We start from the raw sequence: 43,837 nt of genomic DNA, 5'->3' as shown, positions 1-43,837 counted from the left end.
ATCCACGTAGTGAGTCTTGATCAGCGCCAGTGCCTCGCTCCGCACGATCGCCGGATAGGCTCGGTTGCTCGGCTTGCCGCGCTTCTTTGACAGCAGTGCCGCGGGGCCTCCGATCCGATAGGCCTTCAGCAGCCGGAATGCCTGCCGCGATGTTACCCGAAGCAGTTGCGCGGCCTCTCGCACTGTAATCCGTTCCGCCACAACATCCCGCAACACATGCACCCGGTCGATCTCAGCCCGGCTCATCGACAGCACCGTCATCACTCACAACCCCCAGGCCCCATGCCTTAGACAAGTCCGAGCGTGACATCTCTAATGGGGAGGATGGTGACCTTTCTAATGAGCGTCTACACGAAAGCATCGCATAGCATAGATTATGGAATAAATTCCTATTATCCGAACGTCGGAAGTTGCGTTGTTTGGCTGGCTCCGGCCTGCCTCACTCCGCAGCTTCAGCGGGCGGGCTTTTTAGCTCAGCAAATTTCGCCGCCATCGTCGGATTGCCCCGGGTCAGCTTCTTGATCGTCACGTCCTGCGCCTTGTCGTTCGCAAGACGGAGATTGCGGTCTGCACCGATCAATGCATCCTTTGTTTTCTGGAGATGATCGATGGACTTATCGATCTCGGCGATCGACGTCTGGAAGTGCCTGGAAGCAAGATCGTAGTTTTTCGAGAATGCGGTCTTGAATGTCTCGAGCTGGCTTTCAAACTGCGTGATGTCGATATTCTGCGCTCTCACAAGCGCAAGCTCGGTTTTGTACTTGAGCGAATTGATGGCCGCATTCCGCAAGAGCGTAATCATCGGCAGGAAGAACTGCGGCCGGATGACATACATTTTTGGGTAACGGTGGAAGACATCGACGATGCCGGTATTGTAAAGTTCGTTGTCCGGTTCAAGCAGTGAGACCAGGATGGCGTATTCGCAGCCCTTCTCGCTCCGGTCCCGGTCGAGTTCCTTCAGAAAATCTTCGTTCTTGCTTTTCGTCGCGGTTTTGTCGCTCTCGTTCTTCATCTCGAACATAATCGAGATGATCTCGGTGCCGGCCTCGTCTGAGTCCCGGAAGATGTAATCACCCTTGCTGCCGGTCCGCGCGTCGTTGTCTTTCTCGAAATACGCCCGCGGAAATGCCATCGAGCGCACCCGGTTGAATTCGGTCTCGCAGTGCTGTTCGAGGGTCTCCCCGACCATCTTGGTCGAGAGGCGGGCCTTCATATCCTTGAGGCGCTCGATCGCGTCATCGCGATCCTTGATTTGCGTTTCGTACTTGTCCTTGAGTGACTGCTCAGAGAGCTGTTTTTCAAGCTGCACCTGTTTGATGCCGTTTTTCAGTTCATCGCGCTCTTTTTCGATGGCGCCGACCGCTTCCGACACGGCAAGCTTTTTCTCAAGCTCGAGAGCCTGGAGCTTGGCCTTCAGCTCCTGGATTTCTTTTTCCTTGGCAGCGGCAATTTTGTGCTGCTCGCTGGCCAGAAGCGCTTCAGCAAGCTCCGCGGCCGCTTTCTTTTCGCGCTCGGACTCGGCCAGCGCGTTCGCGAGCCTGTCACGCTCTTTTTCCACGGCGCTGAGCGCCTCGGTGACAGCAAGCTTCTGGCTGACCTCACTTCCCTCAAGCTTGGACTTCAGCTGCCGGATTTCTGCGTCCTTATGCGCTTGTTGACATCCCAGGTCTCAAACACGTCTTTCACTCTTACTTTCGCGATTCGAATTTCCGTTAAGGCGCAATCCTACCAAATCTCTCTCTTTGCGTACGGGCCATTCGCTCATGCGCCGCCCAGCGGCGGCTTCACGGCGCCGGCGATAAAGATCTCGTGCTGCTTTGGCCTCGATAATCATCGGCTCGAAAGCACCCCAATCGATTTTCCATTTCTTCTTGCTGCGCGACCGCCAAATTCCAAAGGACCGCACGACGTGCCGCTCGAACGCAGCTCTGTTGCATTTGTTGATCTTCATGAAGTGACGGATCAATCGTCGCTCGTCGGCCGGCGTCATGACGCCGATAGCCAGAAGCTGCTGGATACGTCCCCAGTGCTGAACCGAATGGCAAACCGTGCAGATCGCATCGACACCGACCAGAATGGCAACCCCGCTGCGGGGCTTTTCGACATACTTCCAGCTTTCGTGGCCCTGTAGACGGTCAGTCCCGCCGCAGATCACACACCTGCCCAGGGCGGATCGGGTCGTCCTGCTAAGCTTTAACCAGCGGCCGGGCCCCAAGCCCAGCACATTGGATCGGAGATTTTGGCCCCACAGCGGCCCCGGAATGAGTTCGAGACGGAGTTTGTGCCTAGCCGGCATCGCTTTGCAGCCCCTGGCTCTTGGCGGCTTTCGACCACATATGAAAGACTAAGACGGCGATAAGACTTGGCAATGTATATGAAAGTTCGCGTTCGCCCCCCACTAGAAACCGTGTTATGGTTCGCTCATGTCCGATAAGCGCAAACGTTCCAGCATCAACTCCTCCTCCCGTGTATTGGGGGATAAGACTTTTGCGGCCATTTCGGCCGTAGAAGGCTTGGAGCTTGGCAAAGCTTCGAAGGAACGCCTATCGGCGCTTAGGGAAAAGAAACTGACGCCGGCCCAGAAGAGGGCTGAGGTATTGAGGGCATACGTTCAACCCAAAGGCCGCTAACGGCTTTGAGCGGCTACGACGTATTCGACGACCCCTACTGCTACAAAGGCACATCCGTCCTCAAGAATCGCGCCCGCCTCAGGGATGACAAAACCCTGGAAGCGTTCGAGCTCGAAATGTCGACGTTGCGGGCGGAAGAGCCTCTCCCCGCAGGGCGCTTCACCCCCACGCACTATAAACGCATTCACCACCATCTGTTTCAGGACGTCTATCCCTGGGCGGGCAAATACCGGACTGTCCGCACCTCAAAGGGCGGCAACCCGTTTGCCTATCCAGAGTATATCGCCTCAAGCATGGACCAGCTGTTCGAGAAGCTTGCGCTTCCGGCCTTCAGACCCGGCGCAAGCTCAGACGACTTCTTGGATGCAGCCACAGACTTCCTCGCAGAACTCAACGCGATCCATCCCTTTCGTGAGGGCAATGGGCGCTCTCAGTTGGCCTTTATGTATCTGCTGGGGCAGCGGGCGGGTCACCCGCTCAAACTCGCGAGAGTTGACCGCCACACGTTCCTGCCCGCGATGATCGCGAGCTTTGCCGGCAACTTGGGGCCCCTCAGGGCCGAGCTGCAAAAACTGCTCTGACTAGTCGCTGCCGGCCTGCCGGGCCAAAAGCCGTCGGGCCCGCGCAAGGCGGGCCTTCAGGTCCTCCTGAAAGGCGGGGTCTTTGCGCCGGTTCTCGATGTGCTCGCTGATTGCAGCACGAATCACATCCGAAACCGCGCGCTGCTCGACCGAGGCAACGGTCTCCAGAGCTTCAGCCTGCTCGTCGGTGAGGCGGATCGTCATAGCTTTCATGGTTTTCATGCAAGTAATCTGCACCTTAACACCAGGCTTGTCAAGTCGCATGGTGGCGTGGTATCTTGGTGTCAATCAATGGAGGTACCGATGACCGAGCATGACGAAGCTGGCGCCCCGACAAAGCGCGAGAAGGAGCTGAAGGCCTTCAGGGAGCGCCAGATGCGCGAACTGCGGGAGTTCGAGCAGCGCCAGAAGCAGGAGCTGGAGGAGTTCGAGCGCCAGGAGCTCGAAGAGCTGAAGGAGTTCGAGGAGCGCCAGCATCCGTACGAGATCAAGATCGATCGCACCGAATTCAAAGTGACCGAACATTTCCTGACGGGCGCCCAACTAAGGGCCCTGCCCAACCCGCCAATCGGCCCCGAACGTGACCTGTTCGAGGTCGTTCCGGGCGGCTCGGACGAAAAGATCGCGGATACGCAGAAGGTGAAGATGCGCGATGGCCTGCGCTTTTTCACCGCGCCCGCGCAGATCAATCCGGGCCTCCTGTAAGGAGCGATAGCCGTGCTGCCTTCACACGACATTGAATATCTGAACGCCAAGGCCCCCGGCCATCAGGTCACGACTGAAGGCGGCGTTATTTGCGTGCTCGTTCCATCGTATCCGCTTCCGAAGGGGTTCGACCGGGGGGCCAGCGACCTGCTAATTCGCCTGGCTCCCGGCTACCCCGATGTACCGCCCGACATGTGGTGGTTCGACCCGCCCGTGTGCCGCACGGACGGCGTTGTTATCCCGGCCACGGAGGCGCGCGAGGGTCACCTCGGACGCCAATGGCAGCGCTGGTCGCGGCATTTCACGGCGGGCCAATGGCGCTCGGGCATCGACTCGCTTCAAAGCTACTTCGCCCTCATCAGAAACGAGCTGCTGAAAGCAGCACCGGGGGGATCATGATCACCACACTGGTACTGACAGAACCACTCTTTCAAGAGCTGGAGCAGACCGCGAGACTACCGGTCGAGACCGCAGGCGTGCTGCTTGCGGGCATGGCCCGGGCGCCGAACGGTGACATCCGACTTCTCGGACGTGCGATGCACTGGGTGCCGCAAGACGCCTACCTCGCGCGCGAAGGTGATCATCTGTCCATTGCCTCTCATGGTTACGTCCCTGCCCTGGCGGAGGCCGAACGCCTGGGCGCGATCCCGATCTGGTTTCACACCCATCCGGGCATAGGCAGCCATCCGACCCCGAGCATGGCTGACCGGAAGGTCGACCAGGATATCGCCGACCTGTTCCGGCTGCGTTCGGGCTCGGAGCTGTACATCACGCTGATCGCCTCGCCACGGGAAAACGGCATCACCTTTACCGGCGAGGTGAACTTCAGCGACGGGGACAAGGCGCCGATCGACCGGTTGTGGCGGGTCGGGGACAAATGGCAGCTCATCAACTCCTTCAATTCGACTGATCAGCAGATACCGGAGATCTTCGACCGAAGCGTCCGCGCGTTCGGCCCTGAAATCCAGCAAACGCTTGGCGCGCTGCGGATAGGTATTGTGGGCTGCGGCGGGACCGGTTCGGCCGTCGCCGAGCAGCTCGTCAGGCTAGGCATCCGTCATCTCACTGTGATCGACGCGGACACATTGACGGAGAGCAACGTCACGCGGGTCTACGGCTCAACACCTGCGGCTGTCGGCAAACCGAAGACGGCCGTGCTTCAAAGCCATCTGACGGCAATCGCGCCTGATCTTGAGTGCAAAGCTGTAGGGGCGATGGTCACGCTGGAGAAGACGGCTCGCGAGCTGATCCCATGCGATATCGTCTTCGGCTGCACCGATGATAATGCCGGTCGCCTGGTTCTTTCGCGGCTATCGACCTTTCTGGCTATGCCCGTCATCGACCTCGGCGTGCTGCTTGGTGGCGATGGCGCGCTTGCAAGCATAAACGGCCGCGTGACAACGCTTGCGCCAGGTGGCGCCTGCCTCGTCTGTCGCGACCGGATCGACCTTGCCCGGGCCCAAACCGAGCTGCGAACGCCGGAAGAGAGAATACGGCTCGAAAACGAAGGCTATGCGCCTGTATTAGGAGGCGTTGAGCCCGCCGTGGTGACTTTCACCACCGGCATCGCCTCTGCTGCGATAAACGAGCTTCTGGAGCGCCTGATCGGCTTTGGGCCAAGTCCGAGGCCAACAGAAGTTCTCTTCCGTTGGCACGAGAGGGAAATCTCGACCAACAACGCCAAGCCTCGACCACAACACTACTGCGACCCGGAGAGCCATAAGATCGGCAAGGGCGAGAGCAATCCTTTCCTTGAACAGGCGTGGCCCGAGGCATGAAGATTCGTTGGAGGGCGTGGGTCGACTGGCTTCCGCAATGGCTGAAGCGTCTGCCGCTGTGGCAGTGGCCGCGTCTCGATTGGCTTTCGCAATGGCTGATCCCTCAGCCATTGCTGTACTGCACCGGCCAATTCGACTCGGCTGATGAGATTCCGGAGAAGCTGCCGAAAAATACCGCCGTCATTGTCGGTACCGCGGCGCGGCCGAAATGGATCGCCTTCGACTGCCCCTGCCGGAGCGGCCATCGAATCATGCTCAACCTCGATCGCGGACGCAGCCCCTTCTGGCAGTTATCTAAGGTTGATGGGCCTCTTTCGCTTTCTCCGAGCGTGAATTACTATGATGGCCGGCGTAGATGCCACTATTTCGTCAGGAATGGAAAAGTCGATTGGGTGGGGGATTCCTTCGGTGAGCGATAAAGGTCAGGAGCCCTCGGCTTCCACATCGGGAGCCGAGCCGTTGAAGGTTGAGCGGCCGCTCACGAAGACGCCGATGTACGCAGCGATGAACGCTGGCCGCTATCAAAGGCAGGAGCTTATCAAGCTGATCAATCGCACGGAGCAGACCCACCTGATTTGCTACGTCAGCGGGTTGGAGGCGGAGATCGATCGAAACGACGTGATCGGCTTCGTGGAGATGCTCCACAACATTTCCGAAAACTCTCCGATCGATCTTCTCCTCAACACTTGCGGTGGCGATGTCGATGCTTGTGAGAAGCTCGTCAAGCTGATCCTTGCGAAAGCAGGCAACCGGGAGTTTCGGGTCATCGTGCCGGATTTGGCGAAGAGCGCCGGCACCCTTATGGCGCTCGCCGCCAGCAAAATCATCATGAGCAATGCTTCCGAGCTTGGGATGATTGATCCGCAATTCCTCCTGAGGGATGCTCGAGGCAACGAGCTGATGTATTCAGTCACTGGCTATCTGGAGGCCTACGAAGGGCACTGTGCCGCCTTGCGCAGGGATCCTCAAGATCAGATCGCGCTGCTGATGCTTGACAGCTTTGAGGCCAGGACAGTCCAAAAATTCCAGGGCATCCGCGATCGGGTGAGAACATTCGCCGAAGATATGCTGAAGCGGCGTGGCGCGCCGAGTTCAACCATTTCTCATGCGCTGATGAACTCCAGTAAATGGAAGACGCACGGTCAGCCGATCGACTATGCCGACGCCAAGCAGATCGGTCTACCGATCGAATATCTCCCGCCGGATGATGAGCGTTGGGGCCGCTATTGGGAGCTTTACTGCTCCCTTCGCCTGCTGACAGAGAATGGCAAAAAGATCTACGAATCGGCATATGCTTCGCAGATCGTATGATCTGGCGCAGAGCATGAGCCGAGTTCGCCAGAGAGCTGAATAGCTGGGGCGCCGCCAAGTGGCTTGATTGATCGGCTTCGCCGTATGTGATGGCATGATGGCGGCCTCGAAATGGACCAAGGGGGCAGCATGGGGACCGCCAACGAACAAGGGGGCGATGCAGATAGCGCCCTACCGCTGGGGTGGCATGCCGAGGAGCGAGAACATCGCCGGCAGGAACGACGGTTCTGGGGTGCCTATATTGGCCTGACCATCCTTATCGTCATAGGCGCATTTCTCAGCGCGTTGTTTGCCTACAAGGCGTATGTCGCCAGCACACAAGCGGTTGCCGAAGCCCGGAGACAGGCCAACGCCGGCGAGGCACAGATCGAAGTTGCACGCGATACCGAGCATCGGCAACTGCGCGCCTATCTACACATTGGCCACGGGCCGATGACCGTGAGCAGCAACACGGCCAGCGCCGAAATCCGCATTCATCATTCCGGTCAGACGCCAGCGTACAAAATCAAACTTGAGGCTGACATCCAGGTCGGACATTTCCCTCTGCCCGATATCGAAAAGCTCAGCCTGCCAACCGGCGGAATACCGAAATACGAGTTTGGGGCGCTCTACGGCACCGACCCAATCAAGCAGACGATTTCAATGCCGCAGAACTCAGATGATGCGATCGAGATTCAAAAGCGGAGCCACGACCGGCTCGCTGGCGGATTGCAGGTCTTTTACCTGTTTGGGCGAGTGACCTATCAAGACATCTTCGGCAAGGAATGGCCTTACGAGTTCTGTTATTCCTTCGATCCTGTCAACAACACCGAAGGAAGTGAGCGAGGCTGCGAGAAATACAACAAGCCGGGATGATGCAGGAGCGAGAGCCCCGGCGCGCTTGCCGCCTATGGAAGTGAGTTCGCCCGACTGTTGTAGAGCGCAATCCAAGCCTCATGCTCGTCTCTGAGATTTTCCACGAGACGGGTTACGATCGCATCGTTAATTGCCTGTGGCCTTCCGTGGCTAAACTCATTCCGGCGACGATGGACGTCGTTTAATAGATCGGCAACGCTGGAAAAACCGTTCGCACGAAGATCATCGAAGTAGTCGACCCCAAAAAATATCTTGTACAGTTCGTATAAGCGCGGCCCGATTCCGGAGTGGCGCTTCAGTTGGTCGTGGAGAATGCGCTGCGGCAACTTACGCATGGCGGTGCGGTGGAGCCGTTCAATCCGCGTCTCGAAATAGCCCCAAAACAGCAAAACCAAAGCCGCCCGTGCTGATGGACGCTCCGCATCGGCAAAGTGTGCAAGGGTCTGAAACTCCGAAACTGGCCGCTCCCCACTCGCGCTGAAGCATCTGCAGATAGATGTAGTCCTCATAACGTGTCGCGCGCCATGGAAAACTGCCCCCTCAGCGTCACGAGGAATTGCCCCCTCCTCGGATAGCTGGGGAGAGAGTGAATGAAGCAGGAACGAATCACTGAAGGCTCGGCGTGGAGTGATCCACGGGGGCAGGTGATGAAGACGCCGGATGACGTGGCGGAGATGTTGCGCCTAAGGGCGTGCGGGTGGGGTCTGAAGCGGATTGCGCGACAGCTGGGCTGCAGCCATCACACAGTGAAGGGCTACGTGGCGGCGGGCGGGGTGAAAGCGTTCAAGCCGCCTGAGCGGCCGAAGCGTCTCGACGGCCTTGAGGGTTGGCTGCGCGAGAGGCTCATTCGGCATCGCGGCAATGCCGACGTGGTGCGCCAGGACCTGTTGGCCGAGAAAGGCGTGACAGTCAGTCGGCGGACGCTCCAACGCGCCGTGCAGCCCTATCGCCAGGCGCTCAAGGCGGAGGCTCTGGCGACGACGCGGTTTGAGACGCCGCCGGGCCGACAGCTGCAGATCGACTTCGGGGAGCGCCTGGTCGAGATCGGAGGAGCGAGAGTCAAGGCATTCGTATTCGTGGCAACGCTCGGCCACTCGCGACGGCTTCATGCGCGCGCGTTCCGGGCCGAGAGGCAGGAGCATTGGTTTGCCGGGCTCGAGAGCACATTCACGACCCTCGGCGGTGTGCCGGAGGAAGTGCTGATGGACAATCCACGGGCGCTCGTGGTGCGCCACGACGCGGTGACCCGATCGGTTCAGTTCAATGACAAGCTGATCGCGTTCGCAAAACATTGGGGCTTCTGTCCTCGCGCTTGCGCGCCATATCGGGCGCGCACGAAAGGCAAGACCGAGAACGGCGTCGGCTACGTGAAGAAGAACGCAATCGCCGGTCATTCCTTCCCAAGCTGGGAAGCATTCGAGGCGCATCTCGACAGGTGGGAGCGTGAGGTTGCGAACGTTCGTATCCACGGCACGACCGGAGAGGCGCCGATCATCCGCTTCGCGCGCGACGAGATACATCGGTTGAAGCCGCTCGGCGGGCAGCCGTCGTTCGGATCCTTGCGTGAACTGACCCGCGTCGTCGGCAACGATTGCGCCGTCGAGATCGACACGAACAGCTACTCGGTACCGTGGCGCCTGATTGGCGAGCGCGTGGCGGTAACGATCGCGGCCGGCGAAGTGCGGATCCGGCATGGATTGCACCAGGTAGCAGTGCACAACCAATCGGAGGGGCGCCGGCTGCGGATCATCGACTTTGCCCATCTCGATGGTGTTGCTGGCCGCAACGGCGCGGTCCGCCGGCCGGAGATTGCTGCGGCGACAGTACCGGGGTCGTCTCCACCGCCCTCGTTGTTGCGTCCTCTTGCCGAATACGAAGCCGTGATCGGAGGAAGCTTCTGATGGCACGGGCAAAGAAGGTAATTGAAGCAACAACCGATCCGCTCGATGCCATGCTGGCGCGATTGCAGCTCTCGGGCATCCGCGACCAGCTCGACAGCCTACTCGACGAGGCGGCGCGCGCGAACCTGTCCGCACGCGAGACGCTGATCCTGTTGTGCGAGCGCGAGATCGCGCGCAAGGATCATCGCCGCATCGAGATGGCGCTGAAGCTCGCACACTTCCCAGCCGTGAAGGAGCTTGCTGGCTTCGACTTCGAGGCGCAGCCGTCAATCGATCCAAAGCAGATCCGCGACCTGGCCGCATCACGTTGGATAGCCAACGGAGAGAACGTGCTGCTGCTCGGCCCGCCAGGCGTAGGTAAGACGCACTTGTCGATCGCTCTCGGGCGGGAGGCGATCCTGGCCGGATACACCGTGCAGTTCACCACGGCGACGACGCTGGTCGCGGGCCTTGCCAAGGCGCACGGCGAGCGACGGCTGGACGAGAAACTGCTCGCGCTGTCGAAGCCAAAGCTGCTCATCGTCGACGAACTCGGCTACTTGCCGCTTGAACCTGACGCGGCGCATCTGTTCTTCCAACTGGTCAGCCGGCGCTACGAAACCGGCGCCATGCTGATCACGTCGAACCGCAGCGTTGCTGAATGGGGCACAGTGTTCGCCGATGCCGTGGTCGCCACCGCGATCCTCGATCGGCTCCTGCACCACAGCCACGTGCTGACCATCCGCGGCGACAGCTACCGGCTCCGCGCCAAGCGCAAGAGCGGCCTCATCAAGACGCCGACCGTCGGTGACGGCCCTCCGGTCGGCTCCGCCTCCCTCCGGCCCGTCACCGACGGAAACAACCTTCAACCGAGATCATAATCACGATGGTGGGGGCAGTTCTTCATGACGCAAAGGGGGCAGTTCCGGATGGCGTTTGACACATAACGCCCTTCGGCGCCCATGAAGGCCGCCTGTACTGTGATTTCCCGACCGTCCACCCTTACCGTTTGGGGCGAAGTGTCCAGCGGACCTGCACCGCATGCCGGGCAGGGCCCCGCGACCGTACGAATGCCGGGGCAATTCCCGCCGCACACCACATACCCGGACCACAGACTCGTCCACGAGCTTCCTCGTAGCCCGTCAAACCACATCTGAAAGCCCCTCCTTTATGCCGGATGACCTCTTAACTTCCGCGCGAGAACCCGCCGCGTCGCAGAAATCGCAAATACGGCTGCATGATATACACCTAAATCTGAATGCCCAAATAAGGGCAGTGCCGCTTGCACAACGTGGGAATTCCGACGAGTTGCCGATCGCTCTTCTGGTCGACCGTGCTTACCCGTACCTAACCAACCTGGCCCGTCACCTTCCCATACTTTCGTTTCGTGTCAGGAAGTCGGACTCGATCCCCCAACCTGAGGATTATGATTCCTGCGCTCGCCTATCTGGTCCGCTCATTGCCTCGTGTTTTGTCGCGCCCCTCTTTACCGACGCCCTGCTCTGCCTCACGACGCCGAGTACCGGCAAGCTCCGAAAGCTCGGTCTTCAGCGCATGACGTCGCGTCTCGATATCGGGCATGTCCTTGACGAATCGCCGAACCTGGCGGGCGAGCTCGTGATCTGCTGCCAATCCGGAGCGTTGTAGCTCGGCGGCATAGTCGAGATATCGCCGCCGGATCGCGTCCTGACGTGACTTAATCTGTTCGTCCCAAGGGTGTTTGGTACTTCTGCCTCCCCTCACCTCCGAAAGCACCTCCTTGCGCGCGAGCCGATCGACATCCGGCCTGATCTTTCGCTTGCGTAAAGCGAGCACCGCCCCGCGATCGGCCTTTCGAACCCGCCCACGGGTTCGCCGCGGCGTTGCCTCCGCTGCGATCCCGCGAAGCCGGAGTTCGCCCGCAAACCGTTCCCGCCAGGCTTGAAGATCCGCCTTGCGGGGGTTGAGGCGCTTGCCGTCATGACCCAGGGAGCGAACGGTCAAGTGCACGTGAGGATGCTTGTCGTCGAGGTGCTGGACGAAGACGTAGTCGTGATTGTAGCCGAACGTTTCGATGGCAAATGCCCGAGCTGAATCCTTGACGGCGACGGCATCGGTGCCAGCCGGCATCGACAGAATGATGTTGACCGAGAGCGACCCATCGCGGCGGCGCTTATCGTCGAGACCGGCATCATCCTCCCAGCGTTGCTGTAAATCTTTCAATCCGGAACGACCCGCGAGCGTCGCGCCCTGCTCTGTTTCCGCATCGAGCTGGCCGTTTCGCGTGATGTAAGCGAGGTGCGACTTGAGATGCGCCACGCCCTTGGTGCGACCGGTGATCTTGACCATCACCTCTGGTGCTCGGCGCACGATGCGTTCGAGCTTTGCGCGCATCGCTGGCGTAAGGCGGCCTGGAGCGACCGGATCTGGGATATCCCACTCGGCCCGCCGCGGGCGCCGATTGGGCGTTTCCCAGACATACGAGATCGGCGGAAGTTCGGTGACCAGGTCGGCCGGCTGCGGCAAGCCCTGGCTCATGGCCGTCCATCCCAATAATCGACGTTGCCGTGCAGCGCGCTACGCAATTGCGCGAGCTCTCTTTCGATGACCATTTTGGCCTCTTGAATTACGGACAGATCCGGCTCAACCGCCCTGCCCTGCAGCACACTGGTGTTTGCGGCCCGCGCGATCTGGTTGATGTTGCCCCCGATCCGGTTGAGCTCGCGAACGATCGCGCGAAGCGCGTCATGCTCGTTTGGGGAATGCTGGACGGGCGACCCCAGTCGCGAGCGCACCAGGGCAACAATCCAGCCGGTTCGCGTCATGCCGCGCTGACGCGAGACTTCAGCGAGCTGTCGCATCTCGCTCTCGCGAAATCGCACCGTCACCTTTTCCGGCCGTCCGACCGGCAATGCCAAGATGCGTGGCGCTGGCGCAGCCAATGCATCAGCAATTAGACGCCGCAGCAGCGCGGATTTGCCGCCCTGGGTAGCCGCAAGAGCTGAGAAATCCGCCGCGACTTCGTCGGAGACGCGAAGCGAGATTAGAGCCATGCACTCCAATCCCAATCGTGATGTAATACATCGCTGGCGCGAAGCCTATCCTGCACTAGAAAACGAAAATCCCTCCACCCCCTCCATGTTGGTTCAAACCATTGAGCTCGATGGTCAAGGCTCGGCAGTTGCTGCAGGTGACGTCCAACCCAGCCCACGGCCGATGGGGAGAGCTCTTCCGGGAATGACGCAGCTGTCGCCCTTAATGCTTGCACTTCCCGAACACCGCGCGTGCAGACTCGCAACATAGGCACCGAATATGTGGACCGCGGCTTTCCAGCAGCCTCCGGCCTCTCTACGGCGCTGTGGGAGGCGCGTTCGGCCTCCGGCTGCTGCGCTAACGCGCCATCCTTCGGATGGGAAATCCGCTCCGCCGGCGCACCAATGGTAGCACTGTCTCCGGGGAGGCTGTTTAAGAGCAGCTTCATGCCCACACTATCTCCTCGATCGTGATGGTCGATGCCGGAACCTCTTCCGCTTCCTCTGCGCCATCGATCAGCAGCACGGCATAGCGTGAGCCTCGGGACGCGAGCCGATCGATCAGAAGACAGCCCGTGCGATCTTGGTGACGCACTCTGATCGTCAGCGATGGACCCATTCGCTCGAGCCGATTGACCGAAGAGTTCGGGCGCTTTCCCGCAGCATCCGCCGCGCGGCCTCTCTCTATAGGTTGCGATGCCACTTGCGGTGCGACCTGACCTCGTGGTGGTTCAGCTCCAGGAGTCCCTTCGTCAGCAGCAGGAGAACCGCGGACTTTCGCGCGAACTTCGCGGGCCAGTTGGCGGGCATGTGCGTCGGTGAAGCTTTCCTGTGCGGCGCATAAGGTCTCGACGTCATTCGGCTGCTCACGCCAAGCCTGGTAGAGTTCATACACAGCACGGATCGATGAGCCGGCAAGCTTCGAGCGAAGGAACTCCGGCATGTTCTGAACCGACGCGTAGCGAGACACCCAGTCCCTGGGCTTACCGAGCTTGCGCGAGATGTCAGCTTGATTATCACCCTGCTCCAAGCGGTCCGCGATGAACGCCGCAACCTCGGGAGCATTGAGGTCATCGCGCTGAATATTCTCGATCATCTGAACATAACGATCCGCAGAACCAGCGGCATGAATGAAAGCCGGAATGTCACGAAGCCCGGCGCGCTTAGCCGCACGATACCGCCTCGCACCCATGACGATCACGTACCGACCTTCCTCGGTCGCGTGCCGCAGCACGATCGGTTGCAGCACGCCATGCTGAAGGATTGATCGCGTAAGCTCGTCGAGCTTCTGTTCGTCGAAGCTGCGACGGGGCTGGTCCGGATCTTCGTCAATACGGTCGATCGAGATGCAAGTCGGTTGCCCGATTGTGGCGGCACCATCTTCCGCAGCGTCGATGAGCTGCTTAAAGCTGAGATCAAGCGCCATGTGCCGTCTCGTCCATCTGCGCGACGATCTTGGCGAGAACATCCCGGATTTCCCGACCGGCCTCCTGCGCAGAACGGCGCTTCAGCTTCCAGACCGGCAGGCGTTCCGCGACGGCTTCAGCGTAACCATCCCTTGCAACGATCTGGCCCGGGAATACATATTTGCCAGCCTCGCGCAAGAGCTGCTCAAGATGCGTCCTTTGACGGGGCGATTTCGTGTTGAAGTTCGAGGGCAGCAACCCGAGGAACTTCGTATCCTGACGGCCATAGCGCCTCTGCACACCGATCACGGTCTGCATCAGACCTTTGACGCCCTTGATCGAATAGTCCTCCAGATAGATAGGGGCCAGCACATGCGACGCCGCAACCAAACAGCCGACACTGCGAAGTCCAAGTGACGGCGGGGTATCGATAACGCAGGCGTCAAACTCATCCGACGCGTTAGCGAGGTTCTCTTGCAGAGTCGTTATGGCGGCTGCATTGCTGCGATCGAGATCGGTCAGTGAGCTATCGGCCGGCGCAAGCGTCAGGCCTTCATCGGATCGAGGTACGACCCGTATCCCCGGTTTGAATAAATCCGCGGCTAACGTTGAACCGGCGTACTGCCTCAAAGTGTCTGACGCATTGCTCTGCGCATCAACGTCGATCACGAGAACGCGGAGATTCGATTCCGCCATGAACCACGCCAAATGCACAGCAAGGGTCGTCTTGCCGACCCCGCCCTTTTGATTGTTGATGACAATGGTCTTCATATTAGGGTCCGAAACGGGTCTGACGGCGCGGGGGTATCCATCGTCGGTGATATTGGTTTGAACCAACAGCGATTGCGAATCCGATCGTCAAAACGATCGCCAAATTCATCCAGCGAATCCCCTGCCAGAAGAGTCAGGTCAGTCCATAGCTATCCGGAGGAGCAATCTGGAAAGCGAGTCGGAGATCGTGCTTGTTGCTGGACTGCGACAGTCGCGAGAGGATCGTCACGCGAATGCGCGGAGACCGCTTGTGGGCTCCGGGAGCGCCGCCGGCGCGAGTAGAACCGTCCCCGGAGGGGCTCGCCCAAGCGGACACTGCTGTAAGAGTGGACCCGCTGGATACGAATTCTCTTATGCGACGGCTATCGGCATCGATGGGAATACGTTCTACCTAACGCGAGAAAGACTCGTGTCGCCCCTCTCGAGGCTGGTTGCTGTAGCGACAAAGTCGCCGATCTGCCAAACACTGGCCGTAGGAAGCTTTGAATCCCAGGCCGACCTTCCATCGCATGCTGTTGCGATAAAGTCCGGCGCAATTGCAAGCAGGGCATTGCGACGCGCCCGTCCGATAGCGAAATCTCCGTTGAGGAAAGATTTAATCGGACGACGGGTCTCGGTATTTCCGGAGCAACTGACCTGTCGATAAAATGAAATCAATCTGCCCGGTCGATTCATAAAACTCATTGGATGGCATTTGCGAAGGAAGCAAGAATCCGTCCGTGCCGAAACCCAAACCAGAACTGCTTCATCTGCGCCGCATCGATGCTAAGCGCTGCCCACGCAGCCGATCTCGTTCGGAGAAATGTCGCTGGTCCGCAATTGGGCCTGATCAGCACTAATGGCCAGATCATGGTACAAACTTTCGATGGCAGTGCAGAAGCGATCGAAGCGTTCCGACGCCTCGAGCGTGCCAAGCGGAGGTGCGGTTACGCTGCACTGGATGAAAAGCTGCCATCGTCTGGGAATTTTTCGGGTTACGGTGATGTCGACTCTATCTGCTCCACTGCTTTGATGTCAGACGAGCAAAATCGAAACAAGACAGAGTTCGTCTCATGAAGACTGCCAATGAGATCGCCGAAAAGATTGCAGCCGAGAACGACCTGACAAAGGCTCAGGCGAAAACCATCGTCGATAGCGTGTTCAAGGCGATCGCTGATGCGGCCGTAAGCGGGGCCGAGACGAGCCTTCCAGGCTTCGGCAAGTTCAAGGTCAAGGATGGCCCCGCTCGTGAGGGCCGCAATCCGTCCACCGGCGCAACGATTGCGATCGCAGCTTCTAGGAAGCTGACGTTTGCGCCTGCCAAAGCCATCAAGGAGGTTCTTAACGGAGGAGCCGCCCCGAGCGACGATGCATCGTCAGTCGCAAGACAAGGGGGCTTATGCCCCCTCCTCGGCTGCGAGCGCTTCGTTGCGTCGGCGGATGAGTTCGGGCAGCTCGCGTTCGAGCGCCTTGCGCTCCGCTGGCGTGAATACGCATTCGCGCAGCTCGGCGCGCAATTCCTCAATGGTGTCGATGATCATGGTCGCATCTTCCTGTCGAAGGAAGCAGGCTCCGCCTTGCGGCGGAGCCCGCTGGCTGAGCCTCAGTCCCGGTTCGGCCGGGACCAGATCAGTTGGAGACCCTCGGCACCCTCGACCTCGGTCAGGGTGGCGTAGATCGGAGCCGGGAAGCTCGGATCGTCCAGCTTGACGGAGAGGTAGTCGCGTTCGGTGTCCTTGGCGGTCTTCTGCCAGGCAGCACCCAACTCGACGTTGCCCGAGTAGATGCGGAAGTGCGGTCCCTTGTCGGAAGGATTTTCGACGCGGATCAGCTTGGCCTTGACGTTGAGGTTGAGCGTCTTGATCGCGCCGGAGAAGCCATTGCCCGTGGAGGTGAAGGTGCCGATGGTAGCCATTGTCTCATTCCCTTGTTTTCTCGGGCCGCGCCTATCGCGACCTCGATGGCGGTCGTGAGACCGGAGGCGATCGACCTGCACCCATAAGGCCGAAATGAAATGGAGGGCGGCCGGCAGCGACTTTCTTGGACCGCGAGGAATGGCGCGCAGCGCCAGGGGAAGAAAGTCGAGGACGGACGTTGCGGGGACAAGATCGAGAGCCCGCGAAGCGGGATCGGCCTTCGGTCAGACCAGCCTCTATCGAGGACGCAGATGGGTGCGCCCATCGCGAAAACACATGGAATGAAGACAGGCCGCCCCAATCGGTTCAGCCATTCGGATCCCAAGGCAACGGGCGTAGCAGCAAAACGCAGTTCACCTTAAGCAGGCCAGCGAGGCGCCGCGTCATCACCGGCAATGGAGATCGTCGCCGTCAGCAATATCGGCGCACCCGTCGAAGTCGCAATCGCAAGATCGATGACGAGACCTGCCGACGTACTCGCCATGTGGATGCAACCTCGCCTTCCTTTCGCATCCATGCGATCGACCCCCCTGCAAGTCGTCAAGCAGATGCCAGCATGGATAGATATGCCGGGCGCCGACCCACAGCGGCTCCGCCGGCACGCGCGATGGAACGAAGCTGGAAGTGCGGGCTGCGACGCCCCATAGCTTTGTGAGCACTTCGGCCTCAGCAGCAATCCGGCGTCCGGGCTCGATTTCTATCGGACACTATTTAGCCGGTGGCCGCAGCGGGCTATCCGCCCACTTCCGGGCGGCGGGGTCGCGCAACGGATCGTCCTCGCAGGCAAGGCAAACATAGCGCTGCTGCCCGCCGGCGACATCGTCGGGAATGGCCATCATCGCCTTTCCGCACGACGGACACAGTCTGCGGCTCGAATTCAGCGCAACCATCGATTTTTCCTGCCGAGCTTAGCTTAGTTTCATGCGGCCCCCCGACTCAAGCGGTACGCGCCGAAACCTGTCCGGATAGGTCCCGATCGCTTGACGGCGCAGCCGGTCAGGATTGAAATTGAGCCTTCAGTGAAGTTGCGGGGTGGCGTTATGGAAGATTTCTACAGAGACTTCGCGCAGCGGGCGCGCGATTTGGCCGAGAATGCGGACCCGTTCACCAAGCGGCGGCTGCTGGACCTGGCCCAACGATACGACCTGAAGAGCAGACCAGGATCCGAAGGGGGTCGGTCCATCCCGCCCCCGCGTTCGACGCCGCCGACGGTCCTGTTTTCCGGGTCCGGCGAAGCTTAACGAACCCATCCCGACGAATTAGCTCGCGACCTTGCTCACCGCGATTTAGCCGTTGCGACCTCAATCGACCACTCCCTCGGGGGACGCAGAACTATATCGGATTGAAATTCGACGGCATGGGGATATGCGCCCACATGATCGGTTCTTTGTCGATCGCGCTTCCACCGCGGCCCATCACCCACATGCCGCGTGCGCGGCCTTCCGGATAATTGCCGGTCCATACGTCTCCGTCCTCTGAAAGATAAAGGATCACTTCATAACTGTGGGGCTCGTGAACCATCGGTAACCAATCGAGCCATGGTTGGGACATCGGATGCGACATGCTGTTATGTTCCTGGCTTTAAAACGACGCGCCGGTTTGCGCTCGATCCAATCTGTAATCCTGTTCGGCTGCAAGATCAGATCGAAGACGCGATCCGGCTCAGTCGTTCCTTGTCCTTGGACGTAGCGAGTTCAAGGACCGGCGAAATAGCCGGTTACACCTGAGCGCGTTCGTCAAGCGCAGCACCCGCCTTTTCGATCTCCTCCACGTTTTCGTCGTGCTGTCGCTTCGCCTCATCGAGGGCTACCTCCGCTTACCCTATATCGCGACCTGCACGCCCGTTCGTCCGTAACGCCTCCTCACGTCACTCGGCCTCCCGCCGGGCGCTGTTCCTTCCGTTGGCGCGTTGCCCGCGAGCCTTCTCATCGACCTTGCCCAGCCTGTTCGCAGCGTTGGCCTGACGGTTTGAGGTGCGGCAGCCATCCCAGCGGGTCCCGTCGGTCGGCGGAGCGGCGTGCTCGGCAAAACAACCTCGCGATCCGCCGCCGTCGGCGCGTGACCCCGGGGTGCGCAATCGCCGCACGGACGATCTCGGGGGCGCCAATCTCCTGCGCCGCGCCTGATGGGGATTGGACGCCGCAGCCAAGGCCCCATTCGATCTTAACCGCAAGCTCAGACCACGACGCGTCAGCCCCAGCCGAGGCGATGGCGCACGGAGACGGTTACCCCATCCGTCAGGCCGTTCGTTTTTCGTGGCGCTGGGAGTTGATCTGCGACATCAGAATCGGCCCAAGAGAAAATTCCCCTACCTCCGCTTTCCGAGTCAGCCCACGCAAGTAGCCGCCCGCTGATCGGATGGTGGTGCTACGCTGCAGGATGCAGGCGACGACGACCGCCGCTTGCGTTTCACCCAGAACCGTTTGCGCCTCCTCCCAGGCGCTAGGACTGATCCCCAGCATCGATCTCACAACGGCCGCGGTCGCAAGGAAATCGCGCCAGTTCGAAATCCCACTCTTGGCATAGTCGACGATGTCCGGGCACGCACTCAAGATCATTCCTAACGGATACGCCGCTTCCCCGACTCGCGATGGTTGAGGTTTTGGCTCAGCTCCCGCCGCCCTGCCTTCTCGAAGGCTAGGTTCAAGATCAATAGGGGAGTCTGGATTTGAATTCTGTTTGTGGCGCTCAGAATGGGACTCATTGGCGCTCGTATTCTTGGATTTGATGTGTGCTTCCAGAAGATTGAACACGTCGTCAGCAAGCTGCGACAGCTCGTCGGCGATCGGCTCGAGCTCCTGACGCGTCGCGGTGCGCGGAATCTGAGCGACCATTGCGCGGAAGGCGGCGTGCACCTCCTGCCAATCGACAGGCCCCTGCCCCGCCCTTCGCGTCGGGACGCCTTCCTCGATGCCGGTTGCAATCATCTTCGCGATGTCGCGCCGGCACAGCGTAATTCGCTCACGCACCAGCTTGAGTGCACGGGCTTCCGCTTCGATATTGGCCGCCAGGCTCTCGAACTCTTCCGAGCGTACGACGAGCGGTGACAGATCGAAGCCGAAGGCAAGCTCGATTTCACCGGCATTGTCCTTGCGCGCATACCGTTTGCCATTAGGGCTGTCGCGCCGAACGATCAGTCCCGCGTCGACCAGCACTGCGAGGTGACGCCGCAGCGTCGATGCCGGCATGCCGTGCGCCCGCCGACTGAGCTGATGGTTGGATGGGAAGACGATCAGATCATCCTCTCCTGTGAGCGCCGTCTCAGGATGGAAGGTCAGGAGCGCGTTTAACACCGACAGCGCGCGCTCCGACACGCCAAGGCGCGGCCGTGCCGTGCAGATGGCGTGGAAGATCTTCCATTTGTGGACGATCTTCTCGGGAGGACGTTCGGTTGCGACCATCTGGCTTGCCACATGGGCAAGTGTCAACGATCGCCGCCCAAAAGGCGTCGTTGGAGAGTGTGACTGCATGTCTTTGCCTCAGCTGGGCAAAGGAAACCTGCTCGCCGAAACGACGATAAAATCGCGTAGAAACTCTTGACTGCGATTCGCGAAAGTGATTCTCTGTCAGTCGCCAAACTTGAAGAGAAGGGCTTCCGGAACTCCGTTTCGGGGGCCTTTTTCTTTTGCCTTGTCTGCTCCTGGTTCGTGTTGCGGGACGAGGCCGTCAGGCCTCGGTAGTTTCCTGACCACTGCTCGTCTTGGAAAAGGCGTCGAACAGGGTCGGGAGTTGGTCGACGAGAAATGCCGCGAACGTCGCCGAGACATTCTTGTCGAGGGTAAGCTTCAATTCGCGTTCGACCTGACGCACGTGCGCAATCTTGTCGCCGGATGCGGAAAAGACCGGCTTCTCTTCCGAAGCCTTCGATGTCCCCGCAGCAGATGGACGGTTTGCCGCTGTGAATGCTGCGAGAAACCGAGCGTCGGTTTCTCGCTCTGCAAATTTTGGTTCAGCGATTGCCGCTCTGACACGTTTGAGGGCCGCAGCGTCCTTGATCAATTCAGCAAATGACTGCCAACGGCCGCGGCCAACTTTCGGAGCCTTCCCGATTGCTTGAATGACTTCAGCTGGGACCGATCGAGCAACGGCAAGAAGTTTCGATGCCTCCGCCCGATCGACCGACAGGGCATCTTGTACGATTGACCGACTGTGCCCGGAATCTTCGATATGCATCGCGAAGGTGGCGCGCTCAATGAAACTCAAATCTTCGCGTGACGCGTTCTCGAGCCCTTGCGCCACGACAAGTGCTTCATCTGACAGCGCTCGCAGGATCGCTTTGACCGAAATGCCCAGTTCGCGCGTGGCGCGGACGCGGCGATGACCATACGCACTCTGGTAGCGCCCTTTTGCTTCAGGATGCTCTCGAACGAGAATGGGCACCTCTTGACCACGCTGTGCGATCGACTGCTTAAGTGCCTCGAACGAGCTATCATCCTGGTCGCGAAACCGGTCGGCTAGCGGCGACGGATCGATAAGTGAGGGGTCGACTTCAAGGATCATCGCCCCGGAGGCAATCCTCTCACGCAACTCCTCGTTCTCTTTCTCGACTCCGGAAAAAGTGTCCTTCAACGACCGGACTGACCCGGACGAGACCCGTGGCAACGCTCCCGGCACGTTGTCAGCTGACAACGCAGGCGACTGTGGGGCCGTGAAAAGGCTCTTGATGGTGTCAGTACGTTTGCTCATCGACCCCACACCTTCTTAAGAAGTTGCGCGATTTCGGCATTGACCGCGTCGACCGATTCCAATGCCCGGTCGTAGGCGCCCCGCCCTACGGCGCCGCGCTCCAGCTCGTAAAGCGACTGCTTGGTGAGACCGGCATTGGCGATCGCGGTCGATTTCCACACTGTCGCCTGGAGCACATCCGATCCAAAAAGGGTGCGAAGGAGCGCCACGATTTGAGCTTCGGGCACGTCATTGGGATCGTGACGCGTGATGACGTACCGGATGAAATCGTGATCGAGGCGCCCACCCGCGTCCTCGATGACGGACATGAGGTCCGACGTCATGAGGAGAAATTGGCTCATGGATGCAACGTCGACCATCTGAGGATGAATGGTCACGAGCATGGCGGTCGCCGCGTTTAGCGCGCCCATCGTCAAGTAGCCAAGTTGGGGTGGGCAGTCGATGACGACGACGTCATAGTCGTCGGCGACCTGATCGATGGCGCTGGCGACACGGCGAAAGAATAAATCGTGCCCGCGTTCACGCCGCTCAACCATTGCTCGAGGCGTGGTGTGCTCGAACTCCATGAGCTCGAGATTGCCTGGCACGAGACCTATCCCGTCAAAATAGCTCGGGCGAACGACCTCGCGCATTGGCCGCCGGTGTTCGTCATATCGTATGGCGCCGTAGAGGGTTTCGTTCGCGGCGATGTCGAACTCGGGCTGGTACCCAAACATTGCTGACAGCGAAGCTTGCGGATCGAGATCGATCGCCAGAACCCGAAAGCCGGCAAGGGCGAGGTATTGCGACAGATACAGCGCTGTCGTCGTCTTGGCGGAGCCACCTTTGAAGTTCGCGACAGTGATGATTTGGAGCTTGTCGCCTGGGCGCCGGCGCGGCAGAAATTCCAATGCTTCGCGCGGGCGCGCGGTGGCTAGATACCCTCGCAACTCATGAATCTGAGCCAGGGTATAAGACCGCCGGCCACCGATTCCTGTCGTCGGGGTCGGCCCTAGTCCGTCGAGAGAAAGTTGTCGAAGGTACCCATCGGATACGCCCGCAATTCGCGCGACCTCCCCTGAGGTGAACGAGCGGAGCGATTTGCTCGCTGAAGGTGGGAAAAGCGTCGTCGCGAGCGATCGCAGCTGACCGGACAGAATGCCGGCATGCCGGGAGATCCGCGCAGACGCAGTCTCACTCATCGTCACCGATTCTTCCGCTAAGCTCGTCATCTACCTTCTCAAGACGGTTTCTGCGCGTCAGACGCCTATTCTCCGTCTTGAGAGATGGCCACGATTCTATGATTTGAGCAAGAAATAAAGGGTTAACGAGTTCTTAACGCCCGGTGGCGTGCCCAACAGCGCGCAGCGTCTTTCTGGGCATCGCCCCGCGGTTGTCAGCTGACAACAACGCCCCAGTCGGCGGAGCGAGTCTTTACTATAGCGTGATTCGGCCGGGCTGCAGGACCCCAGGCGTCATTTTGCACCACGCCACCCGCTGCTCCGATCTGCTACCGTGTGGAAGCACCGGCGCCTCACCTTTCCGCTGGTGTCGAGCCAGCGCGCACTGGCCCTTGATGAGCGGTGGATCTATCGCCGCGCGAGCGTCCTCCCTATTCCTCCTTCCCGCCAGTCGTCGCCCAGGAGAATCGCGTCGCTCATATTGTACGGGGAGTTCGCTCAGCTACTCAGTCCGATGCCGGAAAGCGACGGTCCCGCGAAGAGCGCCCTCCCCGTCTCGTTGAAGCACCCGGACAGAATTGCGAGCGTGGGGCGTTGCGGGAGTTTGGCTCGGCAGGTCCTGCAGGAGGACGGGTTATCGCGGGGTTGATCGACACAATACCGCAGCACCGCGCTAGCGCGGCTTGTCAGGGGCAGGAGTGAGCGCCACACGGCAACATGTCACCAAGCGGTCGGACGATCAGGTGTCGAGCAATCGACTGACTCCGTTCCGAAGGCATCCGCGGTTGGTTGTTGCGCCGCCTGATACACCGAGGGGCCCGGACCTCCGGCCGCAAGGCCAACTACTCGCCCGGCGCTGCTTTACCACGAAGGGGAGGCCATGTGGCCTCGGGTCACCTCGTCGTCGACAAGCCGCGCTGCGGATCGGTGCGCCGCGTCGGATTTCGGGCTCCTTCCCGCGCCTTCCTGGGCAAGGCGTTTCGATCGCGGGACGCCGTCCTTCGGTGGGAGGTCCCACAGATTGTTGTCAGCTGACAACGTCCACTCCCTGGGTCCGGACCGCCCCCAGGGGGGGGGGGGTGCGGTGTCACGGCCGGGGGGCGAAAGCCGAATCCTAGACGATCTAGTCGCCATCGGTGATCGAGCCGTGACCGTGCATGTGGGGAAGGGGCCCGGGCGACGAGCCGGGTGAGCTCGCGGCACTGCCTCGATCCGATCCGTCGAGAAGTTGTTCCGCGGCGTCCAGCCTCGGAACGGCACTCCATTGGCCGGCAACAGGGCCGACCAACAATTCCCCGGAGTTAGGTGACATGAAACGGGATCGATCGGGCAGGGGAACAATCAACTACCGTGCCAGCACCAGCTACTGAAGCATTGTTGTCAGCTGACAACAAGGGCCGACCCAAGAGGATAGATGTTGTCAGCTGACAACAATCTGTGCCCCGCAGTACATTCGGATCCAAGCCCCGACGCACGTCCTCCAGTTGAGGCGAGCCGGCATCGAGCCTCGTCGATCCGCGTCGTCGAGCAAGGGCCGACCAACAATCCAATTTCCCGGAGTTGGGTGAGACATCAAACGGGATCCGATCGGGCAGGGGAAAAGTCAACTGCGGTGTCAGCTACCCAGCTGAAGCATTGTTGTCAGCTGACAACAAGGGCCCTACCGTGACGACGGTGTTGTCAGCTGACAACAATCTGTGCCCCTGCGGTCCATTTGGATCCAAGTCCCCGACGCACGTCTCGTCCAGTTGAGGCAAGTCGGCATCGTATCGGCCTCGTCGATCCGATGAATTCACACGGCGCGGAAGGTGAAGGCCGGACAAGACTGTTCTCGCCTCGAGCGCGGGACATGCCGCGGCTTTAGGGACACAGCACCGGAGGAGGGAAGCCTGGGATTCATAGAATCCTAACCATAAGAGTTATGGCCCCCCTGCGCCTCTTCGCGACCCTATCGTGCAGATATGGCGTGAATCCTCCCGGAAGACGGTGAATGTGGCAACCCGAAGCGGCCTGCAGCGCGCTCCACGCTAACGACTACGGCAAGGGCCGACGCCCGGCTCGGCTCAATTTCGGGGGCTGTCTCGCCTCTGCATGCGCCCGATATCTTGGCGAGCCATCGATGTTCAGGCGCTAATGAACGCTACTATCGGAGCGGGGCTGGGCATGGCAGAAGTCATGAACGATGATTCGCTGCAAAGCCATCGCGCAGACTTTACGCAAGCCAGGCGGAGAGCCGTGACCAAGGAGCCGCTCGGACTGTCGCTCTGACCGACGAAGACATCTGAGTGCGATCACGAGGACGATGGCCGAAAGCGTCCGGAAGAGGGGAGGCTGACAAGCGACGCATCGTCCCGACCGTGGTGACTAGCCTAACTTGAGCTCGCCGAACCCGCTGGTTTGCGAGGAATCTAATTCCCGGCACGACCGGAACCGACATCGCTATGACGGAAGCAAAAGCCATGTTAGCTTCCGTTTCGATGGTTCCCATTAGGGTTATCAGGACCTTGCCGCCTACCTACAAAATCCCCGATCCGCTGCCCTGGGCCCAGCTCGTCGGGCCGCTCGCCGCCGCCGAGGATGCTGTGGCCCGCTTCGATGAGCGGCTGGCCAAAAGTCCAATCCGCGACGGCGCACTCAACCGGACGCACTTCACGGACGCTTGCGCCAGTCTGTGGCTAGATGGCGAACTTGTCCATCTCGAAGACCTCGTGCTCCACGACGCCGGCATGGACGTCCGCGCTCCCACCCATGAGCTGACCCGGGCCCATGCCGTGCTACGCGCCCGTCGACGCATCGCCGACGCGAAGCCCGATTGGGCGCTGTCAACTACCGGACTCGCCAGCCTGCGCGGCCGGGGCGAGCGAGAAGAGGAAAGGAGTAATTGGAAGGCAGGTGAGAGAAGTTTTAAGCTCGAGGAGGACGGCGAGCGGGACGACGTGGATCTCGAAGAGCCGATCAGTGCCATCGAGGCCGATTCCCATTTGGCCTCCGCCTTCGCTGCCGTCGACGCCGCAAACGCCAGGACCGAGCGTAGGCTTGCCGACGAGACCCGGTTCCGGCCGGAGCGGGATTCCCTCATCTACGATCCCGACTGGGACGAGGAGGGACGCCTCGATCACTGGCGCGACGTGGTCAACCAGACTCGTGGCTTGCCGCCGACCCTTGCGGGTGCGATTGCCGCCGACGCCTGGGGCGTGATCGAACCGCTCGAGCACACGCCTTGGCTCGGCCGCCTGCTCGCCGCGGCATTGTTGAGGGACCGCGGCAAAACGCGCTCGCATCTGCCGTGCCTGCATGCCGGGCTGAAAAGTATTCCGCGCGAGCGTCGGCGGCCACGCGACGTCGCGGCGCGTTTGATCGTGCAACTCGAGGCCATCACCGCCGCCGCCGAGTCTGGCCGTAAGGACCACGACCGCTGGCTGATGACCAGAAATCTGCTTGCCCGCAAACTCGCCGGCCGTCGCGCCACTTCAAAACTGCCGGCTCTCCTCGACTACGTGCTGACCAGGCCGATCGTCTCGGCGGGGATGATCGCGGCGGAACTTGGGATTACTTCCCGTGCCGCCCAAAACCTGGTCGCCGAGCTCGGCCTACGCGAGGCGACCGGTCGGGGACGCTATCGGGCGTGGGGGGTCCTGTAGAGGCGAAAGTCGGCACTGTGGATGCTCGGCGGATGGGCCGCCTCGCTGGGGAATAAGACAAAAAACGCCGCCGCTTGAGCGCAGGCGGCGGCCTTTTCCAGCCCCCGGAGGGTGTGATGCAAAATCCGGTAATAAAATACCAGGCCTTTAATCCATGGGAGACCACTCGCGGAAAGGAAGGCCCGAAACAGGATTGATTTTGACATGATTATCGTAGTCAGACTACGATAATCGCAGCAAAACTAAACTTGCAAATCCTTAGAATAGTTCCTATTATCGTAGTATGGCTATGACTCAAAGGGACAAGCTAAACAAGCTCTACACCTACCTTGCACCCGGCACGCCGCTGACTTCCGAAGACCTCGCAGCGCTCGGGATCTCGGCCGACCTTGCCGTCCACTATGTCCGTGCCGGCTGGCTACAACGGCTGGCCCGCGGCGTGTATTTCCGGCCGAACGATCCTCCCGTCTTGCATTCGAGCCTCGTCCTGCTGCAGCGGAGCTTCGAAGGATTGCACGTCGGCGGCAAGTCCGCGCTCGACTGGCACGGCATACGGCACTACCTGTCCCAACGGCCTGTCCTCCACCTCTATGGCTGGAAAGCGGGACGCCTTCCGGAGTGGTTCACCGAGCGCTTCCCGGCCGAGTACCACCGCAAGCGACTCTTCGAGGAGGAGCCTGGCGCGCTGCTTCATGTCCAACCCTTCGAGAACCGCAAGGACGGCCCGCTCGTCTCCGCGCCGGAACGCGCATTACTGGAGGTGTTAAGCGAAGTCGGCGTCCGGCAGCCGTTGCAAGAAGCGCGCGAGCTGGTCGAAAGCACTTACAGCCTGCGCGCCGATCTGCTGCGAGACCTGCTCAAGCGCTGCACCAGCGTCAAGACCGTTCGCCTGTGCTTGCAGCTCGGCCGCGAACTCTCCCAGCCTTGGGCCGGCAAGCTCGATCCGTCTCAGTTGCCCAAGGGGAGCGACAGGGCCTGGGTGTCACGCTCCGGTGATGGACTCCTGGTGCTGAAGCCATGAACCAGATCTACCTCGACAGCGCACGGTTGCTGACACGCGTGGCGCCGCTGGTGCTCGTCGAGGATATCTTCGCACTCAAGGGCGGCACGGCGATCAACCTGTTCGTGCGCGACATGCCGCGGCTGTCGGTCGATCTCGATCTGGTGTTTCCTGACCACACGCTGCCGCGCGAGCAGGCGCTGCAGCGCATCAACGAAGCCATCCGCCAGTCGGCCGCGCGCCTGCAGAAGCAGGGCTTCCAGACCCATGCGCCGGCCGCAACGGATTCCGGCGAGACCAAGCTGCTGGTGCGTCGAGGCGGCATCGAAGTGAAGGTCGAGGTCAATTTCGTTATGCGCGGTACCGTTCACCCGGTGCACATAGCGTCGTTGACAGAGCCTGCGCGCGACACGCTGCAGGCGGATCTCGAAATCCCGGTGGTGTCGTTCGAAGACGTGTATGGCGGCAAATTGGTTGCGGCCATGGACCGGCAGCATCCTCGCGATCTGTTCGACGTCACACAGCTTTTCGCGCACGAAGGAATCACGCCCGGCATCCGCCGTGCTTTCGTCGTCTATCTCGCGAGCCATAATCGGCCGGTGCACGAAGTCCTGTTTCCGTCGTTGCGCGACATCCGGCAGGATTTCGAGCACAATTTCGCGGGCATGACCGCCGAGCCCGTTGAACTCGATGCGCTCTTGGCAGCGCGAGAGCGAATGATGCGCGAACTGCAGCAAGGTCTGAGCGCCGATGAGCGCAGCTTCCTGCTGTCGCTAGTTGCCGCAGCACCCGAATGGTCGCTACTAGGCCTGCCGCACCTGGAGCGGCTTCCCGGGTTGCGATGGAAGCTGCAAAACCTGGAACGGCTTCGGAAAACCAATGCCCGAAAATTTGCTGAGCAATCGGACGCGCTGGCTCGGCTATTTGGATGAGCCGCGCTTGCCAACCTTACGCGCGCGTTCAACTCCTTGCAAAATTCGTTCTCCATTCCGCCTACGCGTGAAGGCCCCGCCTCGCGGCGGGGCCAGCTGCGCGACGTCTCAGTCGCGGTTCGGGCGAGACCAGATGAGCGAGTGGCCTTCCTCGCCTTCCACTTCGACCAGCGTGGCGTAAATGGGAGCCGCGAAGCTCGGGTCGTCCAGCTTGACCGACAGGTAGTCGCGGTTCTGCTCCTGGGACTTCTTCTTCCAACCGGCGCCGAACTCGATCGTGCCTGCGAAGATCCGGTAGTCCGGGGCCTTGTCCGAGGTCCGCTCGGCCGGGACGATCTTGGCCTTCACGGTGCCGAGGGCGAGGGTCTTGACGGTGCCCACGAAGCCGTTGCCGCTGACGATGAAGTTGCCGATGGTAGCCATGTTCGTATCCTCTGTCGTTCTCGGGCCGCGACCATCGCGACCTCGATGGCTGTCGTTGACCGGAGGCGATCGGGCCGCACCCGAAGGGCCGCCACGCAGTAGAGGGCGGCCAGGGCGATGCTTTCTTGTCTCGCGAGGAATGGGCGCGCAGCGGCCAGGGGAAGAAAGCGGAGAACGGCCGTTGCGGTCTTTTGATCGAGGCGGAGCGCAGCGACGACGGCCTTCGGTTAGACATGCCAAATCGAGGACGCATTGGGCGCGACAGGCCGAACGATGAGGATCCGACGGAGCCACAGGCAAGCCACACCGCACGACGACGGGCGCGTTGGTGAAAAGACTCGCAGGCACCCCGTAAGCCTTCCGGTTCCGGCGGACGCAATAACACCCCGGACCGTCGCATCGTGGATGACATCAGCATTCTGCGGCTTCGGAAAGGCGCTCGCCCAGAAACAGACCGGCATCTCGGAAGCTGGAAGAACCCGCCCGGCCCATCTCGACGACACCGTCAGAATGGGAAGCGCGGCCTCTCCAGTCGCCGGCACACGCATGACGATGCACATAAAAAAAGGCCCCGCGGTGAGGCGAGGCCTTCGTCATTTTCCCTAAAGGTGAACGATGAAGCGCAAGCGGCCGACGCGTGGATCGTTGCGCCTCATGCCGCTTGGTCAATCTCGGCCGGCTTGGGTTGAAGATCGTGCAGATAAGTGACTGCCCGCTGAGCGTGGGCGGCTGCGGAGAAGATGAAGCGGTTCTCGTTGGAGAGTACCTCCAACCACGACGCAAGGTAACTGGCGTGATCGGCGCGCGGCTCGAGTTCGGGTACGATACCGAGATCCGCACTGAGGAAACAGGCGCCAAGTTCGGCGACCAACTCTTCGCGGGCGCGCTCGCTTCGATCTTTGGCGTAGCGGCTGAGGTCGCGATTGACGCGGTGCACCGGCCCGGTCCAATGCACGCATTCGTGCGCGAGCGTGGCGGCGTAGCTCTCCGCGTCACGGAAGCTCTCGAATGGCGGCATCTGGATGAGATCGAGCGCCGGCGCAAAAAATGCCTTGTCGCCGCCATGTCGGATGGTTGCGCCCGTATTGGCGAAGAATCCGTCCACATGCGCAAGGCGTTGCGTCGGCGCGATGCTTGGAGCCGGGCGCCCGTAATAGTGATCCGGCAAGTCGTCGATCTGATCGACGCAAAACACCGTATAGGCACGCAGGAACGGCACGGTCCGTTCGACGTCATCGCCATGCTTATCGGTCTCAGTCTTAGTGAACTTGTTTGCATAGACGACCATTGTTCCACTCTCACCCTTGCGGACGTGACCCCCAAGTTCGAGCGACTGCTTGAAGGTCATCCAGATCGGTGATGTGAAGCCACGCGCGACGGCTTCCGACCACAGCAGCACGACGTTGATGCCCTGATAAGGCATGCCGTTGTGGCGCAGCGGCCGCGTGATGCATCCCGCGGCGTTGCCCGCATTCCATGGCTTGACCCACGGACGTACACCGCGCTCCAGGTCCGCGACGATGCGATCGGTGATCCGTGCATAGATTTCGGCGCGGGGTTTCGTTTCCTTACCTGTCATGATCCTAATCTCCGTTGAAGACCGCGCCCATCGCGGCCCTCACGGGTCCGCTGCGAAGGCCTGCGGGGTCGCGCATCCGGTGGCGCATGTGGTCTGAGTGGCAACAGAGACGCCGGACCGGAACGTCAGTGGAGGACGGCAAAGCCGTTGCGCTGCCGCACGGGCCGGAGCATCGATCGAACGCCGCTAGGGGCCGCGAGGGGCAGTCCAACCAGATTCATTTCTCTTTGCTCGTTTGCCCCGTCGCGCCGGGCGACATGAAAATGGCCGGCCCCAGGGACCGGCCGACGTTGAATGGTGAAAGAGAATAGCGGGGCCGAAGCCCCGCCGGCCGCATCAGTCGAACGCCGACATCTGTGCCTTGGCCGCCTTCCTGCCGACGGTGTCGGTCGTGGGGTCTACAGGACGTTCGAAAGGCTTCCAGGTCTCGCCGACGACTTTTTCGTAGGCGGCGACGGCGCCCTCGGCGGCCATGCGAATCGCGTGAGACTGAACGCCCATGTCGGCGGCGAACTCGCGCTTGCGCTGTGCCTGGCTATCGAAGCCGACCGGACCATCGAGGTCCTCATCGCGGCCGTCGTTGGCAAGCTTGGCGGTCGCATCTCGCGCTTCGGTCACTGCGCGGGTGTAGAACTGGCCAGCGCCGTGCGCGGAGCCGACATAAGCGCCGACGATCCGTTGAAGGTGAATCTGCATTGCGCGCTCACTCAGGCCGTCCTTGAGCGCGTCGGCGGTTTCGATGATGAGCCGCTCATGCAGATCGCGGATGCCGTCGCTGTCCAGGATCGCAAGGCCGAAGCTTTCAGAGATGCGCTGTGCCTGTGCCACGTCGGGGCAGGCGAGCCGGACCATTTCGAGAGTGGTGCCCTTGCGAAGGGGGATGACACGGGCGCTGGCGCGAGAGGAGCGAGCAGGTTTGGTCATTGGTGAATTCCTTTCTTAGGTTTCGCCATCAGGTTCGATCCGGCCCCTGCCGGACCTCCCTTCGGGTGCGGTCGCCCAGCGCCGCCGGGATGAGGGCCGCTTCAAGGTCCGGGGACCGCCAGGCGAGCGAGGTCTGGCTGCGGACAAGCAGGGTCCCAGCTTGCTGGGGCCCAGCGCCGGACGCGGCCGGGCCTTGCCGAGATCGGCGGTTCCTGGTCGCTTGCGACTTGGCCTTGAAGCGGACCGCCGGCGGCGCAGACCGCAGCAAAACCCGAGGGGAGAGCCGACAGGGTGCGGGCCGGGTTGGCGAATGCGGAAAGGTTCGACCCAGCAGACCGCCAGCTTCGCGCCATGCTCGAGATGTTCGCCTGAGCGAGCCACAAGGTCGGCTTTGGCCCTGCTAGGCCGCAGCGCCATGCCGCTTGCCCGGACGACGGTCGGCCGGACTGCGACATTCGTCCATGCGATGTTCGCGCTCCGAGTCGTCACGACCGGGGCGAGACTCCGGCGCGCATCGAGAACGCAGCATCTCAATCGCAGTATCCTGCCTGGCGAGCTTGCGCGAAAGCGTGTCGATCTCAGGCTGGCGCTCTACGGTGATCGCCCCAAGGTTCGAGCGATAGCGTTCGAGAAATGCACTCGGGTCAGGCGGCTTGCCGCGACGGTATCCGGACCGCTTGCTGCCGAGCTGCGGGATGAGCCCCGTCATGCGCCGGATGATCTGCCGATCGATCATGTCGAGCTGGCGCTGCGTCTGGCGACGCGCCTCCTCCATGCGCGAAAGCTGGGCGAGGGGTCCGGGGGAAGCCTTCATGGGGACGTCCTTCCCTGCCAGCCGATGAAGCTCGATGGTCCGGAATAGACCGGATGGCGGGTCTCATCGACGACGAAGCCGAAGCGGCCAATCCGGTACTCGTCGGACGGGACGAGGAAACGTCGCTCCTCAGTGCCCGCGCCGCGTCTGCCGCCCGGCGTGGCGACGACTTCAACAAAGCCTGCCTGCTGATCCGACGAGATCGCCGACACGACAATCCAGTTGCCGGCGTGCTCCTTCTCGAAGGCGCGCCGATCCTTCTCACGGGATTCGCCGGGCTCCAGCACGATCCCGAAGATCGCCTCCCACGCATCGGGCCAGCTATCCTTGATTGTGCGCTCGGCGCAGCGCCGTTCGTAGCCGGTGAACAGATGCGGGAAGGTGATCGCCACGATCGCCCAGGCCTCGTCTTCTTCGTACCAGCCGCCCGGCGCGCGCAATACAGGGTTGACTTTGCGGTTGCGCTCGGCCGAGAGATGGAAGCCGCCGTGGCCCGCCGTCGAATGGCAGACAATGCCCTCCGCGTAGACGGTTGCCCCCTGCGACGGCCCCCATGGCGTGTTCGCATTGAAGCCAATCTCGCGACGGCCGAGCGCACGCTTCTCGCGCTGATGCTCGGCGTTCTCCGCGACCTTTGTTCGGAAGGCCGCCTCGTCGGCGAGCCCGCCGGAATGGCCATAGAAGTCAGAGCGCTTCCATTCGGCGATCGGCCGGTTGATGCGCCAGCCGGTCGCGAGATAATGGCGGGCGTTGCGTCCCGGCAGCATGGCGAAGGCTGTGTCGCCGACGCGAGCGACGAGATAGCCGTCGCCGCTGCGGCCGAACTCGACCTCGGGAAATCCAGAATTCGAGCGCGTCACGGTGGTGAGGGGTGAGGGCGTGATCATGCGGCCGTCCTCCCCTCCATGACGTCGGCTGCCGGCGCATCCGTTGTCACCTCATCGAGAACCGCATCCGGATAACCGTGGCTCTGCAGCCAGATTTCGGCGTCGGCGCGGCTGCTGGCGAGATAGACGAGTTCGGCGTCCTCGCCGGGTCGGCTGAGCACGCGGACCGCACCAACCCTCGGGCGTTCGGTCACGACGAACCTCAGGTCGCTGTCGACCGAGAAGGTCCGGTGGACACGAAGCACCACAACACCGCCGCCATAGTCGCCGACGTGCAATGTGATGGTGGCGCCGATGACGGTGTTGCCGACGCGGCGTTCTGCTCGCTTTTGGATCAGCCGACCACCGTTGTTGCGGTGTCCCCAGGCCGCGAGCTTCTTGCGATGCCGCTCCGGTGGCCGCGGCGTGCCGTCAGAAAACCGTATGATCGCTCCGAGCGGGACGAGGTCGTAGATCAACTGCGCGGACATGGACGTCCTCCTGTTCATGGGTGTTGGAAACGAAGCCGCCGCCGGCTCAAGCCGGCGGCGGGGTGTCATTCGGATTGTCGATGGCGGCGGGCTATTCAGCCGCCTCACGGAACGCCTCATCACCTAAGGCTTCGCCGCTATCTTCGTCGCCAGCGTCCGAGTCCTCGACCTGATCGTCGGCCTCGTCAGCGGCGGTGACGGCGTTCTTTGCCAGCCAAGCCAGTAAGTTGGCCTTGTCCGGAGCGAACAGCGCTGCCGGATGGACGAAGCGGCCTTCCTTGAGGTGCTCGACCAAAGCGGCGCGGGTCTCCTTCACCTTCTGGCGCGGGAGAACCGAAGCGTCCTTGCACGAGCCTTCGAGCGCGGTGCGCGACAGGCACGACAGGAAGTCGTCGGTGCCCATATTCGGCAGGAAGTTGTCCGCTCCGACCATCTCGCCGGCGACGCGCGCAACGATGCCGCTGTCGGTGCGGTTTTCTCGGCACGAGAGAACCTCAACGAGGATCGAGCGCGTCGCAACGCGCAGTGTGTCCATGTCGAGGACGAGCTTGCCGTCCTGATCGAACAGCGTCGCGGCATGGCGCGCAATCCGGCGGTTGCCGTAATAGGTGCCACCGCTACCGGAATCGACCGAGACGTTCTTGCCGGCGAAGGCGAGGATCAACAGCGCCATCAGCGCGTCATCCTCGACGGGCGCGCGCGCCAGCGCCTCATGGAGGGCGTCCGTTCGGAGGTCGCCGATGATCTCGATGCCCCTGCGCGTCACGTCGGGACGCGGCTTCGAGACCGCTGTGCTCTCGTCGGCAGCGTCAGTGCCGGTCGCCATGCCCCCATCCTTCGACTTCTTCGCCGCAGGCATGCGGTAATGTACGCTCTGCACCTGGCCGTCACGGTCGAGGTACATCGCCGTGCAATCCGACTTTGACGGCTTGCCGTAGACGCGCTCCGCCTTCGGCGGCAGCTTGACCTCGCCCCAGTTCGTCGTCTCGGCAATGATGCCCTTCCTCGGCAGGTTGTTCGTCATCCACTCCTGCTGCGCGCCGAGGAACGCCTCGACATCTGTGGTGTAGCGGCTGTCCTCCGCCTGCGCAAACAGGTCCTCGACCCACTGGATGCCGTAGGCCTGGGCGAGGTCGTCACCGAAGCTGGCGTGACTAGCGTACATACGGGCCTTAGTCAGGGCCTGTGTCACGCTCCCCCACGACACCTGCGGAACCGCCTTGGAGGGCTTGTGTTTCTTCCAGACCTCCTTCTGCTCGTCGAGCGACGCCGAGGCGATGGTACGAAGCTGACGTTCGTCTGGCATGTCGCCCTTGGCCATGTGATCGAGCATGATCGGCAGCACGTTGGCGAGCAGGCGGAGCTTCCTGATCTGCCGGACGGGCAGGGTCAAAGCGACGCCGATTGCCTCTTCGGTCCAGCCGAGCGCGACGAGGCGTTCGATCGCGCGCCACTGGTCGACGGGATTGAGCGCTTCACGCGCGATGTTCTCGATCATCGAGCGCATGGCACCGTTGTCGTTCGCCGCCTCATCGACGAGGACGTCGATCTCCTCGAGGCCGGCAGCGATCGCCTGCTTCACACGGCGATGACCGGCATTGATGACATAGCCGTTGCCGCCGCCAGTCTCGGGCGTGATGACGGGTGGCTGGACGATGCCGACGGCCTTGATCGTCGCGAGCAGCAGGGCATCGGCCTGCGGCGTCGACTTCGTCTGGCGCATGCGGTCGGGATTTTCGTTGAGCGCACGCGGATCAATCTTGATGAGTTGCATGGAATTTCTCCTGTTTGGGTTTCTCGGACCAGGTCTTGCGGCCCTTCCTCGTCTTCTTCCCGAAGACACCCCGGGCCCCGCGGAGCGGTCGGGCCGGCACAACTGCGGCCGAGCATCCCTGCCAGGCCGGACAAGCAGGGCTAACAGCCCTGCGAAGGACGACGGGCTGGGATCGCGCAGGCGGCGGTTGAGCGTCAGCGTTGCCGGCCTGACCGCTCTGCGAGCGGGTCTTCCCTTCCTCCCTCTTCACGCTGCGATTGCGCTCCCACCCGTGCTCTCCACATCCGTCGCAAGGGCTTTCTCGATTTCCGCCAACTGCCGCCGCTTCTCGGCGAGATCGGCTGCGAATGCGAATTCGCCATCCTTGCGCGATCGGTACGAGGCGAGCCGGCGACGTGCGTCGGCGAGACGCTGGCGATAGCGCTCCCGCTCGCCCTCGAAATCGTCAAATGCATGCTCAAGGCGAGAGATCGCGCCGAGCGGCGTCACCGTGACGGGCAACTCGATCTCATGCTCTTCCCCGGTGCGGATCAGCATGGTGCCGTAGCGATAGCCGTCGCGGCCGTAACGCTCGCCGGAGTATTCGAGGTCGAACCCGCCGATCGTGGCGATGCTGGTCTCGCCCTCCTGCTGGAGTTGCAACAGAGCAAGGATTTCCTTCATCAGCGCGCGGCCGGCCTCCTTGCGCTCGACATATCGCTTGCCGGCAACGGTCGCGGCGAAGGCGTCGCCGGCGGTCGGAACAAGGCACTCGATATCCCTGCCGACCTCTGCGATCCGCCGCGTGCAAAACTCGATGTCGCGTTCCGCGTCCCGAATCTGCCGACGGACGGCGTGCTGGTCGTCGATATGAGCCGCGCGCAGGCGCTCGAGCCGGGCGATGTCGGCTTCGAGCCCGGCCTTTAGCATCAGCCGCTGGTCGCCACTCGCGATCGCCTTGGCCATCGCGAACTGGTTGGCCTGGCCTTCGCCGAGGTCCTCGAGCCGACGGATCGACGTGTCGCCGGAGAGCGCCGCGGCGATGAAGCGAGCCTTGCGCTCGTTATTCTGCCACATGCTCGCGTCGAGCGAGCCCTCGGTCGCATAGGCGAAGATGTCGATGACGTCGTGCTGGTTGCCCTGGCGCCCGATCCGGCCCTCGCGCTGTGCGATCTGCGACGGCAGCCACGGCACGTCGAGGTGATGGAGCGCCTTCAGCCTGAGCTGTGCGTTGACGCCGGTGCCCATAGTGTCGGAGGAGCCGATCAGGAAGCGGACCTTGCCCGCGCGCACATCGCCGAACAGGCGTTGCTTCGCCTCCGACCTCTTGAAGTCCTGCATGAAAGCGATCTCGGACGCGGGAACGCCCATGCGAATGAGCTCGTCTCTGATCCAGCGATAAGCCGAGAAGCCGCGCGTCTTCTCGACGCTGATCGTTCCGAGATCGGAGAAGATCATCTGCGCGGCGCCCGGGAGCTCGTAGGGCTTGCCGTCGGCGCGCACATAGCTGTGATCCGACGTCTCCTCCCAGATGCGGAAGGCGTTGGCGACGAGGAGATTCAGCTTGTTGTCCAGCTCATTGTCGTTCGACGGATCGACGAGGCGCAGGTCGATCGCCGCGTGGCGGCCGTCAGTGATCACGGAAAGCAGGATGTCGTCGCCCGGCTGCGGCGGACGATCGCGCATCTCGATCGCCTTGATCCGCGCGTCGAGCAGGGCTTGGTAGCGCTTGAATGCCGGCGTCGGCTTCGCCGTCAGGATCTGGCGCTTGCCCGTCGAGATCGCCGGGACCTTCACGTACTGCCGCAGGTCTTCCGGCATCACCACGTCAGCGAAGGACCGGAACATGGCGATCAGCTCGGGAACGTTCACGAAGGTGGCGAAGCGTGTGACTGGCTTGTACCTGCCGGACGGCTGAAGCTCGAGCTCCGTCGAGACGTCGCCGAAAGTCGAGGCCCAGGCGTCGAACTCGTGGAGCTTGCGATCCAGAAGTGCGCCGTATCCGAGATAGCGCTGCACCGAGAACATCTCACCGAGCGTGTTGGTAATCGGCGTCCCGGAGGCGAGCACCAGCGCCCGCCCAGGGTTCTTGCTCTCGATGAAGCGCGACTTCACATAGAGGTCCCAGGCTCGCTGCGAGCCGTTGGGGTCGACGCCCTTCAACGTCGACATATTGGTAGCGAAGGAAAGCTTGCGAAACTCCTGCGCCTCATCGACGATGATCTGGTCGACGCCGATCTCCGAGATGGTCAGGAGATCGTCCTTGCGCGTGGCCAGCGCTTCGAGCCGTTCCTTCAATCCCTCCTTCAGCCGCTCGAGCCGCTTGCGCGAGACGCGGTCGTCGCTTTGGACCTTGGTCAGGAGCTGCTCGTAGAGTTCGAGCTCGTCCTGGATCATCCGCTGCTCGAACGCGGACGGCACGCCGATGAAGCGGAAGGCCGAATGGGTGATGATGATCGCGTCCCACGTTGCGGTCGCGGCGCGCGACAGGAAGCGGTGCCGCTTGTCCTTGGTGAAATTCGTCTCATCGGCGACGAGGATGCGGGCACCGGGATAGAGTGCCAGGAACTCGCGCGCCGCCTGCGCCAAGCAGTGGCCGGGCACGACAAGCATCGCCTTGGCAATCAGCCCGAGGCGGCGCTGCTCCATGATCGCGGCCGCCATCGTCATCGTCTTACCGGCGCCGACGGCGTGAGCGAGATAGGTAGCGCCCGAGGCGATAATGCGCCAGATGCCGCGCTTCTGATGTTCGTAGAGAACGAAGGCGCCCGAGGCGCCCGGCAATTTCAGATGCGAACCGTCGAAGGCGCGCGGCACGATGTTGTTGAAGCGGTCATTGTAGACCCGCGCCAGGCGGTCGGTCCGGTCCGGATCGGACCAGATCCAATTCTGGAAGGCGGACTTGATCCTCGAGAGCTTCTCCTTCGCCGCCTCGGTGTCGACGACATTGACGATCCGACGCTCGCTGTCGCCATCCTTGATAGTATCGAAGATCTGCGGGACGGAGGAGTTGAGCGCATCAGAGAGAAGCTGCCCGGCGTGCCGCCGCTCCGTGCCCCATTCCGACGTGCCGGCGGCCATCCAGCCGAGCTGCCGGGCCTCCACGGTCCACGACGCCAGTTCCGGCATGTGGTGGATCCTGATCTCCGCGCCCATCGTCTCCTTGACGAAGGCGACGATGTCGGCGGCGGGAATCCACGGTGCGCCAAGGCGCGCGGTGATGTCCGAGGGCCGGAGATCGGCAGGCTGCACCTCTCGCAGGGCCGTCACGTTGCGCGCATAGGCGGGGTCAAGTGCAGCGGCTGCTTCCGCGACCTTCAGCTTGTCGCGCACCGCACCCGACAGATACGCGTCGTCAGTCTGCCAGGAGCCGCCGCTGGGATCACGAAAGATGGCGCTGCCGAGCTCAGCGATGACGCCGTCCGCGTCGCGGTGCACGAGCTCCGCGATATGGTCGGGGTCGACATAGCCGCGCTCGTTGAGAACGACGGCCAGCGCGTCGGCGGCGCTGGTGATGACGGGCGGCGCCGGCGGAGCGATTACCCGCTCCGTGAAGATCGGACCCGGCCTTGCCGTATCGGACTCGAGGTCGTAGTCTTCGATCGAGGCCACCAGCCAGCAGTCCGGATCGTCCAGGAATGGCTGAAGGTTCGGCCTGCGGTGCGTTTCGCGGACCTCCCCGGTCTCGTCGTCCTCGGCCGTCGACACGACGGTCGTGTTGATCGGCCCGAAGATACGCACGAAGTTCGACCAGGCGATGCGGAGCCTGACCTGCGCATCCTTCCACGGCTGGTCGAGCTCCTGGCACTTCAGCACCTCTCGCACCGCGTCGCGGATCGGGATCAGCTTCTGGACGATTCGGACATGCTTTTCCGGAATGCCATCGGCGCTGCGGCCTTTGCGCACCAAGACAGCAACCGGCTTCCCGTCGAGGATCTGCATCAAGCCATGCCGGCTATTGAGGAGATAACTGCCCTCACGCGCCGTGAGGCTCGCCGAGCTCTCCGACTTCGCCGACTCGGCCTCACACTCATCGTCAGGGTCGAACGCCTCCGGTTCGCCGCTATAGATTGCGACCGGAAGGAGGGTGATCGCGTCGTCCAGCGAGGTCGCGAGGTCCTCGCCGTCAACAGGTAGACAGGTGTAGGTCTCGCCAAACGGGCCGGAGGTCAGCGCGTGCGCGCCGAGCACAAGCTGGCGATGGCGCGCGAACCAGCGGTTGACGCGAATTGCGCCCTCGTCCTCGGTCGCCGGGCGCACCTCGTCGAGCTCGAGCCACGAGAGGTCGCCTTCGGGCTCCCCGTGCTTACGCCGCCGGAAGAACAGGATGTCGACCACGACGTCGGTGCCGGCATCGGCGCGGAAGCTACCCTCCGGCAGACGGATGGCACTGAGGAGATCGGCGTGCTTCGCGATCAGCGCGCGCGCCGAGCCATCCGCCTTATCCATCGTGCCGTGCGACGTGACAAAGGCGGCAAGACCGCCCGGCTTCAGCAGCTTGATCGCCTTGACGATGAAGTAGTCGTGGAGCCGCAGACCGAGCGAGCGCAGCGTGCGGTCCGAGCGGACGGTGCGATCGGAGAAGGGCGGGTTGCCGATCACAAGGTCGAACCGCGCCGGCAGCTCGGTGCGCGCGAAATCGCCGGTGACGATCCGCGCCCGGGGTTGCAACAGCCGCGCGATGCGCGCCGTGACGGGATCGAACTCGACGCCGGTGACCTGGGAGAGCTCGCGGAGAACCGGCGGCATCAGCGCCGGAAACAAGCCGGTGCCGATGCCGGGCTCAAGCACGCGGCCGCCGCGCCAGCCGAGGCGCAGCAAACCCGCCCACATCGCCTGGACGATGAACTCCGGCGTGAAATGGGCATACTGCGTACAGCGTGCCAGCGAAGCGTAGTCAGCCTCATCGACCGCATCCTGCAGGTCGGCGCCGATCTCGTCCCAGCCCTTTGCGAATTCGGATTCGCCCGGTCGGCGGAAGACGCCATTGGCGAGCTCCGAGGCGCCGAAGCCGGTAAAGCGGATCAGTTGCCGCTGCTCCTCGGCCGTCGCGGGGCGCTCCTCGGTCTCGATCTGTGCGGCGAGCCGAACTGCGGCGATGCTGTCGCGGGCGCGCTGCTTCCAGCCCTTTGCGAGGCCGCGCGCGTCGGAAAGATAGAGATTGTCGCCGTGCTTTTGTGGACCGTCATAGGAGCGCCGCGCCGATTCGATTGCCGGCCTTACCGAGGCCGGCGTCGACGGCGGTGGATCATGCTCATAGTCGTCGTCACCGCCGAAATCGGCAGCGAAGGCCGTGACGACGAGGCCGAGGCTGGATGAAAGGGCGGTATTGCCGAAGAGGTCGAGGGTGAAAGGATCGTCATGCGACATGGGAAATGTCCTCCGGTTGGGCGCGCGCCACCGTCCGCCGACGCGGGCTGCGACGGACGGCACAGGGATGCGGGGGTTGATGAGTGGGCCGGCGGCGGGCCGGGTTCTGAAATGCGACGCCCGGCGCGAGGCTGGGCTGCCGCGGGGCGGGCAGGGAGATCGGGCTAGGCCGCGGCCGTCTCCGGCAAATGGCGGAACTGCACCGGCAGCTTGGCCGCGATCTCTGCCTCGGTGAGGTCGTCGAGCAGCTTCAGGACTGTGCCGCTCTGGCCGGCATAGACGAGCACGGTGCGGCGGCCGCGAATGGCCTGAGGCCAGCGCTCGCCGGCATAGCCGCGATAATCGTCATGCGTGCTCGACCAGATGTGCTCGAGCCGCTCGTCGCGCGTCATCGCGCGCAGGGGCCGTGACTCGCGCTCGATGATCGCAGCCTTCATGCGCTCCGGCGACAGCCGATCGGAAAGATCGCAATAGCCATGGAACCAGCGCCGCTTTCCGTCGGTGGCAAGGGCGAAGAAGATGCTGGTGACGCTGCCCGTCATGAATTCGCGCATCGCGAACATGTCGGCGCGCATGAACAGCGGCGGCAGGATCTCGAACATGTAGTCGTGCTCCCGCTCGTTGATCTCAAACCACTCACCGGCGAAGAGACGCTGGCCATCACCTTCGGCCATCGCCGGGTCGCCGCGATGGCGATTGAACAAGCGGTGCATCTCGTGGCGCGTCGCGACGCCTTCGAAGACTTTGCGGATGTTGGGGGAGGTGTGCATGGGCGGCTCCTCTTGGCCTGGCCGGACTGACAGCGCGAGCGATCCGCCTGATCCCTTCGTCACTTCAGTCCTTCATCACACCTCCTCGCCGGCCGCATCGACGGTCCGCCGGGTCAAGGGCCGCGGAACGCGGGCGGAGCTTCACCCTTGACGCGCCGGCCGGGCGTGCGGCAACGCCTCATTTCATTTCCCCTTCCTCATCATTCGATCTCCTTTTTCTTCGCTCGATGCCGAAGGATAGAGACCCACTCATGCAGAGACCTTCGCGATGCAGCCACGCAGTCTGCGCGTCGCCCCCGCGCACCGCATCAAGAAGTAGCCATCAGGCCCTCAAATCCTCATTCCAGTCGCCGGCACACGGCCGCAATCGGGCATACAGCGCACTTGCATCCGCGGCGATGGCACGAACACGGTCGGCATAGACCTCGCCCTGCCGATTGTTGTCGGTTGCTGCCACGAGCCAAGCGTTGGCTCGCTTGGCCAGCCGGCGGATGGCGACATCGGTCGCGGGCGACCAGCCGCCACCGGTGCTGACATAAAGGGTGTCAGGGCGCAGGGCCTCGATCGCGGCCAGGCTCATTGCATCGATGGCCGCCTCGGTGACGCAGATCCGCTCGGCCTCCTCCGACCCGAAGCGAAAGAGCTCCTTGGCGCCTTCCGTGGCGAAGCCCCGCCATGTAGGTCCACGTTCCTCCCAACCTGTAAGCGCTCCAGCGGAATCGCTATGCGCCGCCCACATGCTACCTTGGGGACCCTCTCGCAACCGATCGCTCGCGACCGCCTGATTGACGATGTCGGTTGGCATTCCGCGCTCGCCGGTGAGATAACGCCAGGCTGGCGAGCCGGGGCGCGGCCTGAAGCGATGTCCCCACCGCTCTACAATGGACGCAAGGGTCTTGGGCCTTGCCGGACGCTGCCACGCCGGTGCCGCAGGAACGAGGCCAACCACATCCGCAACACGATCACATGCCTCGACGAAACCATCGGCACCGAGATGTACAGCGAGTGAAAACACGTCCCCTTTTGCCGGCGACAACGGATCGAACCAGCCGCGGCCTTGGTGGATGACAATGACGATGCTGCTGTCGCGGCGATATTTGATCGCCCGCCGGGTGCTTTCCTTGACGTCGACTTTCCAGCCGTCTTTCTCCAGCAGAGCTGCGCAGCCAACCATTTCGCGCAGCTCTTCAATTTCTCTTTTGTCCATTTGTCTGCACCGGAGTCGCGCAAGCGACTCCAGCCCCTTCTTCTGTTGGTCTCACTTGTTCCTGGTCTTGCGGCACCTCCCCGACCGGCCGCGAAGCCTGCCGAATGCAAGGGCGCGCTGACCAACCGCCAGTTGCCGCATCTTGTGCGCGGCGAAGCTTCCCTTGCAGCCGGCATGGCGCCAGCGGCAGCCGGTCACCCGGCTCAATGAGCCGGGCACCAGGGGTCGTATTCATGGACGATGGCGTCCTGATCGCCGTCGTATTCGCTGGAGACCATCACGCCGAATTCGTTCTCTGTCTGGAAAAGGATGACGGGCACCATCAGCGTGCGGGCCAGATCGAAGGCGTGGTTCTGAACGAGGGTGAGATTGTGCGACATGAAGGGCTCCCGTCTTGCGGCGGGGACCATCCCCGCTCGACAGGCGCCGACGTGTTCAGGGGCGGCCGCGGTCACCTCGAAGGCGAAGCCGGAGAGGTCGCACGCTTGCGTAGCGAACCCCTTGTGGGTTGATCGTGGAAGGCCGCACCAGAACCAAGGAAAGCCCATTCGAGAGCGGGGTAGGTCCTTCACCGGAAGTATGTGAGCCGAAAGGCACATGGTTCGGCCCGCGGATGCAGTGTCGGTCTGATTGACTGCGAGAACAGCCGCCGTCGTTTTGTCTGGAGCGAATTTGATTTGGCCGCCTGGAGATTGCTCCGCGGACGTTTCGGCTGCCGTTCGATGTCATCGAGGCCAAAGGCATCGCTGCGTTTCAGGTCCGACGCTCACATGCGGAGTTTCGATAGATTCGGCAGTTGGCTCGTTCGGGACTCGGGCCGTTTCGCGTCAGGGATGGCAGCCCGCAAGGGGCGCGCCGTAGAGGCGTGGAGAAGAAGGGAGTGTTCGAAAGAATGGAGCCTGCTGGTTATGGCTCTTACTTGCCCGGCTTACCGGTGTCGGAAACGACTGAAACCTCGAAAGGGGAACGGGACCAGAGCATGCCGGGGAAACGTCTCGAAGTCGGGTGCCGCAGCCCGGTGGAGAGTACAAAGTAAAGGTATGCATGGTGAAAGCTGTATTGCCTGAATCCCAGTTTCCAGTTGCCAAAGGGCTGGCCGTAGCGAACGCGGCTGACACGCTATGCCACGCGGGGCGGATCGCACCTCCCAGTGCGAACTGCCACCAGTCCGCGTGGGACGACCACCGTCAGTGGATCAAGGAGACGAACGGGACACCTAACCATGCCGCAACTCCCCACGCACGTAACTACGGGATCGCCTACAGCAGGTTCTTTCGAGAACCTGTATGGCGACGGAGCCGTCATAGTACCCAAATGCCCGGCGTAATGGCCGGGACAGCCGCCGCGAGGTGGACGATCATGCGTATAAGGCCGGGCGACCGGACCGAAAGCGCCTCC

Annotated in this window: 40 protein-coding genes and 2 pseudogenes; 15 read left to right on the top strand and 27 right to left on the bottom strand. The window is 62.0% G+C overall.

What is annotated here, in order from left to right; genetic code table 11:
• From BM374_RS36595 to BM374_RS40410, 3 genes and pseudogenes are all read right to left on the bottom strand, one after another.
• A partial coding sequence (locus tag BM374_RS36595) for a helix-turn-helix domain-containing protein (RefSeq protein WP_143270334.1) occupies positions 1-261 on the bottom strand: 261 nt, incomplete at its 3' end.
• A 178-nt stretch (positions 262-439) separates the two neighbouring features.
• Positions 440-1,651, bottom strand: a pseudogene (locus BM374_RS36590) (DUF2130 domain-containing protein); the annotation flags it as partial.
• An 18-nt stretch (positions 1,652-1,669) separates the two neighbouring features.
• Positions 1,670-2,155: a hypothetical protein gene (locus BM374_RS40410; RefSeq protein WP_177248798.1), complete on the bottom strand. Its 486-nt coding sequence runs from the start codon at positions 2,153-2,155 to the stop codon at positions 1,670-1,672.
• Between the two features lie 480 nt (positions 2,156-2,635).
• Between BM374_RS40410 and BM374_RS36585 the strand changes: the two genes are divergently transcribed.
• Positions 2,636-3,211: a Fic/DOC family protein gene (locus BM374_RS36585; RefSeq protein WP_244552842.1), complete on the top strand. Its 576-nt coding sequence runs from the start codon at positions 2,636-2,638 to the stop codon at positions 3,209-3,211.
• Here BM374_RS36585 and BM374_RS36580 read toward each other — a convergent pair whose 3' ends face one another.
• Positions 3,212-3,433, bottom strand: coding sequence for a DUF6290 family protein (locus tag BM374_RS36580; protein ID WP_143270343.1), 222 nt, complete (start codon positions 3,431-3,433; stop codon positions 3,212-3,214).
• 81 nt (positions 3,434-3,514) lie between these two features.
• Between BM374_RS36580 and BM374_RS36575 the strand changes: the two genes are divergently transcribed.
• From BM374_RS36575 to BM374_RS36555, 6 genes are all read left to right on the top strand, one after another.
• Positions 3,515-3,916: a multiubiquitin domain-containing protein gene (locus BM374_RS36575; RefSeq protein ID WP_177248797.1), complete on the top strand. Its 402-nt coding sequence runs from the start codon at positions 3,515-3,517 to the stop codon at positions 3,914-3,916.
• 12 nt (positions 3,917-3,928) lie between these two features.
• Complete coding sequence (locus BM374_RS36570) at positions 3,929-4,315, top strand: E2/UBC family protein (RefSeq protein WP_177248796.1); 387 nt, start codon at positions 3,929-3,931, stop codon at positions 4,313-4,315.
• Entirely contained in the window at positions 4,312-5,694 is a 1,383-nt protein-coding gene (locus BM374_RS36565; protein ID WP_177248795.1) for a ThiF family adenylyltransferase, read from the top strand. Before BM374_RS36570 ends, BM374_RS36565 begins: the two co-directional genes overlap by 4 nt.
• A complete protein-coding gene (locus BM374_RS39135; protein ID WP_177248794.1) occupies positions 5,691-6,113 on the top strand; it encodes a ubiquitination-like system serine protease family protein in 423 nt (140 codons plus the stop codon). The genes BM374_RS36565 and BM374_RS39135 overlap by 4 nt, the downstream gene beginning before the upstream one ends.
• Positions 6,103-7,005, top strand: coding sequence for an SDH family Clp fold serine proteinase (locus tag BM374_RS36560; protein WP_177248793.1), 903 nt, complete (start codon positions 6,103-6,105; stop codon positions 7,003-7,005). Before BM374_RS39135 ends, BM374_RS36560 begins: the two co-directional genes overlap by 11 nt.
• A 129-nt stretch (positions 7,006-7,134) precedes the next feature.
• The gene (locus BM374_RS36555) at positions 7,135-7,860 is read left to right on the top strand and encodes a hypothetical protein (RefSeq protein WP_143270342.1); all 726 of its coding nucleotides are present in this window, start codon (positions 7,135-7,137) and stop codon (positions 7,858-7,860) included.
• 32 nt (positions 7,861-7,892) lie between these two features.
• Here BM374_RS36555 and BM374_RS36550 read toward each other — a convergent pair whose 3' ends face one another.
• On the bottom strand, positions 7,893-8,255 hold the full coding sequence (locus tag BM374_RS36550) for a hypothetical protein (RefSeq protein ID WP_092303683.1): 363 nt from the start codon (positions 8,253-8,255) through the stop codon (positions 7,893-7,895).
• Positions 8,256-8,450: 195 nt separating this feature from the next.
• On the opposite strand from BM374_RS36550, the gene istA reads away from it, so the two are divergent.
• Positions 8,451-9,761 carry an IS21 family transposase gene (gene istA, locus BM374_RS36545; protein ID WP_092303681.1) on the top strand — a complete coding sequence of 437 codons (1,311 nt, stop codon included), beginning with the start codon at positions 8,451-8,453 and terminating at the stop codon, positions 9,759-9,761.
• Positions 9,761-10,621, top strand: a complete 861-nt coding sequence (gene istB / locus BM374_RS36540) for an IS21-like element helper ATPase IstB (protein ID WP_092303678.1) — start codon at positions 9,761-9,763, stop codon at positions 10,619-10,621. The genes istA and istB overlap by 1 nt, the downstream gene beginning before the upstream one ends.
• Before the next feature lie 562 nt (positions 10,622-11,183).
• On the opposite strand, the gene BM374_RS36535 is transcribed toward istB, so the two are convergent.
• The 4 genes from BM374_RS36535 to BM374_RS36520 all read right to left on the bottom strand — a co-directional run bounded on the left by BM374_RS36535 (position 11,184) and on the right by BM374_RS36520 (position 14,928).
• Complete coding sequence (locus BM374_RS36535) at positions 11,184-12,257, bottom strand: relaxase/mobilization nuclease domain-containing protein (protein ID WP_092303676.1); 1,074 nt, start codon at positions 12,255-12,257, stop codon at positions 11,184-11,186.
• Positions 12,254-12,772 carry a plasmid mobilization protein gene (locus tag BM374_RS36530; protein WP_092303674.1) on the bottom strand — a complete coding sequence of 173 codons (519 nt, stop codon included), beginning with the start codon at positions 12,770-12,772 and terminating at the stop codon, positions 12,254-12,256. The genes BM374_RS36535 and BM374_RS36530 overlap by 4 nt, the downstream gene beginning before the upstream one ends.
• A 424-nt stretch (positions 12,773-13,196) precedes the next feature.
• Positions 13,197-14,177: a ParB/RepB/Spo0J family partition protein gene (locus BM374_RS36525; protein ID WP_092303672.1), complete on the bottom strand. Its 981-nt coding sequence runs from the start codon at positions 14,175-14,177 to the stop codon at positions 13,197-13,199.
• Complete coding sequence (locus BM374_RS36520; protein ID WP_092303670.1) at positions 14,167-14,928, bottom strand: ParA family protein; 762 nt, start codon at positions 14,926-14,928, stop codon at positions 14,167-14,169. Before BM374_RS36520 ends, BM374_RS36525 begins: the two co-directional genes overlap by 11 nt.
• 687 nt (positions 14,929-15,615) lie before the next feature.
• Here BM374_RS36520 and BM374_RS36515 point away from each other — a divergent pair.
• Positions 15,616-15,984: a WGR domain-containing protein gene (locus BM374_RS36515; RefSeq protein WP_244552841.1), complete on the top strand. Its 369-nt coding sequence runs from the start codon at positions 15,616-15,618 to the stop codon at positions 15,982-15,984.
• Positions 15,981-16,256: pseudogene (locus BM374_RS36510) on the top strand (HU family DNA-binding protein); the annotation flags it as partial. The gene BM374_RS36515 and the pseudogene BM374_RS36510, both read left to right, overlap by 4 nt.
• Positions 16,257-16,304: 48 nt before the next feature.
• On the opposite strand, the gene BM374_RS39130 reads toward BM374_RS36510, so the two are convergent.
• From BM374_RS39130 to BM374_RS38285, 3 genes are all read right to left on the bottom strand, one after another.
• A complete protein-coding gene (locus tag BM374_RS39130) occupies positions 16,305-16,448 on the bottom strand; it encodes a hypothetical protein (protein WP_177248792.1) in 144 nt (47 codons plus the stop codon).
• 62 nt (positions 16,449-16,510) lie between these two features.
• Positions 16,511-16,822, bottom strand: a complete 312-nt coding sequence (locus BM374_RS36505) for a DUF736 domain-containing protein (RefSeq protein WP_018273795.1) — start codon at positions 16,820-16,822, stop codon at positions 16,511-16,513.
• A gap of 708 nt (positions 16,823-17,530) precedes the next feature.
• Complete coding sequence (locus BM374_RS38285) at positions 17,531-17,713, bottom strand: hypothetical protein (RefSeq protein ID WP_143270341.1); 183 nt, start codon at positions 17,711-17,713, stop codon at positions 17,531-17,533.
• A gap of 150 nt (positions 17,714-17,863) precedes the next feature.
• Between BM374_RS38285 and BM374_RS39760 the strand changes: the two genes are divergently transcribed.
• Complete coding sequence (locus BM374_RS39760; RefSeq protein ID WP_092303668.1) at positions 17,864-18,064, top strand: hypothetical protein; 201 nt, start codon at positions 17,864-17,866, stop codon at positions 18,062-18,064.
• 91 nt (positions 18,065-18,155) lie between these two features.
• On the opposite strand, the gene BM374_RS36495 is transcribed toward BM374_RS39760, so the two are convergent.
• The 4 genes from BM374_RS36495 to repA all read right to left on the bottom strand — a co-directional run bounded on the left by BM374_RS36495 (position 18,156) and on the right by repA (position 22,720).
• On the bottom strand, positions 18,156-18,386 hold the full coding sequence (locus BM374_RS36495) for a hypothetical protein (RefSeq protein ID WP_143270340.1): 231 nt from the start codon (positions 18,384-18,386) through the stop codon (positions 18,156-18,158).
• Between the two features lie 674 nt (positions 18,387-19,060).
• Positions 19,061-20,293, bottom strand: coding sequence for a plasmid replication protein RepC (gene repC, locus BM374_RS36490; RefSeq protein ID WP_092303664.1), 1,233 nt, complete (start codon positions 20,291-20,293; stop codon positions 19,061-19,063).
• 196 nt (positions 20,294-20,489) lie between these two features.
• Positions 20,490-21,509: a plasmid partitioning protein RepB gene (gene repB / locus BM374_RS36485; RefSeq protein WP_092303662.1), complete on the bottom strand. Its 1,020-nt coding sequence runs from the start codon at positions 21,507-21,509 to the stop codon at positions 20,490-20,492.
• Positions 21,506-22,720 carry a plasmid partitioning protein RepA gene (gene repA, locus BM374_RS36480; RefSeq protein WP_092303661.1) on the bottom strand — a complete coding sequence of 405 codons (1,215 nt, stop codon included), beginning with the start codon at positions 22,718-22,720 and terminating at the stop codon, positions 21,506-21,508. Before repA ends, repB begins: the two co-directional genes overlap by 4 nt.
• Positions 22,721-25,110: 2,390 nt before the next feature.
• Between repA and BM374_RS36465 the strand changes: the two genes are divergently transcribed.
• From BM374_RS36465 to BM374_RS36455, 3 genes are all read left to right on the top strand, one after another.
• Positions 25,111-26,310 (top strand): RHE_PE00001 family protein, encoded by a 1,200-nt coding sequence (locus BM374_RS36465; protein ID WP_244552840.1) that lies wholly within the window; start codon positions 25,111-25,113, stop codon positions 26,308-26,310.
• A 289-nt stretch (positions 26,311-26,599) separates the two neighbouring features.
• Positions 26,600-27,331, top strand: coding sequence for a type IV toxin-antitoxin system AbiEi family antitoxin domain-containing protein (locus BM374_RS36460; protein ID WP_244552839.1), 732 nt, complete (start codon positions 26,600-26,602; stop codon positions 27,329-27,331).
• Positions 27,328-28,242: a nucleotidyl transferase AbiEii/AbiGii toxin family protein gene (locus BM374_RS36455; RefSeq protein ID WP_092303655.1), complete on the top strand. Its 915-nt coding sequence runs from the start codon at positions 27,328-27,330 to the stop codon at positions 28,240-28,242. Before BM374_RS36460 ends, BM374_RS36455 begins: the two co-directional genes overlap by 4 nt.
• 108 nt (positions 28,243-28,350) lie before the next feature.
• Here BM374_RS36455 and BM374_RS36450 read toward each other — a convergent pair whose 3' ends face one another.
• From BM374_RS36450 to BM374_RS39125, 11 genes are all read right to left on the bottom strand, one after another.
• Positions 28,351-28,665 (bottom strand): DUF736 domain-containing protein, encoded by a 315-nt coding sequence (locus BM374_RS36450; protein WP_092303653.1) that lies wholly within the window; start codon positions 28,663-28,665, stop codon positions 28,351-28,353.
• 652 nt (positions 28,666-29,317) lie between these two features.
• Positions 29,318-30,244, bottom strand: coding sequence for an ArdC family protein (locus BM374_RS36445; protein ID WP_092303651.1), 927 nt, complete (start codon positions 30,242-30,244; stop codon positions 29,318-29,320).
• A 336-nt stretch (positions 30,245-30,580) separates the two neighbouring features.
• Positions 30,581-31,168, bottom strand: a complete 588-nt coding sequence (locus BM374_RS36440; RefSeq protein WP_092303649.1) for a hypothetical protein — start codon at positions 31,166-31,168, stop codon at positions 30,581-30,583.
• A 400-nt stretch (positions 31,169-31,568) separates the two neighbouring features.
• Entirely contained in the window at positions 31,569-31,982 is a 414-nt protein-coding gene (locus BM374_RS36435; protein ID WP_092303647.1) for a hypothetical protein, read from the bottom strand.
• Positions 31,979-32,869 carry a DUF7007 domain-containing protein gene (locus BM374_RS36430; protein ID WP_092303645.1) on the bottom strand — a complete coding sequence of 297 codons (891 nt, stop codon included), beginning with the start codon at positions 32,867-32,869 and terminating at the stop codon, positions 31,979-31,981. Before BM374_RS36430 ends, BM374_RS36435 begins: the two co-directional genes overlap by 4 nt.
• Positions 32,866-33,339, bottom strand: coding sequence for a UCP036055 family protein (locus tag BM374_RS36425; RefSeq protein ID WP_092303643.1), 474 nt, complete (start codon positions 33,337-33,339; stop codon positions 32,866-32,868). Before BM374_RS36425 ends, BM374_RS36430 begins: the two co-directional genes overlap by 4 nt.
• 91 nt (positions 33,340-33,430) lie before the next feature.
• Positions 33,431-35,113 carry a ParB/RepB/Spo0J family partition protein gene (locus BM374_RS36420; RefSeq protein ID WP_092303641.1) on the bottom strand — a complete coding sequence of 561 codons (1,683 nt, stop codon included), beginning with the start codon at positions 35,111-35,113 and terminating at the stop codon, positions 33,431-33,433.
• A gap of 246 nt (positions 35,114-35,359) precedes the next feature.
• Entirely contained in the window at positions 35,360-40,462 is a 5,103-nt protein-coding gene (locus tag BM374_RS36415) for a helicase-like domain-containing protein (RefSeq protein ID WP_092303639.1), read from the bottom strand.
• Positions 40,463-40,626: 164 nt separating this feature from the next.
• Positions 40,627-41,232, bottom strand: a complete 606-nt coding sequence (locus BM374_RS36410; RefSeq protein ID WP_092303637.1) for a DUF1419 domain-containing protein — start codon at positions 41,230-41,232, stop codon at positions 40,627-40,629.
• Positions 41,233-41,554: 322 nt separating this feature from the next.
• Positions 41,555-42,439: a DUF3991 and toprim domain-containing protein gene (locus tag BM374_RS36405; RefSeq protein WP_092303635.1), complete on the bottom strand. Its 885-nt coding sequence runs from the start codon at positions 42,437-42,439 to the stop codon at positions 41,555-41,557.
• Positions 42,440-42,642: 203 nt separating this feature from the next.
• Positions 42,643-42,819 carry a hypothetical protein gene (locus tag BM374_RS39125; RefSeq protein ID WP_177248791.1) on the bottom strand — a complete coding sequence of 59 codons (177 nt, stop codon included), beginning with the start codon at positions 42,817-42,819 and terminating at the stop codon, positions 42,643-42,645.
• Positions 42,820-43,837: the final 1,018 nt, after the last annotated feature.

Origin of the sequence: Bradyrhizobium sp. Ghvi, assembly GCF_900115265.1 — a bacterium.
GTDB lineage: Bacteria > Pseudomonadota > Alphaproteobacteria > Rhizobiales > Xanthobacteraceae > Bradyrhizobium.
Note: the sequence above shows the minus strand (reverse complement) of the source record. Positions and strands in the feature narration are given on the sequence as shown.

Coding starts and splice junctions, on each gene's coding strand:
- repC (WP_092303664.1), bottom strand. CDS start 20,293: ATGCAGTCACACTCTCCAACGACGCCTTTTGGGCGGCGATCGTTGACA.
- istB (WP_092303678.1), top strand. CDS start 9,761: ATGGCACGGGCAAAGAAGGTAATTGAAGCAACAACCGATCCGCTCGAT.
- BM374_RS36580 (WP_143270343.1), bottom strand. CDS start 3,433: ATGAAAACCATGAAAGCTATGACGATCCGCCTCACCGACGAGCAGGCT.
- BM374_RS36425 (WP_092303643.1), bottom strand. CDS start 33,339: ATGTCCGCGCAGTTGATCTACGACCTCGTCCCGCTCGGAGCGATCATA.
- BM374_RS36535 (WP_092303676.1), bottom strand. CDS start 12,257: ATGAGCCAGGGCTTGCCGCAGCCGGCCGACCTGGTCACCGAACTTCCG.
- BM374_RS36565 (WP_177248795.1), top strand. CDS start 4,312: ATGATCACCACACTGGTACTGACAGAACCACTCTTTCAAGAGCTGGAG.
- BM374_RS36415 (WP_092303639.1), bottom strand. CDS start 40,462: ATGTCGCATGACGATCCTTTCACCCTCGACCTCTTCGGCAATACCGCC.
- BM374_RS36495 (WP_143270340.1), bottom strand. CDS start 18,386: ATGTCGCATCCGATGTCCCAACCATGGCTCGATTGGTTACCGATGGTT.
- BM374_RS36520 (WP_092303670.1), bottom strand. CDS start 14,928: ATGAAGACCATTGTCATCAACAATCAAAAGGGCGGGGTCGGCAAGACG.
- BM374_RS36575 (WP_177248797.1), top strand. CDS start 3,515: ATGACCGAGCATGACGAAGCTGGCGCCCCGACAAAGCGCGAGAAGGAG.
- BM374_RS36460 (WP_244552839.1), top strand. CDS start 26,600: ATGACTCAAAGGGACAAGCTAAACAAGCTCTACACCTACCTTGCACCC.
- repA (WP_092303661.1), bottom strand. CDS start 22,720: ATGACGAGCTTAGCGGAAGAATCGGTGACGATGAGTGAGACTGCGTCT.
- istA (WP_092303681.1), top strand. CDS start 8,451: ATGAAGCAGGAACGAATCACTGAAGGCTCGGCGTGGAGTGATCCACGG.
- BM374_RS36440 (WP_092303649.1), bottom strand. CDS start 31,168: ATGACCAAACCTGCTCGCTCCTCTCGCGCCAGCGCCCGTGTCATCCCC.
- BM374_RS39760 (WP_092303668.1), top strand. CDS start 17,864: ATGGAAGATTTCTACAGAGACTTCGCGCAGCGGGCGCGCGATTTGGCC.
- BM374_RS36555 (WP_143270342.1), top strand. CDS start 7,135: ATGGGGACCGCCAACGAACAAGGGGGCGATGCAGATAGCGCCCTACCG.
- BM374_RS38285 (WP_143270341.1), bottom strand. CDS start 17,713: ATGGTTGCGCTGAATTCGAGCCGCAGACTGTGTCCGTCGTGCGGAAAG.
- BM374_RS36420 (WP_092303641.1), bottom strand. CDS start 35,113: ATGCAACTCATCAAGATTGATCCGCGTGCGCTCAACGAAAATCCCGAC.
- BM374_RS39135 (WP_177248794.1), top strand. CDS start 5,691: ATGAAGATTCGTTGGAGGGCGTGGGTCGACTGGCTTCCGCAATGGCTG.
- repB (WP_092303662.1), bottom strand. CDS start 21,509: ATGAGCAAACGTACTGACACCATCAAGAGCCTTTTCACGGCCCCACAG.
- BM374_RS36445 (WP_092303651.1), bottom strand. CDS start 30,244: ATGACAGGTAAGGAAACGAAACCCCGCGCCGAAATCTATGCACGGATC.
- BM374_RS36530 (WP_092303674.1), bottom strand. CDS start 12,772: ATGGCTCTAATCTCGCTTCGCGTCTCCGACGAAGTCGCGGCGGATTTC.
- BM374_RS36435 (WP_092303647.1), bottom strand. CDS start 31,982: ATGAAGGCTTCCCCCGGACCCCTCGCCCAGCTTTCGCGCATGGAGGAG.
- BM374_RS36410 (WP_092303637.1), bottom strand. CDS start 41,232: ATGCACACCTCCCCCAACATCCGCAAAGTCTTCGAAGGCGTCGCGACG.
- BM374_RS36455 (WP_092303655.1), top strand. CDS start 27,328: ATGAACCAGATCTACCTCGACAGCGCACGGTTGCTGACACGCGTGGCG.
- BM374_RS36505 (WP_018273795.1), bottom strand. CDS start 16,822: ATGGCTACCATCGGCACCTTCACCTCCACGGGCAATGGCTTCTCCGGC.
- BM374_RS36430 (WP_092303645.1), bottom strand. CDS start 32,869: ATGATCACGCCCTCACCCCTCACCACCGTGACGCGCTCGAATTCTGGA.
- BM374_RS36525 (WP_092303672.1), bottom strand. CDS start 14,177: ATGGCGCTTGATCTCAGCTTTAAGCAGCTCATCGACGCTGCGGAAGAT.
- BM374_RS36405 (WP_092303635.1), bottom strand. CDS start 42,439: ATGGACAAAAGAGAAATTGAAGAGCTGCGCGAAATGGTTGGCTGCGCA.
- BM374_RS39125 (WP_177248791.1), bottom strand. CDS start 42,819: ATGTCGCACAATCTCACCCTCGTTCAGAACCACGCCTTCGATCTGGCC.
- BM374_RS39130 (WP_177248792.1), bottom strand. CDS start 16,448: ATGATCATCGACACCATTGAGGAATTGCGCGCCGAGCTGCGCGAATGC.
- BM374_RS36450 (WP_092303653.1), bottom strand. CDS start 28,665: ATGGCTACCATCGGCAACTTCATCGTCAGCGGCAACGGCTTCGTGGGC.
- BM374_RS36515 (WP_244552841.1), top strand. CDS start 15,616: ATGGCATTTGCGAAGGAAGCAAGAATCCGTCCGTGCCGAAACCCAAAC.
- BM374_RS36465 (WP_244552840.1), top strand. CDS start 25,111: ATGACGGAAGCAAAAGCCATGTTAGCTTCCGTTTCGATGGTTCCCATT.